Below are 56,479 nucleotides of genomic sequence, written 5' to 3'. Positions count from 1 at the left end.
GGCGGCTTCCGCGCGGCACCCCGCCCCGCGCCGCCAGCGCCTCGGCGGTGTGATGGGACAATCTCAGCGTCTGGATACAGAAAGGCGCGAGCAGGCGCCAGCCGCCGCGCCTTCCGGTGCGAGCGCGGTAGGATTCGTTCAGCGACTCCCACAGCGCGAAGAGCAGCGGTATGAGCCGGATCATCAGCGCCACCGCCAGCGCCACCGCGCGCGGCGCGACGCCGAACAGGGCGAGCGGGCGCAGCAGCGGCTCCACCGCATCCATCATCGCGTCCATGCGGGTGGTCATGGTCACGGCATTGGCCAGCAGCACCATGGCGAGGATGCGCAGGCACACGACGAGGCCGAGGAGGACGTCGCCGTTCCACGCGTGCAGGGCGAGCAGGATGAGGAAGAGCGGCCACATGGGCCGCAGCAGCGCCACCTGCGCCAGCGCGGCGCGGCCCAGCGAGGCGTAGAGGGCGAGCGTGGCGAGGACCAGACCCGCCATCAGCGGGAGGCTGTCGAAGGGCGCGACGGTGAGGCTGACCAGCGCCAGCGCGATCAGCTTCCAGCCGGCGGGAATGGCGTGCAGCCAGGTGCGCCCGGGGAGGTAGAGGGAGATCATCCGAGCGATTCCGCGAAGACGCGGTAGGCGGCGACGACCTCGGCGGGCGCCCCGTCCATCGCCACCCTGCCCTCGTGCAGCCAGACGACCCGCTCATAGGCGGCGAAGGCGTCGAGTTCATGGGCGACGAGGACGACCTGCTGCGGCAGGCCGGCGATGAGCGCCTCCAGCCGGCGGCGGGTGGGCAGGTCGAGGCTGGAGAAGGGCTCGTCCAGCACGATCACCGCCGGCTCCATCACCAGCACGGCGATGATGCACAGGAACTGCTTCTCGCCCTCGGAGAGCGCGTGCACCGGCCGCTCCGCCCAATGCTCGCGGCCGAAGCGGGCAAGCGCGGGAACGGCCTCCCTGGCGGCTTCGCGGCGCGGCAGGCCGGCCTGCTCCAGGCTGAAGGCGATCTCCTCGGCGACGGTGGGGAAGATGATCTGGTGGTCGGGGTTCTGGAAGATGAAGCCGACCTTGCGCGGCAGCTCGGCTGCCTGCTCCTTCGCGTCGAGGCCGTGGACGACGACGCGGCCGGCATCGGCGGTGAGCAGGCCGTTGAGCAGGCGCACCAGCGAGCTCTTGCCGGAGCCGTTGTTGCCGATGAGGCCGACGCGCCGCTCGGGCAGCTCCAGCGACACGCCGTCGAGCACGGTGCGCCCGCCGCGCGCGAGGGTGACGTTGTCGAGGAGGAGGGAGGCGTCGCTCATGCGGCCACCCCTGTCACAACGTCATGGCCGGACTCGATCCGGCCATCCACGTCCGTCGGCAGCCGAGGAAGGCGTGGATCCCCGGGTCAAGCCCGGGGATGACGGCGTTCTCGTCGGGAGCGCCGATGCGAGAGTTGCTCACAGCATTTCCAGCGCGCGCTTGCGGGTCGGCGGCGGGAAGGCGGCATCAAGGGCGGCGAGGTCTTCGCCGTCGAGCCTGATGTCGCGCGCGCCGGCATTCTCGCGCATGTGCTCGGGGCGCGAGGCCTTGGGGATGACGATGTTGTTCGGGTTGCGCAGCACCCAGGCGAGCGCGACCTGGAAGGGCTTGGCCTTGTGCTTGGCGGCGATCTCGGCGAGCACGCCGGAGGTCCTGATGCGGCCCTGCTCGATCGGGCTGTAGGCCATCAGCGGCATCTCGTGCTCCTCCAGCCAGGGCAGGAGATCGTATTCCGGGCCGCGCCGGGTCAGGTTGTAGAGCACCTGATTGACCGCGCAGCCCTCGCCGCCGGGGGTCTCGTACAGCTCGTTCATGTCGTCGGTGTCGAGGTTCGACACGCCCCAGTGGCGGATCTTGCCCTGGGTCTTCAGGTGCTCGAAGCCGATGATGGTCTCCTCCAGCGGGACGCCGCCGCGCCAGTGGAGCAGGTAGAGGTCGAGCCGGTCGGTCTTCAGCCGCTTGAGGCTGCGCTCGCAGGCGGCGACGACCCCGGCGCGGCTGGCGTTCTGCGGATAGACCTTGGAGACGAGGAACACCTTCTCGCGCAGGCCGGCGAGCGCCTCGCCGAGGAAGGTCTCGCAGGCGCCGTCGCCATACATCTCCGCGGTGTCGACGAGGGTAAGGCCGAGCTCGATGCCGAGCCGCACCGATTCCGCCTCCTCCTTCCGCGCCGCGGCGCGCTCGCCCATCATCCAGGTGCCGATGCCGAGGGCCGGAACCTTTTCACCGCCGGGAAGAACCACCTTGCCGCTCATCGCGCGCCTCCATTTCATCCTCAGGCGGATTGCCATTCCCGCGTGCCCGGCGCAAGCAGTCCGTGCGCAGGCATGCTATCCTTCGTCACGGCGCTATGCGCCCCGCCCCCGACGACCTGCGATCCAGAGACTGCCGCCCGAGCCCGAATGCCCGCGACGCCGCTCACCCATCCGACCCCCGAGGCCGACCGGCCGGACGCGCCCGAGCCGGGACTGGCCATCGGCCTGTCGGCGGTGATCGTCGCGGTGACCGGCGACGATCCGAAGGTGCTGACCCTCCGGCACGAGGACGGGCGCGACTCGCTGCCCTCCGGCCCGCTGGAGCGCGGCCACCGCACGCTGGAGGTGGGCCTGCGCACCTGGGTGGAGCGGCAGACGCTGCAGGAGCTCGGCCATGTCGAGCAGCTCTACACCTTCGGCGACCGCGACCGCGGCGAGGACGGCGCGCGCTCCCTCTCCCTCGCCTATCTCGCTTTGGTGCGCGAGGCGCGCCCGGCCGGCGACACCGACGCGGCGTGGCAGAGCTGGTACCGCTACTTCCCCTGGGAGGACTGGCGCGACGGGCGCCCGGCCGTGCTCGACAGCCTCGACCACGGGCTGCGCGCCTGGGCGGCCGGGGCGGCGAGCTCGCGCATGGGCGAGATGCGCGCCGAGCGTGTCGCGCTGTGCTTCGGCGGCACGGCCGGCGGCAGCGAGGCGGGCTGGAACGAGGAGCGCGTGCTGGAGCGCTACGAGCTGCTCTACGAGGCGGGGCTGGTCGGCGAGGCGCTGCGCGAGCGCGGCTCGGAACGCGCCGCCCCTGGCCCTTCCGGCTCGGAGATGCGCGAGGACCACCGCCGCATGCTGGCGCTCGCCATCGCGCGGCTGCGCGGCAAGATCAAATACCGCCCGGTGGTGTTCGAGCTGATGCCGCCGAGCTTCACCCTCGGCCAGCTCCAGCGCGCGGTGGAGGCGCTGTCGGGCATCCGGCTGCACAAGCAGAATTTCCGCCGGCTGATCGAGCAGCAGCGCCTCGTCGAGGAGACCGGCGAGACCACGGCCGAGACCGGCGGGCGGCCGGCGCGGCTGGTGCGCTTCCGCCGCGAGGTGCTGCTGGAGCGCCCCGCCCCCGGCGTGCGCCTGCCGGGCGGCTTCGGGCGGCGGTGACTAATCCCGCCCGTCGATCCATTTCGCCATGACCACGCGCGGGGCGACCTCGAAGCCGAGCTTCTCGTAGAAGGCGACCACGGCCGTGTTGGTCTCGCGCACCAGAAGCTGCGCCTTGACCACGCCGCGCGCCTTCAGCCACGCCTCGGCCGCGCCGACGATCTCCGCGCCGACGCCCTGGCGCTGGAGCATGGGATCGACCGCGACGTAGTAGAGCCAGCCACGGTGCCCGTCATGGCCGACCATCGCGGTGGCGCAGACGCGGCCGCATTCGAGGCGCGCCACCAGCACTTCGGAGCTGGCGCCGCCGCGCGCGAAGCGGAAATCCGTCGCCGGATCATTGTAGGGCACGGTGAGCCCGCAGGCCCGCCAGAGATAGACCACCGCCCGCTCATCCGCCTCGGCGGCCGGCCCGATCGTCAACGTCATGCTCGAAACTCCAACGTCGAAATTCCCCCGCGGGCCGGCGGGCCCGCTACGCAAAAAAGCCAATGACCCGATTTGTGACGGACTGTTGACAGCGACTTATACTCAGTCCTAGCATAAGCTCAATCGCCGGGCTTTGGGCCCGGTCTTCTTTGGCCCTAGATATACTCAAAACGAGCATAAGGGGAGGACGCGATGCTGGATGTCAACGTCGCCGCCCGCACGGAAACCGCCGAGGGCTTCGCGCCCGCCTTCACGCCCGACAGCGTTCCCGCCGCCACCCCGGCGGTGCCGCTGGCGCATCTCTATGCCCGCGTCTCCAAGCATGTGACGCCGGCCGAGTGGCCGTTGATCGTGCGCGACGTCGAGGCCATCGAACGGCTGAAGCGCGAGAAGAACGCCGTGGTGCTCGGCCACAACTACCAGGCGCCGGAAATCTTCAACACGGTGGCCGACATCGTCGGCGACAGCCTCGCGCTGGCCCGCGAGGCGGTGACGGTCGACGCCGACATCATCGTCATGGCCGGCGTGCACTTCATGGCCGAGACCGCCAAGCTGCTGAACCCTTCCAAGACCGTGCTGATGCCGGACATGGGCGCGGGCTGCTCGCTGGCCGAGTCCATCACCGCCGCCGACATCCGCCTGCTGCGCCAGCATTACCCCGGCGTGCCGGTCGTCACCTATGTAAACACCTCCGCCGAGGTGAAGGCGGAGAGCGACTATTGCTGCACCTCCGGCAACGCCGTGAAGGTGGTGCGCGCGGTGGCGAAGGAATGGGGCGTCAACCGCATCCTCATGCTGCCGGACGAATACCTCGCCCAGAACGTGCAGAAGGAAGTGCCGGAGATCGAGCTGATCGCCTGGAAGGGCCATTGCGAGGTGCATGAGCGCTTCACCCCGAGCGACATACGCGACCTGCGCGAGAACCATCCCGGCGTGGTGGTGCTGGCGCATCCCGAATGCCCGCCGGAAGTGGTGGCGGAGGCCGACTTCGCCGGCTCCACTGCCGCCATGGCCGACTATGTCGGCGACCACAAGCCGGCGCGCGTGGTGCTGATCACCGAATGCTCCATGGCCGACAACGTGGCGGTGAGCCACCCGGAGGTGGAGTTCGTGCGGCCGTGCAACCTGTGCCCGCACATGCGCCGGATCACCCTGCCGAACATCCGCCGGGCGCTGGAGACAATGACGACGCCGGTCGAGATCGACCCGGCGATCGCCGACCGCGCCCGCCTCGCCGTCGAGCGCATGCTCGCCATCCGCTGAGGACGCTTACCGAGGATCTTCGCGTTGAGCCATTCGCCGCAGAACATCGTCGTGGTCGGCGGCGGGGTCGCCGGCCTCGCCACCGCGCTGCGCCTCGCGCCGGCGCCGGTGACGCTGATCGTCGCCTCGCCGCTCGGCGCGGAGGCCGCCACCGGCTGGGCGCAGGGCGGCATCGCCGCCGCCATCGGCCCGGACGACCGGCCGGATCTCCACGCCATCGACACGCTGACCGCCGGCGCGGGCCTCTCCGAGCCGCATGTGGCGCGCCGCGTGGCGGGCGCCGCGCCGACCGCCATCGACTGGCTGGTCTCGCTCGGCACGCCCTTCGACCGCAACGCCAATGGCAGCCTCGCGCTGGGGCTGGAAGCCGCGCATTCGCGCCGGCGCATCGTCCATGCCGAGGGCGACGGCACCGGCCGCGTGGTGCTTGAGACGCTGGCGCGGGCGGCGCGGGACTGCCCCTCCATCCAAGTGATGGAGGGCTGGCGGGCGACCGAGCTGCTGACCGACGAGAACGGCCGCGTCGCCGGCGTCGCCGCGCGCGACCGCGAGGGCCGGGTGGCGGCGTTGCCCGCCCGCGCGGTGGTGCTGGCCACCGGCGGGCTCGGCGGGCTCTACGCCTCCACCACCAACCCGCTCGGGGCGGTCGGCTCGGGCCTCGCGCTCGCCGCACGGGCCGGCGCGACGCTGCGCGACATGGAGTTCGTACAGTTCCACCCGACCGCCATGGCGGTGAGCGGCGATCAACGCGCCCCGCTCGCGGGCGGTCCGGCGCCGATGCCGCTGGCCACCGAGGCGCTGCGCGGCGAGGGCGCGACGCTGGTCAACGAGCACGGCGAGCGCTTCATGGCCGAGGTGCCCGGCCAGGAGCTGGCGCCGCGCGACGTGGTGGCCCGCGCCATCTTCGCCGAGCTGGCGGCGGGACGGACGGTGATGCTCGACGCGCGGCTGAAGGATGTCGAGCGCCGCTTCCCCGGCGTCGTCGCGCTGTGCCGCGCCAACGGGCTCGACCCGGCGCGCGCGCCGATCCCGGTGCGGCCGGCGGCGCATTACCACATGGGCGGCATCCGGGTGGACGACGCCGGACGCGCCAGCGTGCCGGGCCTGTGGGCCTGCGGCGAGGTGGCCTCCACCGGGCTGCACGGCGCCAACCGGCTCGCCAGCAACTCGCTGCTGGAGGCACTCGCCTATGCCGCGTGGATCGCCGAGGACATTGCCGGACAGGACGCGGCCTCCCCGGCGCCCCGCCCAGGGGGCGCCATCCGCCCGCTCTCGCCGGCCCGCCCGGAGATCCGCACGCTGATGGACCTCAAGGTCGGGGTGGTACGGGACGCGCCGGGGCTGGAGGCGGCGGCGGCCCGGCTCGGCGCCCTGGCCGATGCGAACGGCGACGACCTCTCGCTGGTCGCGCTCATGGTGGCGGAGGCGGCGCTGCGGCGGATCGAGAGCCGGGGCGGGCATTTCCGCGCCGACCACCCCACGCCGGCGGCAGTGACGCGCCATTCCGAAACCACGCTCGACCGCCCCGAGGCCGGCGACGTGCGCCGGGTGGCGTGAAACCGAACGACGTCATGCCCGGGCCCGGCCCAGCCATGACCGACCTTTGGAACTTGCCCTCGTCCCGGGAACCCGCCCCGGAGATCCAGACGAACGGATGGCCGGGTCGGACCCGGCCGCGAGGGATTGAAAGACAGCAGTGAGCCCAGCGATGTCATCCTTCCTCTCCCCCCTGCCCCGCCTGTTGATCGAACCCGTCGTGCGCGCCGCGCTGCTGGAAGACCTCGGCCGCGCCGGCGACGTGACGACCGACGCCGTCATCCCCGCCGGGGCCCGCTTCGAGGCGGTGATCGCCTCGCGCCAGCCGGGCGTGATCGCCGGCATCGACGCGGCGGTGATCGCCTTCGAACTCGTCGATCCCTCGCTGAAGGTGACGGTGGAGCGCGGCGACGGAGCGCGGGTGGCGCCCGGCGACGTGGTGCTGCGGCTGGACGGCCCGGCGCGTGCCATCCTCACTGCCGAGCGGGTGGCGCTGAACATCGCCTGCCGCATGTCGGGCATCGCCACCGCGACCGCCGGCCTGGTCGAGATCGCCCGCCGGCACGGCAAGGCGCAGATCGTCTGCACCCGCAAGACCACGCCGGGGCTGCGGGCGCTGGAGAAGCACGCGGTGAAGGCGGGCGGCGGCTCCAACCACCGCTTCGGCCTCGACGACGCGGTGCTGATCAAGGACAACCACATCGCCGTCGCCGGCGGGGTGGTGCCGGCCATCCACGCCGCCAAGGCGCATGCGGGGCACATGGTGAAGATCGAGGTGGAGGTCGACACGCTCGCCCAGCTCGACGCGGCGCTGGCGGAAGGGGTCGACGCGGTGCTGCTCGACAACATGGACCCGCCGACGCTGAAGGACGCCGTCGCCATGGTCGGCGGGCGGGCGCTGACCGAGGCCTCCGGCCGCGTCTCGCGCGAGACCGTCGGCCCGATCGCGGCGAGCGGGGTGGACCTGATCTCCGTCGGCTGGATCACCCATTCCGCGCCGATTCTCGACCTCGGGCTCGACGCGGCGGGCGTGTGAGGGATCGGCCGGGGAGTCTCGCGCCGGGTACCGGACGAACTGCAGCGTCGATCCGGGACACGGCGCAAGACCCTTTGGCGGAATCCACCGTTCAACGACCCGCCGCCGCCGTTCTGCCCTTGAATGAGGCATGCTTTTGTGCGATGCATATAGGCGTCTGCTAATGATTATGCGGGAGAGACCGACAGTCCTCCCGGACACGTGTCGGCGCCGACGGAGCAACCCCCCAGGAAACTCTCAGGCACCAGGGACCGCATAGTCAGGACGATCTGGAGAGAGGCGTCGGTGCCGGTCCGTAGGCGCAAGACGTCCACCGAAGGGGAAGCCCGGGAAGGCGACGGCCGTCGCCGTTCCGTCTCGGGGCGAGCTCTCAGGTAACCGCGACAGATGGGGACAGCCGGCTGGAACGCCAAGCGGAAACGCCGCCGTTCGAGCCTCGTCGTCCTCAAGCGCGGGAGAGCCCCATGCGCAGCATTGCCATTATCGGTGCCGGAATCACCGGCGTAACCACCGCCTATGCCCTCAACGAGAAGGGCTACGACGTCACCGTCATCGACCGCCAGCGCTATGCCGCGATGGAAACCTCCTTCGCCAATGGCGGCCAGCTCTCGGCCTCCAATGCCGAAGTGTGGAACTCCTGGGCGACCGTGCTGAAGGGCATCAAGTGGATGTTCACGCCGGACGCCCCGCTGCTGATGAACCCCATGCCCTCCTGGCACAAATATTCCTGGATGGCCGAGTTCCTCGCCAACATCCCGAACTACAAGGCGAACACGGTCGAGACCACGCGCCTCGCCATCCAGGCGCGCAACTACATGTTCGAGGTCGCCGCGCGCGAAGGCATCGACTTCAACCACGAGACGCGCGGCATCCTGCACATCTACCGCGACAAGGCGAGCTTCGAGCACGCGCAGTCGGTCTCGGCGCTCTACGCGCAGGGCGGCCTCGAGCGCCGCACGCTCACCCCCTCCGAGATCCGCGCCGTCGAGCCGACGCTGCACGGCAGCTATTATGGCGGCTTCTTCACCCCCTCCGATTCCACCGGCGACATCCACAAGTTCACCTTCGGCCTCGCCGAAGTGTGCCGCCGGAAGGGCGTGCGCTTCATCAACGAGGCGAGCGTCGAGCGCGTGGCGCATACCGGCACGGGCAAGGACGGCACGGGCGTCGAGGTGGCCTTCACGCTCGCCCCCGACGCCGAGGACGCCGCGCCGCGCCGCGAGACGCTGGCCTTCGACGCGGTGGTGGTGTGCGCCGGCATCGGCTCTCGCGCCCTCGCGGCGGAGCTCGGCGACCGGGTGAACATCTATCCCGTCAAGGGCTATTCGATCACGGTGATGCTCGACGACGAGCAGAGCCAGAACGCGGCGCCGTGGGTCAGCCTGCTCGACGACAAGACCAAGATCGTCACCTCGCGCCTTGGCAAGGACCGCTTCCGCGTCGCCGGCACGGCCGAGTTCAACGGCGAGAACCGCGACATCCGCGCCGACCGCATCCGCCCGCTGACCGACTGGGTGCGCAAGCTGTTCCCCGGCGTCTCCACCGAGCGCGCCGTGCCGTGGGCGGGCCTGCGGCCGATGATGCCCGACATGATGCCCCGCGTCGCCGCCGGCGCCCGGCCGGGCGTGTTCTACAACACCGGCCACGGCCATCTGGGCTGGACGCTCTCCTGCGCCACCGCGCAGATCATCGCCGAGAAGGTGGCGGCCTCCATGCCGGTCGAACGCCCCGCCCCGGCGCTGCGCATCGCGGCGGAGTGAGCCTTCCGCAAGTGAATTCGCCCGGCCCCTGTTCAGGGTCGGGCGGCGCCTCCAACGGGTGATCCTCTGCCGATCTCGCCCCCGGAACCCTCCGGGGGCGTTTTCATGTCCGCCCCCCCGCCCTACAGCCGCGTCGTGCGCAGGCGCAGGGCGTTGCCAATGACGCTGACGGAGGACAGCGCCATGGCGAGCGCGGCGACCATGGGGGAGAGCAGCAGCCCGAAGACCGGGTACAGCACGCCCGCCGCGATGGGCACGCCGGCGCCGTTGTAGATGAAGGCGAAGAACAGGTTCTGCCGGATGTTGCGCATCGCCGCCTGCGAGAGCCGGCGGGCCTTGACGATGCCGCCGAGATCGCCGCGCAGCAAGGTGAGCCCGGCACTCTCGATGGCGACGTCAGTGCCCGAGCCCATGGCGATGCCGACATCGGCGCTGGCGAGCGCGGGCGCGTCGTTGACGCCGTCGCCGGCCATGGCGACGACCCGGCCCTCGCGCTTGAGCTTCTCGACCACCGCCGCCTTGTCCTCGGGCGCCACCTCGGCCTCCACCTCGGCGATGCCGAGCCGGCGCGCCACCGCCTCCGCCGTGGTGCGGTTGTCGCCGGTGAGCATGACGACCCGGATGCCCTCGGCGGCGAGATCGGCCAGCGCCTGCGGGGTCGACGCCTTGATCGGATCGGCGATGGCGATCACCGCCGCCGCCTTGCCGTTGACGCCGACGAGGATGGCGCTGGCGCCTTCCTTGCGCAGTTCGTCGGCGGACGCCGCCAGCGCCGAGGTGTCGATGCCCAGCTCCGACAGGAAGGCGGCGCTGCCGAGCACCACGCGCTTGCCCTCGACGAGGCCGTAGGCGCCCTTGCCGACCGGGCTGTCGAAGCCGCGCACCTTGGGGATGTCGATGCCGCGATCCTGCGCGGCGGTGACGACGGCGCGGGCCAGCGGATGCTCGGAGGGGCGCTCGACGGCGGCGGCGAGACCCAGCACCTCCGCCTCCGCGAAGCCCTCCCCCGGCACGATGGCGGTGACGGAGGGGGCGCCCTCGGTGAGCGTGCCGGTCTTGTCGACGACCAGCGTGTCGACCTTCTCCATGCGCTCCAGCGCCTCGGCGTTCTTGATCAGCACGCCCATCTGCGCGCCGCGCCCGACGCCGACCATGATCGACATGGGCGTGGCGAGGCCGAGCGCGCAGGGGCAGGCGATGATCAGCACCGCCACGGCGGCGATGAGCGCGTGCGACAGGCGCGGCTCCGGCCCGAAGATCGCCCAGGCGATGAAGGCGAGCACGGCGCAGGCGACCACCAGCGGCACGAACCAGCCGGCGACCTGATCGGCGAGGCGCTGGATCGGCGCGCGCGAGCGCTGCGCCTCCGACACCATCTGCACGATGCGCGAGAGCATGGTGTCGCGACCGACCTTCTCCGCCTCGATCACCAGACCGCCGGAGCGGTTGAGCGTACCGCCGATCACATGGTCGCCCTCCGCCTTGGTGACGGGCATGGATTCGCCGGTGACGAGCGATTCATCGAGCGCCGAGCGGCCCTCGACCACCTTGCCGTCCACCGGCACCTTCTCGCCGGGGCGCACGCGCAGGCGATCCCCGACCGCGACCTGATCGAGCGGGACCTCCTCCTCGCTCTCGTCGGCATTGATGCGCAGCGCGGTCTTCGGCGCGAGGTCGAGCAGCGCCTTGATGGCGCCGGAGGTACGCTCGCGGGCCCGCAGCTCCAGCACCTGGCCGAGCAGCACCAGCACGGTGATGACCGCCGCGGCCTCGAAATAGACCGCCACCGAGCCGTCCGCCGCGCGGAAGGCGGGCGGGAAGACGCCCGGCGCCAGCACCGCGACGAGGCTGTAGAGATAGGCGACGCCGGTGCCGATGGCGATCAGCGTGAACATGTTGAGGTTGCGCGTGACCAGCGACTGCCAGCCGCGCACGAAGAACGGCCAGCCGGCCCACAGCACCACGGGGGTGGCGAGCACGAGCTGGATCCAGTTCGACACGCCCGGCGGCACGAGGTGATGCAGCGCCGGGACGAGATGGGCGCCCATCTCCAGCGCGAAGACCGGTACGGTCAGCGCGAGGCCGATCCAGAAGCGCCGGGTCATGTCGATCAGCTCGTGGTTCGGGCCGTCGTCGAGGCTCACCAGCACCGGCTCCAGCGCCATGCCGCAGATCGGGCAGGTGCCGGGACCGATCTGGCGGATCTCCGGGTGCATGGGGCAGGTGTACTCGGTGCCCTCCGGGACCGGCTCGGCCGGGGCCTTGTCGCCGAGATACTTCTCCGGGTTGGCGATGAACTTGGTGCGGCAGCCCGGCGAGCAGAAATAATAGGTGATGCCCTTGTGCTCGGCCTTCAGCGTCACGGTGTGCGGATCGACATCCATGCCGCAGACCGGGTCCTTCGCCATGTGGGAGGCAGCGTGGGAGGCGGCGCCGGGCGCGGCGCCGGACGGCATGGCGTGGGAATGGCCGTGCTGATGTCCGTGATCGTGCGAATGGGCATCGCCATGGGGGTCGTCATGATCGTGATGGCCGCAGCAGCAGGAGGACGGAGCCTGCTCCTTCCCCGGTGCGGATGCCTGCGCAGGCTCCTGCGCGGGTGCTTGCGCAGATCTGGCCGCGTGCCCGCCGCAGCATGACCCGGCCTTGCCGTCCCCGTCGGCCGCATGATCATGGGCCGCGTGATCGTGAGCCCCGTGATCGTGAGCCCCGTGATCGTGGTCGCTGTGAGCCATGGCACCCTCCTTATACCCCCATGAGGTATCTATGACTTGCGATATATACCCAATAGGGGTATATGGCAAGCATGCAGAACGACACACGAAACGCCTGTCTCAAACGCCTGAGCCGCATCGAGGGCCAGGTGCGCGGCCTCTCCCGCATGGTCGAGGATAACCGCTACTGCATCGATATCGTCACCCAGGTGGCGGCGGTGCGGGCGGCGCTGAAGAAGGTGGAGGAGGAGGTGCTGCGCGATCACGTCGCCCATTGCGTCGAGCACGCGATCACCTCCGGCGACGCCGACGCGCAGCGGGCCAAGGTTTCCGAGCTGATCGAGGTGCTCGGCAAGCTGAAGGCCTAGAGGCCCGGGACGAGGCCCGGGACACGGCGCGCCGTCAGAACCCCAGCGATTGCTGCGCCGGCTCCGGCGGCCCGAGACGTACGCCTTCGAGCTCCAGCATGTGCGCCTTGGTGTCCGCGCCGCCCGGCGCGGAGAAGCCGCCGAGCTTGCCGCCGGCGGCCAGCACGCGGTGGCAGGGGATGATCAGCGGCACCGGGTTGCGCGCCATCGCCTGCCCGACATCGCGCGCCGCCTCCGGCCCGGCGCCGAGCTGCCTGGCGAGGGCGCCATAGGTGGTGGTCTCGCCCCAGCCGACGCGGCGGAGCGCGGCATAGATCCGCGTGAAGAAGACGTCCTGCTCGCCAAGATCGAGGCGCACCGGCGCGAAATCGACCGCCTCGCCCGTGAAGTAGCGCCGAATGGCGGCGATCGTCCCGGCGATCTCGGGCGGCGGCTCGCCGGGCCGTGCCTCCGGCACGCGGCGCAGCAGATGGCGCTCGGCAGCGGCGGCGCTCGGCGCGGGCAGCTGGAGACGGGTGATGCCGGCCTCGCTCCAGGCAAGGCCGCAGAAGCCGCGCGCGGTCTCGAACACCCGATAATGCGGTGCCAGCGGGTCCATGGCTTTCCTCCCGGGTGAAAGCTAGGCCGGTTCGCCGGCGAGGCAACCCGTTTCCGCCTCGCTGTGCGGCTGTTTTCCCTCTCCCCACGGGGAGAGGGAGGGATCGAGGTGGCTCACCCCGCGTAGAGCGCCTTGTACTGGTCGCGCAGCAGGTTCTTCTGCACCTTGCCCATGGTGTTGCGGGGGAGGTCGTCGACGAAGATGACGCGCTTGGGCAGCTTGTAGCGGGCGAGGCGGCCTTCCAGCGCCTCGATCACCGCCTTCTCGTCCAGCGTCGCCTCGGGGCGCGCCACCACCACCGCCGTCACCCCCTCGCCGAAATCGGCGTGCGGCAGGCCGATCACCGCGCTCTCGACCACGCCGGGAAGCGCGTCGATCTCGCTCTCGATCTCCTTGGGGTAGACGTTGTAGCCGCCGGTGATCACGAGGTCCTTGCCGCGCCCGACGATCTGCACATAGCCCTTGGCGTCGATCAGGCCGAGATCGCCGGTGACGAACCAGCCGTCGTGGAACTCGGCCGCGGTCTTCTCCGGCATGCGCCAGTAGCCCTTGAAGACGTTGGGACCGCTCACCTCGATCATGCCGATCTCGCCGGCGCTGATCTCCCGCCCGGTCTCCGGCGAGACCACGCGCACGCTGACCCCCGGCAGGGGGAAGCCGACCGTGCCGGCGATGCGCTCGCCCTCATAGGGGTTCGAGGTGTTCATGCCGGTCTCGGTCATGCCGTAGCGCTCGAGGATGGCGTGGCCGGTCCGTGCCTGCCATTCGCGGTGCGTGTCGGCCAGCAGCGGCGCCGAGCCGGAGATGAACAGGCGCATCCCCGCCGCCGCCTCCGGCGACAGGTTCGGCGCCTTGAGCAGGCGCGTGTAGAAGGTCGGCACGCCCATCAGCACGCTCGCCCGGTCCATCAGCGCGAGGATGAGCTCCGGATCGAACTTCGGCAGGAAGATCATCGAAGACCCAGCCGCCAGCGTGACGTTGCAGGCGACGAACAGGCCGTGGGTGTGGAAGATCGGCAGGGCGTGGATCAGCACGTCGGCCGGCGTGAAGCGCCAGGTGTCGACCAGCGCCAGCGCGTTGGAGACGAGGTTCTCGTGCGTCAGCATGGCGCCCTTGGAGCGCCCGGTGGTGCCGGAGGTGTAGAGCAGCGCGGCGAGGTCGTCGGGCGCGCGCGCCACATCCGCGAAGGAGGTGGAGGCGGCATCCGCCGCATCGCTCAGGCTGCCCCGGCCGTGCGCGTCGAGGGTGAGCACATGGGCGACGCCCTGCCCGGCGGCGACGGGGACGAGCGGGGACTGCCGGGCGGGATCGCAGACGAAGATGCGGGCCTCGGCGTCGCCGAGGAAATATTCGATCTCCGGGCCGGTATAGGCGGTGTTGAGCGGCAGGAACACGCCACCGGCGCGCACCGTGCCGAGATAGGCGAAGATCGCCTCGATGCTCTTCTCCACCTGCAGCGCCACCCGGTCGCCGGGCTTCAGCCCCAGCGCCACCAGCGCGTTGGCGTACTGCGCCGAGCGACGGTCGAGATCGGCATAGGTGTAGACCGTCCCCTCCGGCGTCTCGATGAACACGCGCTGCCGCTCCGGCTGGCGGGCCCGGAGGGTGTCGAACAGATGGTTGGTCATGGACAGGCGTTTTCCGGTTGGGACGGGCCGGAGACGGGCTCCAGCGAAGCGAGTCGCCCGCAGGGGGCGCCGGTCAGCGCGGCCTCGGGAACCTTCAGGCCCAGCGAGGCGACATAGCCGCGATTGACCGTGGTGTTGGCGAAGCGCGCATTCTCGACATAGGCACGCAGCGTCGCCACCACCTGATCGCGCGGCGGCTTCACCATCGTTTCCCATGCGCTGCGCGGCACGCTGCCGAAACGGGCGATCTCGTCCCAGCCGGCCGGCTTGGTAATGGAGGAGACGGTGGAGCGGGAATCGAGGTTCTTGTAGGTCCAGAAGCTCCAGCCGATGCCGAAGCGCTCGTTCATCGTGCGGTACTTCTCGTTCCAGTCGTCGGTGAGCTCGCCGGTCTCGCCGAGGAAGAGCGGCGCGCCCCAGCGATTGGCGAAGTTCACGTAATCCTGCACCTCGCGCCGTTCCGGGCTGGCCCAGAACTTGTGATAGGTGTAGCCGAGGTTTTCCGCGAAGGGCGGGCCGAACACGCCGAAATTCGTGCTCCACTGCGCCGCCGCCAGGATGAGCGGGTGGTTGGGATCGACCGCGCGGATGGCGGCGGCGATCTCCTGATAGAGCGGCTCAAGGCGCGGGTTGAGATAATCGGTGTCGCTGTAGGGCGAGACCGGCTCGTTGAGCAGGTCATAGGCGAGGACCGTGGTCTCGTCCCTGTAACGAGCGGCGATGGCCTGCCACATGGCGATGGTGCGGCGGCGGAACTCCGGCACGTAGAAGGTGAGCGGATAGCCCACGCCGTCGTCGTGGTTCACGCCGGTCTGCCCGCCGGGAGCGGCGTGGATGTCGAGGATGACCTTGATGCCGTGCGCCTTCGCCCAGCCGATCACCCGGTCGATCAGCGCCCAGCCCTCGCCGTCCGGGTCGACGCGGGAGGGATCCTGCGGGTCGAGGAAGAACTTCCAGTGCAGCGGCACGCGCACCGTGGTGAAGCCGGCGGCCTTGAGGAAGGCGAGGTCTTCCTCGCGGATATAGACGTCGCGGAAGTCGCGCCAGAACCGCTCCGCCTCCTCCGGGCCGGCGAGATATTCGATCACGTCCTCGATCTCGCGCGGGGAGCGCTGGACCTTGAATTTGAACATGTAGCCTTCCGGCAGCAGCCAGTTGCCGAAGCTCATGCCCTTGATCGGGAAGGTGGTGCCGTCCGGATTGACGAAGCGGGTGCCCTCCGCGCGCACGAAGCCGGGCGCCGGGCTTGTCTGGGCAAGCGCGGGAGCGGCGGCGGCGAACAGGGCCAGAGCGAGGGGAAGGACGCGACGGATCATGGGCGGGCAACCTAGTAAAGCCGGGGCGCGGCGGCAATGGCGCCGCTTCGCGCATGGTGCCAGCTTCGCGCGATCCGCCGCCTCCTCGCCGCCGGCCGGACGCGGCAGAGGGCGCGCGACGTCCTTTGGCCACGGTGACAGCGCGGGCGGCGCGGGGTAAGCCAGAGGAAACTCCCGCCCCGGCTTTTCTCCCGTCCCGCGTGTCCCCGATGTCGCTGACCCAGGCCGCCTATTTCCTCGCCGCGCTCGTCCTCCTGGTGCTCGCCACCGGGCGCGGGCGCGTGCAGCCCTTCATCGCCCTCGTGGTCGCCGGCGTCGGCTTCGGCTATGCCGCCGGCATGTCGACGAGCCATGTCGGCAAGGCCTTCGGTCTCGGCTTCGGCCAGACGCTGAACGCGCTCGGCCTGACCGTGGTGGCCGCCGCGCTGATGGCCGAGATCGCCGACGCCAGCGGCGCCACGGCGCGGCTGCGGCAGCGGGCGCGCGGCTGGCGCTCGCAATCCGCGCCGCTGGCGCTGCTCGGGCTGGTCGCCGGCCTCGGCTCGACCCCGGCGGCGGCCTTCGCGGTGCTCGACCCGCTGCGGCGCGGCATCGGCGGCGACAGCCCGCGCTCGGCGCTGGTGCTGGGGCTCGCCCTCTCCGCCAGCCACGGCCTGCTGATCCCCGCGCCGGTGATGCTGGCGGGCCTGACCATCCTGCGGGCGGACTGGACGCAGGCGGTGGCGATCGGCCTGCCGGTGGCGGTGCTCGCCCTGCTGCTCGGCACCGCCTTCGCCCGCGCGGTGGCCAGCGGCCGCCCGGACCCGGCCGACACCGCCCGCGCCCTCGACGGCGAGACGCTGCACGCGCCCCGGCGCGGCGCGCTGGCGCTGACGCTGGTCAGCCTCGTGCTGGTCGGGCTGCTGATCGTGCAGTCGCTCGGCGACATCGCCTCCGAGCCGCTGGGCGGCGGCTCCAACCGGGAATTCCTCATCGCCCTCGGCCGGCCGGTCATCCTGCTGCTGGTCGGCACCGGCCTGCTGCTGCTCCTGAGCGGCCACTGGGAGCCGGGCGGGCTCACCGAGAAGGGCTGGGCCGGACGGGCGCTGACCAAGGTCGCGCCGCTGCTGCTGCTCGTCGGCGCGGCGGGCGGCCTGTCGAAGATCGCTCAGGAGACCGGCATGGCGGAGATGAACGCCGAGCGGCTGCTCGGCTTCGCGCCGGCGGGGGCGCTGGCCCTGCTGCTGCCCTTCGCGCTCGCCGCCGTGATCAAGACGCTGCAGGGTTCCTCGTTGGTCGCGGCCATCACCGCCGCCGGCATGATGATGGAGCTGGTCGACCCGCTCGGCCTCGGCGATCCCGCCGGGCGGACCCTCGCGGCGCTGGCGATCGGCGCCGGCGCGATGTGCGTGTCGCACATAAATGACGGATTCTTCTGGCTGGTTGCGCGGGGCGGCGGCTTCACGCCCGGGGCGGCACTCGCCCGCTTCTCGCTCGGCACCGCGCTGCAGGGCGCGCTTGCCATCGTGCTGCTGATCGCCATCCGGCTGCTGACCGCCTAGACACGACCTCCAGCAGAACGAGGGGAAACTCCGCCGATGCTCCGACGCCGCGACTTCCTCGCCTCCAGCCTCGCCGCCGCCGCCCTGCCGGCCCTGCCCGCGCGCGCGCAGACCGGCCCCCAGCCCGGCGACGTGCAACCGCTGCCGCCCGGCGGGGTGCCGCAGCTGCCGGCCGGCTTCCTCTGGGGCGCCTCGACCTCCTCCTACCAGATCGAGGGGGCGGTGAAGGCCGACGGGCGGCGGCCCTCCATCTGGGACACCTTCTCGCACACGCCGGGCAAGATCGCCGACGGGACCAATGGCGACGTCGCCTGCGACCACTACAACCGCTATGCCGACGACGTGGAGCTGATGGCGCGGCTGGGGCTCCAGTCCTACCGCTTCTCCATCGCCTGGCCGCGCATCGTCCCCGAGGGCACGGGGCAGGTGAACGCCGCCGGCCTCGACTTCTACGACCGGCTGGTCGACAAGCTGCTGTCGCGCAACATCCTGCCCATGGCCTGCCTCTACCACTGGGACCTGCCGCAGGCGCTGCAGGACCGGGGCGGCTGGCACAACCGCGACATCGCCAACTGGTTCGCCGACTATGCCCGCGCCGTGGTCGGCCGGCTCGGCGACCGGGTGAAGCCGTGGGCCATGCTCAACGAGCCCTCGGTGCACGCCATCTTCGGCCACGGCTTCGGCAACCACGCGCCGGGACTGACCGGCTGGCCGAGCTACGTGATGGCCCAGCACCACCAGAACCTCGCGCAGGGCGTGGGCGCGGCGGCGGTGCGGGCGCTGCGCAGCGACCTGAAGGTCGGCACGGTGTTCTCGCTGCAGCCGATCTTCCCGGCCTCGCAGCAGGAGGCGGACATCGCCGCCGCCCAGCGCTTCGACGCCTGCTGGAACACCATCAACCTCGACCCGCTGTTCCACGGCCGCTACCCCGCGCCGTTCGAGAACGTGTTCGCGCAGCTGGTGAAGCCCGGCGACATGGAGGCGATCCGCGTGCCGGTCGACTTCCTCGGGGTGAACTATTACGGGCCGTCCTACATCAAGCACGACCCCGCGGCCTTCCTCGCCCAGGCGGGCTACGGCGCCCTGCCGCCGGGAACGCCGACCACGCTGCTCGGCTGGCCGATCAGCGCGCAGGGAATGGTCGAGGTGCTGAAGCGCCTGCGCGATTCCTACGGCAACCCGCCGGTGTTCATCACCGAGAACGGTGCCTGCTACGAGGACCCCGCGCCAGCCAACGGCACGGTGCAGGACCCCGAGCGCACCGAATATTTCCGCGCCCACCTGACGGCGGCGGGCGAGGCGATCGCGCAGGGCTGCGCGCTCAACGGCTATTTCGCCTGGTCGCTGCTCGACAATTTCGAGTGGGCCGAGGGCGAGCGCCGGCGCTTCGGCGTGGTGCATGTGGATTTCGAGACCCAGCAGCGCACGCCGAAGTCTTCCGCGCTCTATCTTTCCCAGCTCATCCGGGCGCACCGTGCGGGCGTGAAGCCGTGAGGGCGGCGGCCGCGACATGACGAGATGACATGCGCCGGACACATATGTCGGTCATTTGACGCTGCTGCCCCAACCGCCTTTCTTTGTGATACCTAACGGCAATCCCCGGCTTCGCGCCGACGCACGAGACAGAGCAGACGCATGCAGACAGACGATCCCGCCGTCGCCGAAATCGTCGAATTCATCTCCGGCGAGGTGGGTGTCGATTCGAGCCTGCTGACGCCGGAGACGCCGGTCTCCGAACTCGGCATTTCCTCGCTCGACCTCATCGAGACGATCTTCAAGCTGGAGAGCCGCTTCGGCATCGAGATCCCCAATGACGGCCCGCTGAACGGCAACGACGTGACGGTCGGCACGCTGGTGGCGCACGTCGCCGAGCTTCTCGCCGCGCAGAAGGCAAAGTTGGCCTGATGACGGCGCGCGTCGCCATTACCGGGCTCGGCTCCCTCTCGGCGCTGGGCAACGACGTCGCCGCGCACCTCGCCGGGCTGCGCGCCGGCACGGTCGGCATCGGCGAGACGCAGGGCGTCGACGTCTCCACCATGAAGACGAAGATCTCCGCCGAGGTCCGCGGCTTCACGCCGGAGGAGCATTTCGAGCCGCGCCAGCTCGGCCTCATCGACCGCACCTCGCAGTTCGCCGTCGTCGTCGCCCGGCAGGCGCTGGCCGATGCCGGCCCGGCGCTGGAAGGCGTGGCGCGCCACCGCGCCGGCGCCATCTTCGCCGCCTCGGTCGGCTTCCACGCCGTCGACGACAGCTATCACAAGCTCTATGCCGACAAGGCGCCGCGCCCGCACCCCTTCACCGTGCCGCGTGCCATGCCGAGCGGGCAGGTGAGCCACATCACCATGGATCTCGGCATCCACGGGCCAGCCTTCTCCATCGCCTCGGCCTGCTCCTCGGCCTCGCACGCCATCGGCACCGCCTTCCACATGATCCGTTCCGGCATGCTGGACGTCGCGGTCTCCGGCGGCGCGGAATCGCAGCTCACCTACGGGATGCTGAAGAGCTGGGAAGCGCTGCGCGTGCTCGCCCCCAATGGCTGCCACCCCTTCTCGAAGGACCGCGCCGGCCTCGTAATCGGCGAGGGCGGCGGCGCCGTGGTGCTGGAGAACATGGACCGGGCCATCGCCCGCGGCGCCACCATCCATGGCGAACTGATCGGCTTCGGCATGAGCGCCGACGGCATGGACATCACCGCTCCCGACATGGCGAGCGCGGCGGATTCGATGCGTTTCGCGCTGGAGGATGCCGGCCTCGCGCCGGAACAGGTCGACTATGTGAGCGCCCACGGCACCGCCACGGTGCTGAACGACAAGACCGAGACGGCGGCGCTGCGCCACGTCTTCGGCGACCACCTCACCCGCCTGCCGGTCTCCTCGTCGAAATCGCAGTACGGCCACACCATGAACGCCTCGGGCGCGCTCGACATGGTGACCACGGTGCTCGCCCTGCGCGAGGGCTTCCTGCCGCCGACCATGGGCTTCAACGAGTTCGACCCGGAATGCGACATCGACTGCGTGCCGAACGCCGCGCGCAACGCACCGATCGAGGTCGCCATCTCGTCGAGCTTCGCCTTCGGTGGGCTGAACGCCGTGCTCGCGCTGAGGCGCTATAACGGCTGAAGTCGCTTCCCGGCTCGGCGCTTCGGCTTCGCCTCGGTTGGGCCGGGACACGATTGCGAAGCCGCAGAGCCGCTCTCCCCAACGGGGAGAGGGAGACGTAGCCGTTCACGGCTCCACCACGAAGCCCGCCGCCAGCCCCTCCCCGACCAGCGCCGCGAGCGCCGGGCGCTGGGCCGCCAGCCGTTCGCGGCAGAAGGCGGCGACCTCGCGCGGCAGGCGGCCGAGTTCCTGCCGGCGGGCGATCAGCGTCAGATGGCGCGTCAGACCGGGGCCGGGCAGCGGATGGCAGGCGAGGCCGTCGAGCGGGATGCCGGCCTCCATGAGGCACAGGGGCGTGGTGATGGCGAAGCCCGCCCCCTCCGCCACCGCCGCCGTCACCCCATAGGGCGTATCGAACTCCAGCGGCCGCGGCAGGTCGAGCCGCAGCCGGCGCAGATGCCGCTCCACCTCCATGCCGGTCTTGGAACGGGCGGAGAAGCGCACCAGCGGCACGTGCCGCGCCAGCTCCCCCAGATCGACCACCCGCGCCGGGGCCGGCAGGGCGGCGGGCAGCAGCAGCACATAGGGCTCGGTCACCAGCGGCCAGCGCTCCAGCCCCTCGATCTCGTCGAGATCGTCGGCGCCGACCAGCAGGTCGAGCTGGCGGGTGAGCAGCGCGCCGGCATGCGAGGCGGTGAGGCCAGAGAGCAGCGAGACCTGCTCCGCCTTCTCGCCCAGCGCCCGCGCCAGCGGCGCCAGCAGGGCGCGCGAGAGCGAATCGACGAGGCCGGCGCGCAGCAGCGGCAGCCGCGCATGCTCGGCCTCGCGCAGCAGCGGCGCGATCTGTCGCGCCTCGGACAGCAGCGCGCTCGCCCGCTGGCGCAGCGCGCCGCCGGCGGCGGTGAGCGCCAGAGGACGGGCGCTGCGGTCGAACAGGGCGATGCCCATGCGCCGCTCCATGTCGGCGATGGCCTGCGAGATAGCCGGCTGCGTGAGCCCGAGCCGGCGCGCCGCCTGCGCCATGGTGCCGGCGTCGCAGACGGCGAGGAAGAGCTCCAGCGCGCGCAGGTCGAAGGGAAGGCTATCGGCCATGGAGCACGGTTCCGTTCGATGTCATGCCCGGCGCCATATGCCCGGCGCCATTGCCGGACAGCCCGTCCCGATGCGGGCGGAAGGCGTGGATGGCCGGGACGAGCCCGGCCACGACGGCGCTGGCGTATATAAACAAAACTTATATTATCAGCGGATCGGCTCTGATCTATAGCTCACAGCCGCCTCTGGTAGCGAGCCCTTCATGCGCTATTCCTTCCTCAGCATCCTGGCCAACGGCCTCAACGGGCAGTCCGACTGGAAACCCGCCTGGCGCGACGCCGCGCCCAAGCCCTCCTATGACGTCGTCATCGTCGGCGGCGGCGGGCACGGGCTGGCGACCGCCTACTATCTCGCCAAAGTCCACGGCATCCACAACGTGGCGGTGATCGAGAAGGGCTATATCGGCTCCGGCAACGCCGGGCGGAACACCACCATCATCCGCTCCAACTACCTGCTGCCGGGCAACGAGCCGTTCTACGAATGGTCGATGAAGCTCTGGGAAGGGCTGGAGCAGGAGCTGAACTACAACGCGATGGTGAGCCAGCGCGGCATCCTGAACCTCTACCATTCCGACGCCCAGCGCGACGCCTATGCGCGGCGCGGCAACGCGATGCGGCTGGCGGGGGCGGATTCCGAACTGCTCGACAAGCGGCAGGTGCGGGCCATGTACCCGTTCCTCGACTTCGACAATGCGCGCTTCCCGATCCAGGGCGGGCTGCTGCAACACCGCGCCGGCACCGCCCGCCACGACGCGGTGGTGTGGGGCTATGCGCGGGCGGCCGATACGCTCGGCGTCGACATCGTGCAGAACTGCGAGGTGACGGGCTTCCTCCGCGAGGGCGGGAACATCGTCGGCGTTGAGACGACGCGCGGCGCCATCCGCGCCGGCAAGGTCGCGCTCGCCGTGGCGGGCAGTTCCTCGCGCGTGGCGGAAAAGGCCGGGCTGCGCCTGCCGATCGAGAGCCACGTGTTGCAGGCCTTCGTCTCGGAGGGGCTGAAGCCGGTGATCGACGGCGTCATCACCTTCGGCGCCGGGCATTTCTACATCAGCCAGTCCGACAAGGGCGGGCTCGTCTTCGGCGGCGATATCGACGGGTACAATTCCTACGCCCAGCGCGGCAACCTGCCGGTGATCGAGGATGTCGCCGAGGGCGGCATGGCGCTGATGCCGCGCATCGGCCGGCTGCGGCTCCTGCGCATGTGGGGCGGCATCATGGACATGTCGATGGACGGCTCGCCGATCATCGACCGGGCGCCGGTGCCGGGCCTCTATCTCAATGCCGGCTGGTGCTATGGCGGCTTCAAGGCGACGCCGGCCTCGGGCTGGTGCTTCGCGCACCTGATCGCCCGCGACGAGCCGCACGCGGTCGCCGGCGCCTATCGGCTCGACCGCTTCCGCAGCGGCCATCTCATCGACGAGAAGGGAGTCGGCGCGCAGCCGAACCTGCACTGATGACGCACGCACGCTCTCTCACCGGCATTGCCTGCCGGGTCCTGCGTCATGCCCGGCCCAGGGTCGGGCATCCACGCCTTCGGCGCGGCAGGAATACGTGGATGGCCGGGTCAAGCCCGGCCATGACGGTGGCTCTGCCGGCAGCGTTGATCGTTCTTCCCGGAGACCGCACCTGATGCGTATCCCCTGCCCCTATTGCGGCGAGCGCGACGCCCACGAGTTCAGCTATCTCGGCGACGCCACGCTGGTGCGGCCCGACCCGGCGGCGGTGGACGCGCAGGACTCCGCGCTCGCCGACCGCTTCCACGACTACGTCTATCTGCGCGACAACCCGGCCGGGGCGCACCGCGAATGGTGGTACCACGCCAATGGCTGCCGCCAGTGGGTGCGCGTGACGCGCGACACCCGCAACCACGCCATCGCCGGCGCCAGCCTCGCCCGCGAGCCGGGAGACGCCGCATGAGCCGCCCCGACAAGAACCGGCTGGCGAGCGGCGGCCTGATCGACCGCGCCGCGCCCCTCTCCTTCCGCTTCGACGGCCACAGCTACCGGGGCTATGCCGGCGACACGCTGGCCTCGGCGCTGCTGGCGAACGGCGTGCGCCTCGTCGGCCGCTCGTTCAAGTATCACCGCCCGCGCGGGATCTTCTCGGCCGGCGCGGAGGAGCCCAACGCCCTCGTCGAGCTGCGCTCCGGCGCGCGTCGCGAGCCGAACACCCGCGCCACCGTGGTCGAGCTGTTCGACGGGCTGGAGGCGACCAGCCAGAACCGCTGGCCCTCGCTCGGCCTCGACGTGCTGAGCGTGAACCGCTTTCTGTCGCCCTTCCTCGGTGCCGGCTTCTACTACAAGACCTTCATGTGGCCGGCGAGCTTCTGGGAGAAGCTCTACGAACCGTTCATCCGCCGCGCCGCCGGCCTCGGCCGCGCCGCCGAGGAGGCCGACCCCGACCATTACGAGAAGGCCACCGCCTTCTGCGACGTGCTGGTGATCGGCGCCGGCCCGGCGGGCCTGATGGCGGCGCTGGCGGCCGGGCGCACCGGCGCCCGCGTGATCCTCGCCGACGAGGACTTCCTGCCCGGCGGCCGGCTCAACGCCGAGCGGCGGGAGGTGCACGGACGGGCCGGTGCCGCCTATGCCGCGCATGTCGCGGCGGAGCTGGCGAGCCTGCCCAATGTGCGGTTGATGACGCGCACCACCGTGTTCGGCGCCTATGACAGCGGCACCTATGGCGCGCTGGAGCGGGTGGGCGACCACCTGCCCGTGCCGGCGCCCTTCCAGCCGCGCCAGCGGCTGTGGCGGATCATCGCCCGGCGCGCCGTGCTCGCCGCCGGCGCCACCGAACGGCCCATCGTGTTCGGCGGCAACGACCGGCCCGGCGTGATGCTGGCCGGCGCGGTCGGCACCTATGTGCAGCGCCACGCGGTGCTGCCGGGCCGGCACATCGCGCTCTTCGCCAACAATGACGACGCCTGGCGCGGCATGCTGGCGGCCAGCGAGGCGGGCGCGCGCGTCGAGGCCATCATCGACGTGCGCGAGGAGGTTTCCCCCGCCCTCGTCGAGGCGGCCCGCGCGCGCGACATCCGCGTGCTCGCCGGCTCGCGCGTCATCGCCACGCAGGGACGCAAGCTGCGCACGGTCGACGTCGCCACGCCGCGCGGCCGCGAGCAGCTCGTCGTCGATACGCTGGCGGTCTCCGGCGGCTGGTCGCCGGCCGTGCACCTGACCTGCCACCATGGCGGCAGGCCGGTGTGGAACGAGGCCATCGCCGCCTTCGTGCCGGGCGCCTCCCCGGCCGGGCTCACCGTCGCCGGCGCCGCCAATGGCAGCTTCGGCCTCGGCGCAGCGCTGCGCGAGGGCGCGGCGCAGGGCGCGGAGGCCGCCGAGGCGCTCGGCTTCCCGGTGCCGCCGCTCGACGTGCCGGCGGTGGAGGACGAGGCGTTCGCGCTCCAGCCCTTCTGGCATGTCGCGGATTCGAAGGGCGCGGCCTTCGTCGACCTGCAGAACGACGTCACCGCCAAGGATGTCGGTATCGCCCACAAGGAGGGCTTCCGTTCGGTCGAGCATCTCAAGCGCTACACGACGCTGGGCATGGCGACCGACCAGGGCCGCACCTCCAACGTCACCGGCCTCGCCATCATGGCGAGCCTCACCGGCGCCTCGATCCCCGAGACCGGCACGACGATCTTCCGCCCGCCCTACACGCCCGTCTCGCTGGGTGCGCTGGCCGGGCATCATCGCGGCAAGGATTTCCGCCCCGTCCGCCTCACCCCCACCCATGAATGGGCGGCGCGGCAGGGCGCGGTGTTCGTCGAGACCGGGGCGTGGCTGCGCGCGCAGTATTTCCCGCGCAAGGGCGAAAAGGACTGGCTGGAGACGGTGACGCGCGAGGTGACGGCGGTGCGCTCCTCCGTCGGGCTGATCGACGTCTCGACCTTCGGCAAGATCGACCTTCAGGGGCCGGACGCCGGGAGCTTCCTCGACCGCGTCTACATCAACGGCTTTTCGGCCCTCGCGGTGGGCAAGGCGCGCTACGGCGTGATGCTGCGCGAGGACGGCATGGTGATGGACGACGGCACCACGGCGCGGCTCGGCCCCGAGCACTACGTGATGACGACGACCACCGCCAACGCCGCCAAGGTCTACCAGCACCTCGAATTCTGCCTGCAGGTGCTGTGGCCGGAGCTCGACGTCGCCATCGCCTCGATTTCCGAGCAATGGGCGCAGATCGCCATCGCCGGCCCGCGTTCGCGCGAGGTGCTGGCGCGCGTGGTCGACGCGGACGTCGACGTCTCCAATGAGGGGCTGCCCTTCATAGGCGCCGTCGAGGGCCGGGTGATGGGCGGGGTGAAGGCGCGGCTCTTCCGCCTCTCCTTCTCCGGCGAGCTCGGCTACGAGATCGCGGTGCCCGCCCGCCATGGCGCCGCGCTGGCCGAGGCGTTGATGGCGGCCGGCGAGGAATTCGGCATCACTCCCTACGGCACCGAGGCGCTCGGCGTGATGCGCATCGAGAAGGGCCATGTCTCCGGCAACGAATTGTCCGGCCAGACCGCGGCGCGCGACCTCGGCCTCGGCCGGATGGCCTCGACCAAGAAGGACTATATCGGCCGCGTCATGGCCGGCCGTCCCGGCCTCGTCGATCCGGCGCGGCCGGGCTTCGTCGGCTTCCGGCCGGTGGAGCGCGCGCGCCGTCTGCGGGCGGGGGCGCATTTCCTGTCGCTCGGCGCGAAGCCGGAGACGGCCAATGACGAGGGCTACATGACCTCCGTCGCCTATTCGCCGCATCTGGGCCACTGGATCGGCCTCGGCCTGCTGGTGCGCGGGCCGGAGCGGATCGGCGAGCGGGTGCGCGCCTATGACCCGGTTCGCGGCGAGGAATTCGAGGTAGAAGTCTGCGCGCCCGGCTTCATCGATCCGGAAGGGGAGCGTCTGCGTGGCTGACCGTTCGTCTCATGACCCGCTTCACGATCCGCTTGCCGGCATCGCCTTCGACCGCGTGCCGCCTGCCGGCGCCTATGGCGCGGCGGGCGAGCCCGGCGTGGGCGTGTCCACCGCCGAGGAGCCCTTCATCGCGCTGGCCGTCGCCCGGCAGGGCCACGCGGCGAGCGTGGTCGAACGCCTGCGCCGCGCGCTCGGCGTCGAGCTGGCCGACCGGCCGCACGCGGCGATCGAGGGCGGCACCACCGTCGTCGGCACCGCGCCGGGACGCTTCCTCGTGCTGTCGCGCAGCGAGCCCGACCTCGCCGGCACGCTGCGCGCGGTGCTCGGCACCGAGGCGGCCGTGACCGAGCAGGGCGACGGCTATGTGACCTTCGACCTTTCCGGCCCCCGCGTTCCCGACCTTCTCGCCAAGGGCGCGCTGGTCGACCTCGACCCGCTCGTCTTCCGCGTCGGCGATGCCGCGACCACGGTGATCGCGCATATCGGCGTGACGCTGTGGCGGACGGGCGAAACTTCCTACCGGCTGCTCGTCGCCCGCAGCCTGGAGGCGGCCTTCACCCGCTTCCTGATCGCCAGCGGTGCCGAATACGGCCTGCGTCTCGAAAACCAAGGTTCCGGCGGCCGAGGTTGACGGCGGCGCGTCGCGCGCTTCCACGAACACCTCATCTCCCCTAAAACCCGCCCGGCGCGCGCATCACCATCGCCCTTGCCGCCGCCGGCGTTTCGACGAGACAGATCCATGACCGAGAGCACCCAACCCTACGTCCTCACCTTCTCCTGCCCCGACCGTCCGGGCATCGTCGCCGCGGTGGCCAGCTTCCTGTTCGAGCATGGCGGCAACATCCTGGAGGCGCAGCAGTTCGACGACACCGAGAGCGGCCGCTTCTTCATGCGGGTGATGTTCGACCGCGAGGCGGGCTCGGACTCGCTGGAGGCGCTGAAGGCCGAGTTCGCGGACGTGGCCGATAAGTTCTCGCTCAACTGGCGCCTGCGCCCGCGCAGCCAGAAGCGCCGGGTGATGCTGCTGGTCTCCAAGTTCGACCACTGCCTCGCCGACCTGCTCTACCGCTGGCGCATCGGCGAGATCCCGATGGAGATCGTCGCCATCGTCGCCAACTATCCGCGCGAGACCTACGCCCATCTCGATTTCGGCGACATCCCGTTTCACTACCTGCCGATCACCAAGGCGACCAAGATGGAGCAGGAAGCCCAGGTGTGGGAGCTGTTCCAGAAGAGCGGCGCCGAGGTGGCCGTGCTCGCCCGCTACATGCAGGTGCTCTCCGACGGGCTCTCGGCCAAGCTTTCCGGGCGCTGCATCAACATCCACCACTCCTTCCTGCCCGGCTTCAAGGGCGCCAAGCCCTACCACCAGGCGCATGAGCGCGGGGTGAAGCTGATCGGCGCCACCGCCCATTACGTCACCTCCGACCTCGACGAAGGCCCGATCATCGAGCAGGACGTGGAGCGCATCACCCATCAGGACACCGCCGAGGACCTCGTGCGCAAGGGGCGCGACATCGAGCGCCGCGTGCTGGCCCGGGCACTCGCCTGGCACCTCGACGACCGGGTGGTGATGAACGGCCGCAAGACCGTCGTGTTCCGCGACTGAGGAGGCTCCGATGGTCGAGACCCGCCTGATCGACGGCAAGGCCTTTGCCGAAGGGCTGCGCAAGCGCGTGGCCAGCGACGTCACCGCGTTCCACGCCGCGACCGGCGTGACGCCGGGGCTCGCGGTGGTGCTCGTGGGCGAGGATCCCGCGAGCGCGGTCTATGTGCGCAACAAGGGCAAGCAGACGGTCGAGGCCGGAATGGCCTCCATCGAGCACAAGCTGCCGGCCACGACGACGCAGGCCGAATTGCTGGCGCTGATCGCCGCGCTCAACGCCGAGAAGGACGTGCACGGCATCCTCGTGCAGCTTCCCCTGCCCGGCCATATCGACGCGCAGGCGGTGCTCGCCACCATCGACCCCGCCAAGGACGTGGACGGCTTCCACGTGGTGAATGCCGGCCGGCTGGCGGTCGGGCTCGACGCGCTGGTGCCCTGCACGCCGCTCGGCTGCGTGATGCTGCTGAAGGACCGGCTGGGCTCGCTGAGCGGGCTGGAGGCGGTCGTCGTCGGCCGCTCCAACATCGTCGGCAAGCCGCTCGCCCAGCTGCTGCTGCGCGAGGACTGCACCGTCACCATCGCCCATTCGCGCACCCGCGACCTGCCCGAGGTCTGCCGGCGCGCCGACATCCTCATCGGCGCGGTGGGCCGGCCGGAGATGATCCGCGGCGCGTGGATCAAGCCCGGCGCCACGGTGATCGACGTCGGCATCAACCGGGTCGACAAGCCGGGTGGCGGCACGCGGCTCGTCGGCGACGTGGCCTTCGACGAGGCGCAGGGCATCGCCGGCGCCATCACGCCGGTGCCGGGCGGCGTCGGCCCGATGACCATCGCCTGCCTGCTGCAGAACACGCTGACGGCGGCGCGGCGGCAGCTCGGCGCGTGAACCCTTCCGCCGCCGCGTTGAAGCGCGGGGCGGCGGGCGCTACCTAGTCCAGTCACACGCGGCGTCATCGCCCCCTCGCGTCGAGGCGGATGCTGGCGCCGCGCGCTTTTGGGAGGAGGCGCAGCATGGACCGGTTCATGGGTGGCTGCCTGTGCGGCAGCGTCCGGCTCGTGGCGACGGGGCGCCCCTACCGGGTCGGGCTGTGCCACTGCCTCGACTGCCGCAAGCATCACGGCGCGCTTTTCCACGCCTCGGCGGTGTTCCCGCAGGACGCGGTGACGATCGACGGCGAGACACGCGACTATGCCGGGCGCTTCTTCTGCCCCCGCTGCGGATCGTCGGTGTTCGGACGCACCGGAGACGAGATCGAGGTGAACCTCGGATCGCTGGATGCTCCCGACCAGCTGACGCCGACCTACGAGCTCTGGACCGTGCGGCGCGAGTCCTGGCTGCCGCCGTTCCCGCTCGCCCGCCACTACGCGCGCGACCGCGACACGGCGGGCCGCTTCGAGGATTAGGCCCGCGTCATGCGGTTCCACGCGTCGAGGCCGGCGATCTTGTAGGCCTCGGCGAGGGTGGGATAGTTGAAGGTGTTCTCGATGAAGTAGTCGATGGTGCCCTTCAGGTTCAGCACCGCCTGACCGATGTGGATCAGCTCCGTCGCGCCCTCGCCGACGATGTGCACGCCGAGCAGGCGGCGCGTCTTCACCGAGAAGATCATCTTCATCATGCCGTTGCTGAGGCCCATGATGTGGCCGCGCGAGGTCTCGCGGAAGCGGGCGATGCCGCATTCGTAGGGGATCTCGCGCCGGCGCACCTCCTCCTCGCTCATGCCCACCGTCGACATCTCCGGCACCGAATAGATGCCATAGGGGAAGAATTCCGGCGGAGGGGGCGGCTGGAGGCCGAAGGCGTGGCAGGCGGCGACGCGGCCCTGCTCCATCGAGGTGGAGGCGAGGCTGGGGAAGCCGATGACGTCGCCGGCGGCGTAGATGTGCGGCACCGCGGTCTGGAGCGTCTTCGGATCGACGCCGATGCGCCCGCGATGATCGACGGCGAGCCCGGCCGCGGGAAGGTTCAGCCGGTCGGTGGCGCCGACGCGGCCGGCGGCGAAGAGCAGCATGTCGGACTGCACCGAGCGCCCGTCCGCCAGCCGGCAGACCGGCCGCTCCTCGGCGCCGAGCTCGATGGCGGTGACCGCGGCGCCGAAGCGCAGCCCGACATTGCGGTCGCGCAGCTCATGGACGAACTCCTCGATCAGCTCCTTGTCGATGAAGTCGAGGAAGCTGTTGCGGGGCTCGATCAGCGTCACCGCCACGTCGAGCGCCGAGAAGATGGAGGCGTATTCGACGCCGATGACCCCGGCGCCGATGACGGTGAGGCTGCGCGGCAGCTTCGGCAGGTCGACGATCTCGTCGCTGTCGAACACCGTGCGGCCGTTGAAGGGCACATAGTCCGGCCGGAAGGGACGCGTGCCGACGGCGATGAGGACGTGCTCGCCGGTATAGGTGTCGACGTCGCCGTTCTCCTCGGTGATCTCGACGGTGTGCGGATCGAGGAAGCGGGCCTCGCCGCGCGCGGTCTTCACGCCGTTGCGGGCGAACTGGTGCTCCAGCACCTCGACCTCGTGATCGAGCGTCTTGTGCAGACGCGCCATCAAGTCGCCGGCACCGATGTCCTGCTTCACCCGGTAGGAGCGGCCGTAGAAGCCGCGCTCGCGCCAGCCGGAGAGGTTCAGCACGGTCTCGCGCAGCGTCTTGGAGGGGATGGTGCCGGTGTGGACGGAAACGCCGCCGACGCGGCGACCCTTCTCGACGACCAGGACGGACCGGCCGATCTTGGCGGCCTGCACGGCGGCGCGGCGCCCGGAAGGGCCGCTGCCGATGACAATCATGTCGTAATCATACATGGAAGACGCCAAACCATTTGCGGGCAGCAGGGATTACCGTCATCGATGCACGATGAATGCCAAGCTTCGATGACGGCGGGCGGCACGCGGCGCCCGGCTTTTGTCACTGGCAGGCTTGGCTTTTGCCGGCGGAAAGGCTCCCATTGTCCGCGACACGGAGAGACGCCGAATTGACCGACACGTCACGCAAGCCGGCCGCGCGCGCCGAGGCCGCGGAGGATCTGAGCACCGGCTCGGGCGCGCCGCTCGCCAATGAGCGCACGCTGGAACAGGCGCTGGGCCTGCAGGTGCGCTCGCTGCGCCGCGACCTCGACCTCACCGTCTCCGACGTCGCCAGCGCGGCGGGAATCTCAGTGGGGATGCTGTCGAAGATCGAGAACGGGCTGATCTCGCCCTCGCTGGCGACGCTGCAATCCATCGCCACCGTGCTGAACGTGCCGATCTCCACGCTGTTCTCCAGCTTCGAGGAGAAACGCGACTGTTCCTTCGTGCCGGCCGGACAGGGCGTGCACATCGAGCGGCGCGGCACCAAGGTCGGCCACCAGTACGAACTGCTCGGCCACGCGCTGGGCGGGGAAGTGGCGGTCGAGCCCTATCTCATCACGCTGAGCGAGGAGGCGGTGCCCTATACCGGCTTCCGCCATGCCGGGGTGGAGTTCATCCACATGCTGACCGGCGAGGTGGTCTACCGCCACGGCGACCGGGCCTACCACCTGAGGCCCGGGGATTCGCTGCTGTTCGATTCCGCCGCCACGCACGGGCCGGAAGAGCTGGTGGTTCGGCCGATGACCTATCTGTCGATCATCATCTACCCACGCGAGCCGGAGCGGTAGGACGCCCCTTTTCCCCGCTCCATTTTTTCCTCAGAAGAAAATATTATTCTCGACTGATTGACGCCCGCGTTGGCGGCTCCTAAAAGGTTGGGCACGTCCTTCCACACCCTTCCCTGCCAGGAGTTCCGCCATGTGCGGCATTGTCGGCCTTTTCCTGAAGGAGCCGAAGCTGGAGCCCGAACTCGGGGCCCTGCTGTCGGAGATGCTCGATATCATGTGCGACCGGGGGCCGGATTCCGCCGGCTTCGCGGTCTATGGCGCGGGCACGCCCGGCTTCGTGAAGCTGACCCTGCGCGGCCCGGCCGGCACGGACTTCGCCGCGCTCGGCGGGCAGATCGGCCATCTCGTCACCCCGCGCGATACCCATGCGGTACTGAGCGTGCCGGCGGCCGAGGAAGCCGCCGTGCGGGCGGCGCTGGCGCGCATCGCGCCCGAGGTGCGGGTGGTGGGCGCGGGCAACCGCATGGAGCTCTACAAGGAGGTCGGGCTGCCGGCCGACGTCGCCAAGCGCTTCAAGCTGGAGACCATGAGCGGCACCCACGCCATCGGCCACACCCGCATGGCGACCGAGAGCGCCGTGACCACGGACGGCGCGCATCCCTTCTCCACCGGTCCGGACCAGTGCCTGGTGCATAACGGCTCGCTGTCCAACCATGCCGGCGTGCGCCGGCTGCTCGCCCGCGAGGGGCTGAGCGTGAACACCGAGAACGACAGCGAGGTCGCGGCCGCCTACCTCACCTACCGCATGCGCGGCGGCGACACGCTGGGCGAGGCACTGGAGCATTCGCTCGACGACCTCGACGGCTTCTACACCTTCGTCGTCGGCACCGAGACCGGCTTCGGCGTGCTGCGCGACCCGATCGCCTGCAAGCCGGCCGTCATGGCCGAGACGGACAGCTACGTCGCCTTCGCCTCCGAATACCGCGCGCTCGCCGGCCTGCCGGGCATCGAGACGGCGCGGGTCTTCGAGCCGGAGCCGGCCAAGGTCTATTTCTGGGATCGCGCAGCATGAACCTCAAGCTGAAGCCTGCCGTCTCGGACGGCGAAACCTTCTTCGACCTCGCGCAGGCCCCGCTGCGCGAGCTGAACGCGGCGCTGCACAAGCTCGCCGCCGACACCAACGAGACGCACTGGAAGGTGTTCAACCCCGCCGGCCGCCACGCCGTCGCCGCCGGGCTCGACGCTCCGGTCACGGTCGAGATCGACGGGCCGGTCGGCTACTACTGCGCCGGCATGAACAAGCAGGCGCGCGTGATCATCAACGGCAATGCCGGCGTCGGCGTCGCCGAGAACATGATGAGCGGCTTCGTGCATGTGAAGGGCGACGCCAGCCAGTCGGCCGGCGCCACCGCCCATGGCGGCCTGCTCGTCGTCGACGGCAACGCCTCGGCGCGCTGCGGCATCTCGATGAAGGGCATCGACATCGTGGTGAAGGGCTCGGTCGGCCATATGAGCGCCTTCATGGCGCAGGCCGGCACCCTCACCGTGCTGGGCGACGCGGGCGAGGCGCTCGGCGACAGCCTCTACGAGGCCAAGCTGTTCGTGCGCGGCTCGGTGGCCGGCCTCGGGGCCGACTGCATCGAGAAGGAGATGCGCGAGGAGCACAAGGCGCTGCTCGCCGCCAAGCTCGAGGCCGCCGGCATCCTTGGCGAGGTCGATATCTCCGAGTTCCGCCGCTACGGCTCGGCGCGCACGCTCTACCATTTCCACGTCGACAACGTGTCGAGCTACTGAGGGCGACGGCGATGACCGACCACAGCAACACGCCGCGCACCACTCCCCGCGCCTCCTCCACCTTCGACGCCTACACGCTCTCGGAGATCCGCCGCGCGGCGGCGACCGGCATCTACGACATCCGCGGCGGCGGCGCGAAGCGCAAGGTCCCGCATTTCGACGACCTGCTGTTCCTCGGCGCCTCGATGTCGCGCTACCCGCTGGAAGGCTACCGCGAGAAGTGCTCGACGGAAGTCGTGCTCGGCACGCGCTTCGCCAAGAAGCCGATCGAGCTGAAGATCCCGATCACCATCGCCGGCATGAGCTTCGGCTCGCTCTCGGCCAACGCCAAGGAAGCGCTTGGGCGCGGCGCCTCGGCCATGGGCACCTCCACCACCACCGGCGACGGCGGCATGACCAATGAGGAGCGCGGGCACTCCACCCAGCTCGTCTACCAGTACCTGCCCTCGCGCTACGGCATGAACCCGGACGACCTCAAGCGCGCCGACGCCATCGAGGTGGTGGTCGGCCAGGGCGCCAAGCCCGGCGGCGGCGGCATGCTGCTCGGCCAGAAGATCACCGAGCGCGTGGCCAAGATGCGCACCCTGCCGGTGGGCATCGACCAGCGCTCGGCCTGCCGCCACCCGGACTGGACCGGGCCGGACGATCTCGAGATCAAGATCGAGGAACTGCGCGAGATCACCGACTGGGAGAAGCCGATCTATGTGAAGGTCGGCGCCGCCCGCCCCTATTACGACACGGCGCTGGCCGTGAAGTCCGGCGCGGACGTGGTGGTCGTCGACGGCATGCAGGGCGGCACGGCGGCGACGCAGGAGATCTTCATCGAGCATGTCGGCATCCCGACGCTGGCGGCGGTCCGCCAGGCGGTGAAGGCACTGCAGGACCTCGGCATGCACCGCAAGGTGCAGCTCATCGTCTCCGGCGGCATCCGCAACGGCGCGGACGTGGCCAAGGCGCTGGCGCTCGGCGCCGACGCGGTGGCCATCGGCACGGCGGCGCTCGTCGCGCTCGGCGACAACGACCCACGCTGGGAAGCCGACTACGAGGCGCTGGGCACCACCGCCGGCGCCTATGACGACTGGCACGAGGGCCGCGACCCCGCGGGCATCACCACGCAGGACCCGGCGCTGATGACCCGGCTCGACCCGATCGCCGCCGGCCGCCGCCTCGCCAACTACCTCGCCGTGCTGACGCTGGAGTGCCAGACCATCGCGCGCGCCTGCGGCAAGAGCCACGTCCACAACCTGGAGCCGGAGGACCTGGTGGCGCTGACCATCGAGGCCGCCGCCATGGCCAACGTGCCGCTGGCCGGCACCAGCTGGATCCCGGGCAGCACCGGCAGTTTCTGAAACCCTTGAACCCCGCGCCTCGGCGCGGGGTTTGCACGTCCACGCCGAGAATATGCCGCCCTGCGCGCTGAGCGCGACGCGAACCCTGTCGAAGCTACGAGCCCGAACGGGCCGGGGAACAGCACGAAACCGGAATGAACCATGGCCACTGAACTCGCCACTGCCGACCTGAAGCACGCCGCCAAGGAACTCGGCATCAAGTACTTCCTGATCTCCTATGTCGACCTGTTCGGCGCGCTGCGGGCCAAGCTGGTCCCGGCGACCGCCATCGGCGGCATGCAGAAGTCCGGCGCGGGCTTCGCCGGCTTCGCCACCTGGCTCGACATGAGCCCGGCCGACGCGGACCTGTTCGCCGTGCCCGATCCGCAGAGCCTGATCCAGCTTCCCTGGAAGCCGGAAGTGGGCTGGCTCGCCTCCGACCTCGTGATGAACGACGAGCTGGTCGCCCAGGCGCCGCGCAACGTGCTGAAGACCACCATGCTGGGCGCCGACTCGGTCGGCTACCAGATGAAGACCGGCGTCGAGTGCGAGTTCTTCCTGACCAACGCCGACGGCACGAAGATCTCCGACGCCGCCGACAACGCCACCAAGCCCTGCTACGACCAGTCCGCCCTGATGCGCCGCTACGAGGTGATCAAGGAGCTGTGCGACTGCATGCTGGCGCTGGGCTGGGGGCCGTACCAGAACGACCATGAGGACGCCAACGGCCAGTTCGAGATGAACTGGGACTTCGACGACGCGCTGGTGACGGCCGACCGCCACGTCTTCTTCAAGTACATGGCCCGCGCCATCGCGGAGAAGCACGGCCTGCGCGCCACCTTCATGCCCAAGCCCTTCATCGACCTGACCGGCTCGGGCTGCCACATGCACACCTCGCTGTGGGCCGGCGACACCAACCTGTTCGAGGACGAGGCGGGCGAACTCGGCCTCTCCGATCTCGGCTACAACTTCATCGGCGGCCTCATCCACTCGGCCGACGCCATCTGCGCCTTCACCAACCCGACGGTGAACTCCTACAAGCGCATCAACGCGCCGCGCACCGTCTCCGGCGCCACCTGGGCGCCGAACACCGTCACCTATACCGGCAACAACCGCACCCACATGATCCGCATCCCCGATGCGGGCCGGCTGGAGCTGCGCCTGCCGGACGGCGCCGCCAACCCCTATCTCGCCCCCGCCGCCGTGCTCGCCGCCGGCCTGGACGGCATCCAGAACCAGCGCGATCCGGGCAAGCGGCTCGACATCAACATGTACACGGACGGGCACAAGGTGCGCGGCGCCAAGAAGCTGCCGCTCAACCTGCTCGACGCCATCCGCGCGCTGGAGAAGTCCTCGGTGCTGCGCAACGCCCTCGGCGCGCCGTTGATCAACGGCTATACCAAGCTGAAGACCGAGGAGTGGGACGCCTATTCGCGCCACCTCACCCAGTGGGAGCGCGACAACACGCTCGATATCTGAGCGTTCGGCGCCGTTTCGACGGCGGACGCCTCGCCGGTGCCGCGCGCCTGCCGCGCCGGCGCCGGCATCCCCGCGATCTCGCGCACCAGCTTGTCGCGAATCGCCTGCGCGTAGTGCGCGCGGGACTTCACCGGCACGACGAAGGCGCCGGGACCGCCGATGACCTGCGTCTCGAAATAGGCGACGAGCTCGTCATTCGACACGAGGCTCAGCGTGGCCGCCTCGTCCACGCCGACGCTGCCGAAGGGCACCGTCTCGGCCGCGTCGCGATAGACGATGGGCAGGCCGTTGATGACGATGCCGCGCGCCAGCACCTCCCGCCGCACCACCTCGAGCGGCTCGCCGCGATTGCTCATGCCGTCGCCGGACACGTCGATCACCCATCGCTCGCCCTCGTAGGAATTGCGCTCGAACAGCCGGGCACCGAAGGCGAGCGCGTTGCCGAGCGCCGTTCCGTAGGTGAGCCGGCCGGGAAAGGTCCCGGCCAGCCGTTCCGCGAAGGCGAAGGCCGAGGCCGGGCTGTCGATGAGCGTCCACGGCACCACCACGCGCTGCCGGTCGGCGCTCCCCCATTCCACATAAACGACGGCGATGCGCCGGCGCGCGCCGCGCGCGATGGCGCGCTGCACCTCGGCGCTGCGAAAGGCGGCGACGAAGCCGTCGCGCTGGAGGCGTTTCTCCTCGATGTCCATCGAGGTCGACACGTCGCTGGCGATCACCAGTTCCAGATCGACCGGCATGTCGCCGGCTTGGGTGGCGTCGAGGGCGGCGCTCTCCTCCGGAACCTCGCGTGCCTCGCCGCCCCACACGCCAGCGGACAGCGCAAGAAGCGTGGCGCAAAAGTACACTATCACTTCAGGCGTAGGGCGCGATGCATTGTGCATGAGCATTTCCTGTGTCGTCTTAAGACGATCTGCTCGAAGAGCCCCAAGGGTCCGGTGGAATTGTTGCGACATTATTTGATCTGAGGCGTCGTGAACGTGCACGATCCTTCGCGCGTCGCGACCGCCGGTAAGGTGCGGGGGAGATGGACGCGCATGAACGGGAGAGGCACCGAGCCGGCGGCCAGACTGTGCTTTGCCGAGATGATCTTCGACGCGGAATTGCTCTGGGCGGCGCGCCCGCGCGGGCGAAGGGTGCGCTTCACGCGCTCGGAGCGCGCCGTGCTGGCGGCACTGATCCGCAACGCGCACCGGATCATGACGCGCAACCAACTGCTGGACGCCATTTCGGGCGTCGGCTCGGACGCCGCCGAGCGCAGCATCGACTTCCTCATCAACCGCCTGCGCGGCAAGCTGGGCGACGATGCCCGCCGCCCGCGCTTCATCGCCACGCAATATGGCGAGGGCTATGTGTGGATCGCCGAACCGCGAAAGGAGAAAGCCGACGGAAAGCCCCCGAAGGCAAAGACCGGCGCCAACGGGGCGGCGTGAGCGGCCGCCTCACTCCCGCACCGCGAAGGGCACGACGTCGCGGCGGTCCGGGTCGAGCACGATCTCGCGGTCGAGCGGCGGGAAGGCCCGCTCCGGGCAGGCGGCACGGGGGCAGATGCGGCAGTTGACGCCGAGCGGGGCCAGCGCCGCCGATTTGAGGTCCAGCCCGTCCGCATAGACGAGCTCGGCGGCATAGGAGATCTCGCAGCCGATGCCGAGCGCGAAGCGCCGCTCGCGCTGGCCGTGGCGGATCGCCGGCTTGGAAGTGCCGCGCGCCAGGCACAGGTAACGCGCGCCGTCCGGCATCTCGCCGACCTGCACGAGGGTGCGCGAGGGCTGCTCGAACGCTTCGTGCACGTTCCACACCGGGCAGGCGCCGCCATAGCGGGCGAACTGGAAGCGGGTGGCGCTGTGGCGCTTGATGACATTGCCGGCGCGATCGACCTTCAGGAAGTAGAAGGGCACGCCCTTCTCGCCCGGCCGCTGAAGGGTCGAGAGGCGGTGGCAGACCTGTTCCAGGCTCGCCCCGGTCATCGTGGCGAGAAGGTCGAGATCGTGCCGCCTCTCCCGCGCCAGCCGGGCGAAGCGGCGATAGGGCAGCAGCAGCGCACCGGCATAGTAGTTCTGCAGCGACAGCCGGCAGACCTCGCGCGCCGTCGCGCTGCGGAAGCCCGCATCGACGACATGCCGGTCGATGGAGTCGCTCTGCTCGAAGCGGGCGATCAGCGTCCCGAGGCGGAAGGCCTGGCTGGCGCGGTCGAGCGTGCGCGCGAGCGTCGCCACGCGACGGTGGCGGTCATAGGCGAGCAGGGGCGCGTCGAGCCGGTCGGCGGGCGCCATGTCGACGACGATGTCGTGGCGCTGGCGCAGATGCTGGACCAGAACCGGCACCGCGTCGTCGCGGGCGAAGAGGTCGAGCGCGGCGTTGCGCTCCTCCGCCGCCCGGTCGAGGCCGTCGACATAGTTGTCGATGTAGTGGAAGTGGTCGCGCACCTCCTCATAGGGCGCGAGGTTGCGGGTCTCCTCCTGCGGCGCGCCGCCATCCACCTCGCGCGCCACCGACACCACCGCGTCGTCGAGCGCGGCGCGGCGCTCCTCCAGCCGGCGCATGGCGCCGTGCAGGCGCAGGAAGGCATGGGCGAAGGCGGGGGCGTGGGTGGTGGCGTTCTTCAGGTCCTGCAGGCTGGGCTCCAGCCCGCGGAACACCGGATCGGCCAAGGCCTCGCGCAGGTCCGCAACGATACGGTCGAGATCGTCGGCGCCGAAACGTGTAATGTCGAGGTCGAAGGTGCGGCTGATGGCGAGCAGCACCGCGGCCGTCACCGGACGCTGGTTGCTCTCGATCTGGTTGATGTAGCTCGGCGAAAGGGAGAGCCGGCGGGCGAAATCGATCTGCGTGAGCCCCAGCCTCTCGCGGACATTGCGCACCGCGTGGCCGGCGAACACCTTCTTCGACATGCCGGCCATGGCCGTCCCGCGTCCCGTCTTCGATTTTGTGAAAATTTTACAATTTTACGATCCGCATTTTCACAGCTTATGTTTTGTCCCGCAAGGGCCTAGAACCGTCGCGAATTGCCGCGAGGCGAAAAAGCAGCGTCCGAGGGACCGCCCATGAAGCATATTCTCGACGAGCTCGAACAGCGTCGCGCCGGCGCCCGCCTCGGCGGCGGGGAACGGCGCATCGATGCCCAGCACAAGCGCGGCAAGCTCACCGCCCGCGAGCGCATCGAATTGCTGCTCGACACCGGCTCCTTCGAGGAGTTCGACACCTTCGTCCAGCACCGCTGCACCGATTTCGGCATGGACAAGGCCGAGAAGATCCCCGGCGACGGCGTGGTCACCGGCTGGGGCACGGTGAACGGGCGGCGGGTCTTCGTGTTCGCCAAGGACTTCACCGTGTTCGGCGGCTCGCTCTCCGAGGCGCATGCGGCGAAGATCACCAAGATCCAGGACCTCGCGCTGAAGACGCGCGCGCCGATCATCGGCCTGTTCGATGCCGGCGGGGCGCGCATCCAGGAAGGCGTCGCCGCGCTCGGCGGCTATGGCGAGGTGTTCCGCCGCAACGTCGCCGCCTCCGGCGTCATCCCGCAGATCTCCGTCATCATGGGCCCCTGCGCGGGCGGCGACGTCTACTCGCCGGCCATGACCGACTTCATCTTCATGGTGCGCGACACGAGCTACATGTTCGTGACCGGGCCGGACGTGGTGAAGACCGTCACCAACGAGACCGTCACCTCCGAGGAGCTGGGCGGGGCGCGGGTGCACACCACCAAGTCCTCGGTGGCCGACGGCGCCTATGAGAACGACGTCGAATGCCTGCTGCAGATGCGCCGGCTGATCGATTTCCTGCCCGCCAGCAACCAGTCCGGCGTGCCGGCCTGGCCGAGCTTCGACGACGGCGAGCGCATCGACGCCTCGCTCGACACGCTGGTGCCGGACAACCCGAACAAGCCCTACGACATGAAGGAGCTGATCGCGAAGGTGGTCGACGAGGGCGACTTCTTCGAGATCCAGGGCGCCTTCGCCGGCAACATCGTCACCGGCTTCGGCCGCGTGGAGGGCAGGACGGTCGGCATCGTCGCCAACCAGCCGATGGTGCTGGCCGGCGTGCTCGACGCCGACGCCTCGCGCAAGGCCGCCCGCTTCGTGCGCTTCTGCGACGCCTTCGAGATCCCGATCGTCACCTTCGTCGACGTGCCCGGCTTCCTGCCCGGCACCGCGCAGGAATATGGCGGCCTGATCAAGCATGGCGCCAAGTTGCTCTTCGCCTATAGCGAGGCGACGGTGCCGCTTGTCACCGTCATCACCCGCAAGGCCTTCGGCGGCGCCTATGACGTCATGGCCTCCAAGCATATCGGCGGCGACGTGAACTACGCCTGGCCGACCGCGCAGATCGCGGTGATGGGCGCCAAGGGGGCGGTGGAGATCATCTTCCGCGCCGACATCGACGACCCCGAGAAGATCGCCGAGCGGACGAAGGAATATGAGCAGCGCTTCCTCTCGCCCTTCGTGGCGGCCGAGCGCGGCTATATCGACGAGGTGATCACGCCGCGCACCACGCGCAAGCGCATCGCCCGCGCCCTCGCCATGCTCGCCTCGAAGAAGGTCGAGGCGCCGCTCAAGAAGCACGACAACCTGCCGCTCTGAGATCCAGCCATGTTCAAGAAGATACTCATCGCGAACCGTGGCGAGATCGCCTGCCGGGTCATCAAGACCGCCCGCAAGATGGGCATCGCGACGGTCGCCGTCTATTCCGACGCCGACAAAGACGCGCTCCATGTCGAGATGGCGGACGAGGCGGTGCATATCGGCGCCGCCCCGGCCGCGCAGTCCTATCTGCTCGCCGACCGGATCATCGCGGCCTGCAAGGCGACCGGCGCCGAGGCGGTACATCCCGGCTACGGCTTCCTGTCCGAGCGCGCCAGCTTCGCGCAGGCCTTGAAGGACGCCGGCATCGTCTTCATCGGCCCGAACCCCGGCGCCATCGAGGCCATGGGCGACAAGATCGAGTCGAAGAAGGCGGCGGCCGCCGCCAAGGTCTCGACCGTGCCCGGCCATCTCGGCGTCATCGAGGATGCCGAGCACGCGGCGAAGATCGCCGACGAGATCGGCTATCCCGTGATGATCAAGGCCTCCGCCGGCGGCGGCGGCAAGGGCATGCGCATCGCCCATTCGCGCGCCGAAGTGCAGGACGGCTTCGACCGCGCCCGCTCGGAGGCGAAGTCGTCCTTCGGCGATGACCGCGTCTTCGTCGAGAAGTTCATCGTCCAGCCCCGCCACATCGAGATCCAGGTGCTGGGCGACAAGCACGGCAACGTCGTCTATCTCGGCGAGCGCGAATGCTCGATCCAGCGCCGCAACCAGAAGGTGGTCGAGGAAGCCCCCTCGCCGCTGCTGGACGAGGCCACCCGCCGGAAGATGGGCGAGCAGGCCGTCGCGCTGGCCAAGGCGGTGAACTACGACAGCGCCGGCACGGTGGAGTTCGTCGCCGGGCAGGACCGTAGTTTCTACTTCCTCGAGATGAACACCCGCCTGCAGGTGGAGCACCCGGTGACGGAGCTGGTCACCGGCATCGATCTCGTCGAGCAGATGATCCGCGTCGCCGCCGGCGAGAAGCTCGCGCTCCGGCAGGAGGACGTGAAGCTGAACGGCTGGGCGGTGGAGAGCCGCGTCTATGCCGAGGACCCCTATCGCGGCTTCCTGCCCTCCATCGGCCGGCTCTCGCGCTACCGCCCGCCGGCGGAAGGCGTGAAGAACGCCGTCACCGTGCGCAACGACACGGGCGTCTACGAGGGCGGGGAGATTTCGCTCTATTACGACCCGATGATCGCCAAGCTAATCACCCACGCGCCGACGCGCGAGGAGGCGATCGAGGCGCAGGCGGACGCGCTCGACGCCTTCGCCATCGACGGCATCCAGCACAACATCCCCTTCCTCGCCTCGCTGATGGCGCATGAGCGCTGGCGCGCCGGCCGGCTCTCCACCGGCTTCATCGCCGAGGAATACCCCGACGGCTTCCACGCCACCGAACCGAGCCCGGTGCTCGCGCGGCGGCTGGCGGCGGTCGCGGCGGTGATCGACAATGTGGGCAATGCCCGCAAGCGCAAGATCTCCGACCAGCTCGCCGGCCGGGCGGTGGTGTTCGAGCATCAGCGCGTGGTGCGGCTCGGCGAATTGAGCCTGCCCTGCGAGGTCGACCGCGCGGCGGGCGGCTTCATCGTCACCTTCCTGAACGAGCAGGGCGAGCCGGACGGCACGCACGAGCTGCGTTCCGGCTGGCAGCCCGGGGAACCGGTGTGGAGCGGCGTGTTCGACGACGAGGCGATCAGCGTGCAGGTACGCCCGCGCCTCAACGGCGCGCTGCTGGCCCATCGCGGCGTCGCCGTGGATGCGCTGGTCTATACCCGGCGCGAGGCGGAACTCGCGGCGCTGATGCCGGTGAAGCAGCAGTCCGGCGCCGGCAAGCAGCTGCTCTGCCCGATGCCCGGCCTCGTCGTCTCCATCGCCGTGTCGGAAGGCCAGGAGGTCAAGGCCGGCGAGGCGCTGGCGGTGGTCGAGGCCATGAAGATGGAGAACGTGCTGCGCGCCGAGCGCGACGCGACGGTCAGCAAGGTGCTCGCCAAGGCGGGCGACAGCCTCGCCGTCGACGCCGTGATCCTCGAATTCGCCTGAGCGGACCACAGGGAGAGCCGCGCCATGGACCAGCCCCTCGATCTCGACCTCGCCACCTTCCCGGCCGCGACCCGCGCGGACTGGCTGAAGCTGGTCGAGGGGGTGCTGAAGGGCGGCGCCTACGACAAGCGCATGCTCACCCGCGCGGCGGACGGCTACACGCTGGACGCCCTGCCCGAGCGGCGGCGCACGGCGGCGCCGCTCGCCGGACGGCCCGCCGGCGCGCCCTGGCGGATCGTCGCCCGCATCGACCATGACGACCCGGCGGCCGCCAATGCGCAGTTGCTGGAGGACCTGAATGGCGGGGCGGACGGCGCCACGCTGGTCTTCGCCTCCGCGCCCTCGGCCGGCGGCTTCGGCCTGCCGAACCGCTTCGAGGAGCTGGTCACGGTGCTCGACGGCGTAATGCCGGATCTGGTGACGCTGCGCGTCGAGGCCGGGGCCTACCAGGCCCGCGACATCGCGCTCGCCATCGCCCGGCTCTACGAGAAGCGCGACCCGGCGACGCTCGACATCCGCTTCGGGCTCGATCCGATCGGCGACTTCGCCGCGCTCGGCGCCGCACCCATAGAGTGGGACGCACTGTCCGCCCGCCTCGGCCAGACGGTATCGACGCTGCGCGGGCGCGGGCTCACGGTGCCGATGGTGCGCGCGGACGGGCGGCTGCACCACGCTGCCGGCGCCACCGATGCGCAGGAACTCGCCGCCGTGCTGGCGACCGCGATGGCCTATCTGCGCGCGCTGGAAGCCGCCGGCCTGTCGCTGGAGGACGCGGCCGCCGCCATCGAGGTGACGCTGACCGCCGATGTCGACCAGTTCGGCACGCAGGCCAAGCCGCGCGCCTTCCGCCAGCTCTGGGCGGCGGCGCTCGACGCGTGCGGCATCGAGGCGGCGCCGGTGGCGATCCATATGGAGACCGCCTGGCGTTCGCTGACCCGGCACGACGCGCATGTGAACCTGCTGCGCGGCACCGTCGCCGCCTTCGCCGCCGGCGTCGGCGGGGCGGACAGCCTGACGGTGCTGCCGTTCACGCAGGCGCTCGGCCTGCCGGACGGCTTCGCCCGCCGGCTCGCGCGCAACACGCAGGTGATCCTGATCGAGGAATCCAACGTCCATCGCGTCGCCGATCCGGGCGCCGGCGCGGGCGCCATCGAGGAACGCACGGAGAAGCTCGCGGCGACGGCATGGGAGCTGTTCCGCCAGATCGAGCGCGAGGGCGGCATGGTGGAGAGCCTGACCTCGGACGCCTGGCAGGGCCGGATCGCGGCGGCGCGCGCGGCGCGGACGAAGGACATCGCCACCCGCCGCCTGCCGATCACCGGCACCTCGGAGTTCCCGCTGCTCGGCGAAACCGTGCCGACCGTGCTCGCCCCCGCCCGCCGGGCGAACGCGACGCCGCCCGCCGAGGGCGCGCTGCTGGGCGAGCCGCTCACCGGCCATCGGCTCACCGAACCCTATGAACGCCTGCGAGAGGCTGCGGCCGCGACAACCCCGCGTCCTGTGGTCTTCCTCGCCAATCTCGGCACGCCCGCCGACTTCACCGCGCGCTCGGGCTTCGCCCGCGCCGCCTTCGAGGCGGGCGGCATCATGGCCCCGGCCAATGACGGCTTCACCGACATGACGGCGCTGGCCGAGGCGTTCCGTACCTCGGGCGCGCGCATCGCCTGCCTGTGTTCCTCGGACGATCTCTACGCCGCCTCCGCGACGGACGCCGCCTCCGGGCTGAAGGCGGCCGGCGCCGCCGCGCTCTACCTCGCCGGGCGACCGGGCGAGCACGAGGAGGCGTGGCGGGCAGCGGGCATCGACGTGTATCTCTCCGCCGGCGGCGACCTGCTCGCGCTCCTGCAGGACGCGCATCGCCGGCTCGGCATCACCGCAACGCGGGAGGGCACGCAATGACCGGCTCCGCTCGTCGTATTCCCGATTTCTCGACCCTCGACTGGCGCGCCCCGCGCGTCGCGCCGCCCGCCATCGGCGGCGAGGCCTGGGAGACGCCGGAACGCATCGCGGTGAAGCCGCTCTACGGGCCGGACGACATTGCCGGCCTCGGCTTCGTCGACAGCTACCCCGGCATCGCGCCGTTCCTGCGCGGTCCGTACCCGACCATGTACGCGACCCAGCCCTGGACGATCCGGCAATATGCCGGCTTCTCCACGGCGGAGGATTCGAACGCCTTCTACCGCCGCAACCTGGCGGCCGGGCAGAAGGGCCTCTCGGTCGCCTTCGACCTCGCCACCCATCGCGGCTACGATTCGGACCACCCGCGCGTCGCCGGCGATGTCGGCATGGCGGGCGTCGCCATCGATTCCATCTACGACATGCGCACGCTGTTCTCCGGCATCCCGCTGGACCAGATGAGCGTGTCGATGACCATGAACGGCGCGGTGCTGCCGATCCTCGCGCTCTATGTCGTGGCGGCGGAAGAACAGGGCGTGAAGCCGGCCCAGCTCTCCGGGACCATCCAGAACGACATCCTCAAGGAGTTCATGGTCCGCAACACCTACATCTACCCGCCCGGGCCCTCGATGCGGATCATCGCCGACATCTTCGGTTTCACGTCGAGGGAGATGCCGCGCTTCAACTCGATCTCGATCTCCGGCTACCACATGCAGGAGGCGGGAGCGACGCAAGATCTGGAGCTCGCCTACACGCTCGCCGACGGGGTGGAATATGCCCGTGCCGGCATGGCGGCGGGTTTGCCGATCGACGCCTTCGCGCCGCGCCTGTCGTTCTTCTGGGCGATCGGCATGAACTTCTTCATGGAGGTCGCCAAGCTGCGCGCCGCCCGGCTGATCTGGGCGAAGCTGATGAAGGACCTCGGCGCGCAGAACCCGAAGTCGCTGCCGCTGCGCACCCATTCGCAAACCTCCGGCTGGAGCCTGACGGCGCAGGACGTGTTCAACAACGTCATGCGCACCATGGTGGAGGCGATGGCAGCGACGCAGGGGCACACCCAGTCGCTGCACACCAACGCGCTCGACGAGGCGCTGGCCCTGCCGACCGACTTCTCCGCCCGCATCGCCCGCAACACCCAGCTCCTGCTGCAGCAGGAAAGCGGCACGACGCGCGCCATCGACCCCTGGGGCGGCTCCTATTATGTCGAGCGCCTGACCGCCGATCTCGCCGAGCGCGCGCTCGGCCATATCCGCGAGGTCGAGGAACTCGGCGGCATGGCCAAGGCCATCGAGGCCGGCATCCCGAAGCTGCGCATCGAAGAGGCCGCGGCTGTCACCCAGGCGCGGATCGACGGCGGCCGCCAGACCGTGGTCGGCGTCAACAAGTACCGGCCCGACAGCGAGACCCCGATCGACGTGTTGAAGGTCGACAATTCCGCCGTGCGCGCCGCCCAGCTCGACAAGCTGAAGCGCCTGAAGGCGGAGCGCGACCCGCAGGCGGTGGCCGCGGCGCTGACCGCGCTGGAGAACGGCGCGCGCGGAAATGCTAACCTGCTGGCGCTCGCCATCGACGCCGCCCGCGCCAAGGCGACGGTGGGCGAGATCTCGGATGCGCTGGAGCGCGTCTTCGGCCGTCACCGGGCGGAAATCCGCGCGGTCTCGGGCGTCTACAAGCGGGAGGCGGGAGCCATGACCGACAAGGTGGCCCATGTGCGTGAGCGCGTGGAAGCCTTCGAGCACGAGGAAGGCCGACGCCCGCGCATCCTCGTCGCCAAGGTCGGTCAGGACGGCCACGACCGCGGCCAGAAGGTGATCGCCTCCGCCTTCGCCGATCTCGGCTTCGACGTCGATATCGGCCCTCTCTTCGCCACGCCGCAGGAAGCCGCCCGGCAGGCGGTGGAGAACGACGTGCATGTCATCGGCATCTCCTCGCTCGCCGCTGGCCATCTCACCCTCGTGCCGGAGGTGAAGGCCGCGCTCGCCGCCGAGGGACGGCCGGACATCATGGTGGTGGTCGGCGGCGTGGTGCCGCCGCAGGACTACGAGGCCGTCTTCGCGGCCGGCGCCGAGGCGATCTACCCGCCCGGCACGGTGATCGCCGACGCCGCCGGACAATTGCTCGACAAGCTGGCCGACCGGCTCGGCCATAAGAAGCAGGCGGCGGAGTAGCGGCGCCGATTTTTGCGCCGCTTCCAGGCTGCTGATCAAGGAAGCGGCATTCTGGTCGCGGGCCAGCGCCGGCCCGGCCACGCATCGGCACTCCGAACCCCGCCGATAGGCCGTCATCCCCGGGCTTGACCCGGGAATCCGCGCCTTTTTCGACGATCACGACAGGCCGAAGACGTGGATGGCCGGGTCAAGCCCGGCCATGACAGCGTGCGGTCGGCTCACCCGCCGCCCTTTGGCACGTCGCTTGCTTACAGTCTTGTATACAAGTTTGTAAGCAAGTGCAGAGCGCGTGATGAACCCCGCCGCCGCCAATATCGAGGAAGCGATCCTCTCGGCCATCCTTGCCGGCCGCATCGATCCCGGCACGAGGCTGGGCGAGCAGAAGCTCGCCGACCTGTTCGGCGTCTCCCGCACCCGCGTGCGCGAGGCGATGATGCGGCTGGAGACGCGTGGCGTCGTGCAGGTCAGCGCGCGGCGCGGCTGGTACGTGGTCGAGCCCTCGGCCGAAGAGGCACGCGAGGCGTTCCAGACCCGGCGCGTCATCGAGACCGGCCTGCTGCAGGCCGTGCGCGGGGTGCCGCCGCAGGTGCTGGCCAGCCTCAAGGAACATGTCGCCATCGAGCGGGAGGCGATCCAGACCGGCGACGTTTCCTCCCGCGCCTGCCTGCTCGGCGACTTCCACATCCATCTCGCCGACGCGCTCGGCAACCGGCTGCTCACCGAGATCATCCGCGACCTCACCGCGCGCACCACGCTGATCTCGATGCTCTACCAGCCGACCGAGAAGGCCGAGGAATCCAGCCACGACCATGAAGACATCGTCGCGGCCATGGAGGCGGGCGACCTCGCTTTGGCCGCCCGGCTGATGGACGAGCACATCGGCAAGGTCGAGGCGGGACTGGATCTCACCGCCCGACCCGATCCGCTCGCCGGCCTGCGCGAACTCCTGTCGCCGTCGACCTTCGCCGGCAACGCCCCTTCCGTACCGCATGCGCATTCGCATCCCCACGCCCATTCCCCGTCAGGCAAACCAGAGGACTGACCGCATGAACCGCCGCACCCTCTTTGCGCTCGCCGCCGGCGCGCTGCTCGCCGCCACGCAGGCCCCGCTCCCCGCCGCCGCCGACGCCCTCGCCACCATCGAGGCGAACAAGGTGATCCGCATCGCCGTGCCGCAGGATTTCCCGCCCTTCGGCACGGTCGGCGCCGACATGGCGCCCAAGGGCTATGACGTCGACGTGGCTAAGCTGATCGCCGACAAGCTCGGCGTGAAACTGGAGCTGGTGCCGGTGACGAGCGCCAACCGCATCCCCTACCTGCAGACCAACAAGGTCGACCTCGTCATCTCCTCGCTCGGCAAGAATCCGGAGCGCGAGAAGGTGATCGACTTCTCGGTCGCCTACGCGCCCTTCTTCAACGGGGTGTTCGGCCCGGCCGACGCGGCGGTGAAGGAAGCCAAGGACCTCGCCGGCAAGACGGTGGGCGTCACGCGCGGCGCGGTGGAGGATCTGGAACTGACCAAGATCGCCCCGGCCGACGTCACCATCAAGCGCTACGAGGACAATAACGGCACCATCTCCGCCTTCCTCTCCGGGCAGGTCGACCTCATCGCCACCGGCAACGTGGTCGCCGCCGCGATCCTCGAGCGCAACCCGCCGAAGAAGCCGGAGATCAAGTTCCTGATCAAGAACTCGCCCTGCTACATCGGCCTCAACAAGAACGAACCCGCCCTTCTCGCCAAGGTCGATGCGATCATCGGCGCGGCCAAGAAGGACGGCGCGCTGGACGCCATCTCGCAGAAGTGGCTCGGCGCCAAGCTGCCGGCGGACATCTGACGTCCTGCCGCTTCCGCCCTCTTCCCGCCGGGGAGAGGGCGCGTTCCCACCGTCCGCCCATCCTTCCACCAGCGGGAGTTCGCCGGCATGAACTACACGTTCGATTTCGGCTGGCTGATCGAGTATTGGCCGGTCCTGCTGAAAGGCATCGGCATCACCGTCGAGCTGACGCTGGTGGGCGGCGTGCTGGGCGTGGCGCTCGGCATTGCCTGCGCCTGGGCGCGGGCGCTGGGGCCGGGCTGGCTGCGCCCGGTGGTAGCGGCCTATGTCGAGCTGATCCGCAACACGCCGTTCCTGATCCAGCTCTTCTTCATCTTCTTCGGCCTGCCCGCGCTCGGCCTGCGCATGAGCGAACTGCAGGCCGCCAACCTCGCCATGGTGGTCAATCTCGGCGCCTATGGCTGCGAGATCATCCGCGCCGGCATCCAGGCGACGCCGAAGGGCCAGTTCGAGGCGGGGGCGAGCCTCGGCATGAGCCGCCTCCAGACCTTCTGGTACGTGGTGCTGATCCCGGCACTGCAGCGCATCTGGCCGGCGCTGTCCTCGCAGATCGTCATCGTGATGCTGGGCTCGGCGGCGGTGTCGCAGATCGCGGCGGAGGACCTGACCTTCGCGGCGAACTTCATCCAGTCGCGCACCTTCCGGGCCTTCGAGAGCTACTTCGTCGCGACGCTGATCTATCTCGCCCTCGCCATCGCCCTGCGCCAGCTGCTGCGCGGCCTTGGCTGGACGCTTTTCCCAAAACGCACGGCGCGGTGAGGAGGCGGGCATGAGCGATTTCACCACCTGGGACATCCTGCGCAACCTGCTGCTGGCGGCGCGCTGGACGGTCCTGCTCTCCCTCGTCTCCTTCATCGGCGGCGGCATCGTCGGCGCGCTGCTGCTGTTCGCCCGCACGGCCAAGGGCAAGGCGGGGCCGGCCTTCGTGAAGACCTATGTCGAGCTGTTCCAGGGCACGCCGCTGCTGATGCAGCTCTTCCTCGCCTTCTTCGGGCTCGGCCTGTTCGGCATCGACGTGCCGGCCTGGCTGGCGGCAAGCGTGGCGCTCATTCTTTGGAGCGCCGCCTTCCTCACCGAGATCTGGCGCGGCTGCGTGGAATCCATCGCCCGCGGGCAATGGGAAGCCTCCGCCAGCCTTGGCATGGGGTACGTCCAGCAGATGCGCCATGTGGTGCTGCCGCAGGCGCTGCGGATCGCGGTGCCGCCCACCGTGGGCTTCTCGGTGCAGGTGGTGAAGGGCACGGCGCTGACCTCGATCATCGGCTTCGTCGAGCTGTCCAAGGCGGGGACGGTCGTGACCAATGCGACCTTCGAGCCCTTCAAGGTCTACGGCCTCGTCGCCCTCATCTATTTCTGCCTGTGCTGGCCGCTGTCCAAGTCCTCCCAGATCCTCGAGAGGAAGCTCAATGTCGCTCATCGAAATCACTGAGGTGAAGAAGCGCTTCGGCGACAACGAAGTGCTCAAGGGCATCAATATCGACGTCGCGCCGGGCGAGGTGATCGCCATCATCGGTAAGTCCGGCTCAGGCAAGTCGACGCTGCTGCGCTGCATCAACGGGCTGGAGACCATCGACGAGGGCTCGATCTCCGTCGCCGGCGCCCAGCTGCTGCCGGACGAGCTGCACCTGAAGGCGCTCCGGCTGAAGGTCGGGATGATCTTCCAGCAGTTCAACCTGTTCCCCCACCTCACCGCCGGGCGCAACGTGATGCTCTCGCAGATGGTGGTGAAGAAGACGCCGAAGGCGGAAGCCGAGGAGATTGCGAAGAGGATGCTGGAACGGGTCGGCCTTGCCCACAAGTTCGACGCCTACCCGGACCAGCTCTCCGGCGGCCAGCAGCAGCGCGTCGCCATCGCCCGCGCGCTCGCCATGCAGCCCATCGCCCTGCTCTGCGACGAGATCACCTCGGCGCTCGATCCGGAACTGGTGAGCGAGGTGCTCGCCGTGGTGAAGGAGCTGGCGAGCGAGGGCATGACGCTGATCATGGTGACGCACGAGATGCGCTTCGCGCGCGACGTGTGCTCGCGCGTCGTCTTCATGCATCAGGGCCGCGTGCACGAGATCGGTCCGCCGGAGGAGGTGTTCGCCGATCCGAAGACGCCGGAGCTGAAGCAGTTCCTCGGCGTCACGCACTAGGAAGGCGGCGGGAGCGGCCCGAGGCGGTAGACGTTGCTGGAGGCGAAGAGCTCGGCAACCCAGTCGACGAAGACGCGCAGCCGGCTGCTCAGATGCCGGTTGGGAGCGTAGACGATGTGCAGCACGATCGGCTCGCTGCGCCATTCCGGCAGCACCCGCACCAGCGTGCCGTCGGCGAGATAGGGCTGGATCAGCGGCTCGACGGCATGGGCGATGCCGAGCCCGGTGAGGACGGCGGCCTGATAGGCGGTCGAATCGTTGACCGCCAGCGCATAGGGCAGATCGAACTCGTAGCTCTCCTCGCCGCGCACCATGTCGAAGGCCATGCGCCGCCCGGTGCGCGGGCTGAAATAGGCGATGACCCGGTGGCCTTCCAGGAGATCGCGCGGGTGCTGCGGCATGCCGTGGCGCGCGATGTAGCCCGGCGTCGCGCACATGACGAGGTCCACCTGCCCGATGCGCCGGGCGATGAGGTTGGGATCGAGAATATCGCCGCCGCGGATGGCGCAGTCGATGTTCTCGCCGACGAGATCGGCCGGGCGGTCAGAAACGCCGAGATCGAGCAGGATGTCCGGATAGCGGGCGTGGAAGTCCGGCAGGGCGGGAATGATGACGTTGAGGGCGAGCGAGGTGCCGATATCCACGCGCAGGCGCCCCGCCGGGCTGGTCTGGGCGCGCGCCATCGAGCCGTCGAGCTCGTCGAGATCCGACAGCAGCGCCAGCGCGCGCTCGTAATAAGCCGCGCCGTCCGGGGTGACGCGCACGCGCCGGGTGGTCCGGTTGAGCAGCTTGGTGCGCAGGTGCCCTTCCAGCTGCTGGATCAGCTTGGTGACGGTGGGCTTGGGCATTTCCATGAGGTCGGCGGCACGGGTGAAATTGCCGGCTTCGACGACACGGACGAACGCCCGCATGGCGGCGATCTGATCCATGGTCTGTTACCGCGTCATTATTTCCATATGTGAATAATGAAATCACAGAACGGCTATTTTTTCAGTTCCGAGACGATACTAATTTTCGCCGCACTGCAATAGAGCGAAATCGGGTGGCGCAGGTCGTCCGCATTTCGATGGTGGGCGCCATGACGGCATTGTGGACCGAGGACAGGCTGGAGATCGACGGGGCGGCGCTGCCGGTCCGCGTCTATCGCGGCCGCGCGTCCGTGCGTCCGACGCCGCTGGTGCTGCATCTGCATGGCGGATGCTTCACCAATGGCGACCTGGATTGCAGCGCCAAGGTCTGCCAGTTGCTGTCGGAGGCCGGGGCGGTCGTCGTCTCGGTCGATTATCCGCTGGCGCCGGAGCATCCCTTCCCCGCGGCGCTCAACGCCTCCTTCGCCGCGCTTGGCCTGCTGCATGCCGAGCGGGCCAAATGGGCCGGTCGCGGCGCCCGGCTGTTCGTCGCCGGCGAAGAGGCCGGCGCCAATCTCGCCACCGCGCTGGCGCTGATGGCCCGCGACCAGCAGGCGCCGCCGATCGCCGGGCAGATCCTGATCTCGCCCATGGTCGACCCGCGCCTCGCCTCGGGCTCGATCCACGCCGCCGCGGCGGGCGCCGCCGGCTGCAAATGGGCGGATGGCTGGCATCTCTATCTCGGCAGCGCCGACCGGGCGGCGCATCCCTACGCCGCGCCGTTCGGCTCCCGCCGGCTCGGCGGCGTGGCGCCCGCGCTGATCGTCACGGTCTCGGACTGTCCGATGCGCGACGAGAGCCTCGCCTATGCGCGCCGTCTCGGCGAATGCGGGGTCGCCGTCGAGAGCCGCGTGCTGGACGTGCCGGCCGAGGAGCCGGACCCGCTACCCGACAGCCTGGATGCCAGCATCGAGGCCATTCCGCAGTGGGCAGCCCCGCTGCGCGACATGTTTCACCAGTTTCTGGCGGAGCAGTCCGCCACCTCTGTTCGTACCGTTCGGGCCTGAGGGCCGGGAGATCGCCATGAGCAACGACGCATTCGGCACCGATGCCGCCTCCGGTAATATCGTACACGCCGCAATCGCCCGCGATGAGGTTGCCGTCCGTCCGCGCCGCCGCTGGCGCGAGGCCGGCATCGCGCTGACGCTGGCGGCGCTGGCGACCGGGGTGGCCGTGTTCCTCGCCTGGCCGAGCAGCCGGGCGCTCGCCACCGATCCGGCGGCGGAAGCCGCCGCCCCGCAGGCCATGCCGGTCTCGGTCGCGGTGCTGAAGGCGCGCGACACCATGAAGTGGAACGAGTTCTCCGGCCGCCTGCGCGCCGTCGAGGTGGTGGAGGTGCGCTCGCGGGTCGCCGGTGCCGTGCACTCGGTGCATTTCCGCGAGGGCGCGCTGGTGAAGCAGGGCGACCTGCTCGTCACCATCGACCCCGAGCCCTTCGTCGCCGCGCTCAACCGCGCGGAGGCGCTGAAGGAAGCCTCCGCCGCGCAGGTCGAATTCTCGAAGAGCGAGCTGGAGCGCGGCAAGCAGCTCGTCGACAACCGTGTCGTCTCGGTGCGCGATCTCGACCAGCGCACCAACACCTATCGCGAGGCGGAAGCCAATCTGCGCGCGGCGGAAGCCGCCGTGCAGACCGCCAAGCTCGACCTCGGCTACACCGAGGTGCGCGCTCCGGTCGACGGGCGTGTCGGCCGGCTGGAAGTCACCGTCGGCAACCTCGTCGCGGCCGGCGCTTCCTCGCCGGTGTTGACCAGCCTCGTCTCGGTCGATCCGATCTATGTCAGCTTCGACGCCGACGAGAACGCCGTCGCCGAGGCGCTGGCCACGCTTGGCGAGCAGACCGAGGCACTCGACGCCATCGATCGCATCCCCGTCGAGATCACCACCGCCACGACCGCCGACAAGCCGGTGCGCGGGCATCTCCAGCTGGTCGACAACCAGGTGGACACCTCGACCGGCACCTTCCGCCTGCGCGCAGTGTTCGCCAATGCCGACGGGCGCCTTGTGCCGGGCCAGTTCGCCCGCGTGCGCATGGGCCGCTCCAAGGCCGAGCCGGCTCTGGTGATCAACGAGCGTGCGGTCGGCACCGACCAGGACAAGAAGTTCGTCTTCGTGGTCGATACCGAGAACAAGGCCATCTACCGGCAGGTCAAGCTCGGGCCGCCGAGCGAAGGTCTGCGCGTCGTGCTGGACGGCCTGAAGGAAGGCGAGCGCATCGTCGTCAACGGCCTGCAGCGCGTGCGCCCCGGTGTCCTGCTGGCCCCCGAGATCGTCCCCATGGAAACCGCTTCCGCCGCCTCCGCGACGGACCCGTCCACTTCCGTCGCCGCGCGCTGATCCGAAGCCGCCGACGCATCGCCTCCTCAGGGGGAGGACGCCATGAATCTGTCCAAGTTCTTCATTGACCGGCCGATTTTCGCCGGCGTCCTCTCCGTGCTGATCTTCCTCGCGGGGCTTCTGGCCCTGCGGGTGATGCCGATCTCCGAATATCCCGAAGTCGTGCCGCCGCAGGTCATCGTGCGCGCCACCTATCCGGGCGCCAACCCGAAGGTGATCGCCGCCACCGTCGCCACGCCCATCGAGGAAGCGATCAACGGCGTCGAGGACATGCTCTACATGTCCTCGCAGGCGACGACCGACGGCGTGATGACGCTGACCGTCACCTTCAAGCTCGGCACCGATCCCGACAAGGCGACGCAGCTCGTGCAGAACCGCGTCGGACAGGCAGAGCCGCGCCTGCCCGAGGAAGTGCGCGCGCTGGGCATCACCACGGCGAAGAGCTCGCCGAACTTCATCATGGTGGTGCACCTCATCTCGCCGAACGACCGCTACGACATCACCTATCTGCGCAACTACGCCGTGCTGAACGTGAAGGACCGGCTGGCGCGCATCTCCGGCGTCGGCCAGATCGACATCTTCGGCGCCGGCGACTACTCGATGCGCGTCTGGCTCGATCCGCAGAAGATCGCCGAGCACGGGCTCTCCGCCGGTGACGTCGCCAACGAGATCCGTGCGCAGAACGTGCAGGCGGCGGCCGGCACCGTCGGCGCCTCGCCGTCCGCGCCGGGCGTCGACCTGCAGCTCTCCGTCAATGCGCGGGGACGCCTCGAGACCGAGGAGGAGTTCGGCGACATCGTCGTGAAGACCGGCGACAGCGGGCAGGTGGTGCGCCTGCGCGACGTCGCGCGCATCGAACTCGGCGCCGCCGACTACGCGCTGCGCTCGCTGCTCGACAACAAGCAGGCGGTCGGCATCGGCGTGTTCCAGGCGCCCGGCTCCAACGCGCTGGAGATCGCCGAGAACGTCCGCGCGACGATGGACGAGATCAAGAAGACGATGCCGGAAGGCGTCGACTACGACATCGTCTACGACACGACCCGCTTCGTCGACGCCTCGATCGAGGCGGTGGTGCACACGCTGTTCGAGGCGGTGGTGCTGGTCGTCATCGTCGTCGTGGTGTTCCTGCAGACCTGGCGCGCCTCCATCATCCCGCTGCTGGCCGTGCCGGTCTCCATCGTCGGCACCTTCGCGGTGATGTACGTCTTCGGCTTCTCGATCAACGCGCTGAGCCTGTTCGGGCTGGTGCTCGCCATCGGCATCGTCGTCGACGACGCGATCGTCGTGGTGGAGAACGTCGAGCGCAACATCGAGAACGGCCTGTCGCCGCTGGAAGCCTCCTACAAGGCGATGAGCGAGGTGTCCGGCCCGATCATCGCCATCGCGCTGGTGCTGGTCGCGGTGTTCGTGCCGCTGGCCTTCATCACCGGCCTGTCGGGCCAGTTCTACCGGCAGTTCGCGCTCACCATCGCCATCTCGACCGTCATCTCGGCGATCAACTCGCTCACCCTGTCGCCAGCGCTCTCGGCGCTGCTGCTGAAGGGCCACCATGCACCGCCCGACCGCTTCCAGCGGATCATCAACGCGCTGCTCGGCTGGTTCTTCCGCGGCTTCAACTGGGTGTTCTCGCGCGGGGCGAACGGCTATGGCGGCGGCGTGCGCGGGGTGCTGAAGGCGAAGAGCGTGGTGATGGTGTTCTACGCCCTCATGCTCGGCGCCACCTGGTGGCTGTTCCAGGCCGTGCCGTCGGGCTTCGTGCCGGCGCAGGACAAGCAGTACCTCGTCGGCTTCGCCCAGCTGCCGGACGGCGCCACGCTCGACCGCACGGAAGAGGTGATCCGCCGCATGAGCGAGATCACCCTCGCCGAGCCGGGCGTCGCCAGCGCGGTCGCCTTCCCGGGCCTGTCGATCGCCGGCTTCTCCAACTCGTCCAATGCGGGCATCGTCTTCTCGGTGCTGAAGCCGTTCGAGGAGCGCACGGATCCCTCGCTCAGCGCCGGCGCCATCGCCGCCTCGCTGAACCAGAAATACGGGGTGATCAAGGACGCCTTCATCGCCATGTTCCCGCCGCCGCCGGTGCAGGGCCTCGGCGTGGTGGGCGGCTTCAAGCTGCAGATCGAGGACCGCGCCGGA

48 protein-coding genes and 1 riboswitch (2 of these 49 running past the window's edge) are annotated in these 56,479 nt (G+C 69.9%); of the genes, 35 read left to right on the top strand and 13 right to left on the bottom strand.

Annotation, left to right across the window (positions count from 1 at the left end; translation table 11 throughout):
* The 3 genes from FO470_RS16245 to FO470_RS16235 all read right to left on the bottom strand — a co-directional run.
* On the bottom strand, positions 1-607 hold the 5' portion of the coding sequence (locus FO470_RS16245) for an energy-coupling factor transporter transmembrane component T family protein (protein WP_144344012.1). It extends 5 nt beyond the left edge of the window; the window shows 607 of its 612 coding nt (coding positions 1-607); its start codon is at positions 605-607; its stop codon lies off the left edge, out of view.
* Positions 604-1,299 (bottom strand): energy-coupling factor ABC transporter ATP-binding protein, encoded by a 696-nt coding sequence (locus tag FO470_RS16240; protein WP_144344011.1) that lies wholly within the window; start codon positions 1,297-1,299, stop codon positions 604-606. Before FO470_RS16240 ends, FO470_RS16245 begins: the two co-directional genes overlap by 4 nt.
* 138 nt (positions 1,300-1,437) lie before the next feature.
* Complete coding sequence (locus tag FO470_RS16235; RefSeq protein WP_144344010.1) at positions 1,438-2,274, bottom strand: aldo/keto reductase; 837 nt, start codon at positions 2,272-2,274, stop codon at positions 1,438-1,440.
* A 147-nt stretch (positions 2,275-2,421) separates the two neighbouring features.
* Between FO470_RS16235 and FO470_RS16230 the strand changes: the two genes are divergently transcribed.
* Entirely contained in the window at positions 2,422-3,420 is a 999-nt protein-coding gene (locus FO470_RS16230) for an NUDIX hydrolase (RefSeq protein WP_144344009.1), read from the top strand.
* Here the strand turns inward: FO470_RS16230 and FO470_RS16225 are convergent, their stop codons facing one another.
* Positions 3,421-3,849, bottom strand: a complete 429-nt coding sequence (locus tag FO470_RS16225) for a GNAT family acetyltransferase (protein WP_144344008.1) — start codon at positions 3,847-3,849, stop codon at positions 3,421-3,423. It lies immediately after the preceding gene.
* Positions 3,850-4,041: 192 nt separating this feature from the next.
* Here FO470_RS16225 and nadA point away from each other — a divergent pair, with 192 nt between their 5' ends.
* The 4 genes from nadA (at position 4,042) to FO470_RS16205 (ending at position 9,444) form a co-directional block, all read left to right on the top strand.
* On the top strand, positions 4,042-5,112 hold the full coding sequence (gene nadA, locus FO470_RS16220) for a quinolinate synthase NadA (protein WP_144344007.1): 1,071 nt from the start codon (positions 4,042-4,044) through the stop codon (positions 5,110-5,112).
* Between the two features lie 24 nt (positions 5,113-5,136).
* Positions 5,137-6,669 carry an L-aspartate oxidase gene (locus FO470_RS16215; RefSeq protein ID WP_144344006.1) on the top strand — a complete coding sequence of 511 codons (1,533 nt, stop codon included), beginning with the start codon at positions 5,137-5,139 and terminating at the stop codon, positions 6,667-6,669.
* Positions 6,670-6,820: 151 nt separating this feature from the next.
* Positions 6,821-7,684, top strand: coding sequence for a carboxylating nicotinate-nucleotide diphosphorylase (gene nadC / locus FO470_RS16210; RefSeq protein WP_144344005.1), 864 nt, complete (start codon positions 6,821-6,823; stop codon positions 7,682-7,684).
* A gap of 162 nt (positions 7,685-7,846) precedes the next feature.
* A riboswitch (glycine riboswitch) is annotated at positions 7,847-7,948 on the top strand.
* 200 nt (positions 7,949-8,148) lie between these two features.
* Positions 8,149-9,444, top strand: coding sequence for a D-amino acid dehydrogenase (locus tag FO470_RS16205; RefSeq protein ID WP_144344004.1), 1,296 nt, complete (start codon positions 8,149-8,151; stop codon positions 9,442-9,444).
* Between the two features lie 122 nt (positions 9,445-9,566).
* Here the strand turns inward: FO470_RS16205 and FO470_RS16200 are convergent, their stop codons facing one another.
* Positions 9,567-12,179: a heavy metal translocating P-type ATPase gene (locus FO470_RS16200; protein WP_418655058.1), complete on the bottom strand. Its 2,613-nt coding sequence runs from the start codon at positions 12,177-12,179 to the stop codon at positions 9,567-9,569.
* Positions 12,180-12,250: 71 nt separating this feature from the next.
* On the opposite strand from FO470_RS16200, the gene FO470_RS16195 reads away from it, so the two are divergent.
* The gene (locus tag FO470_RS16195; protein ID WP_144344002.1) at positions 12,251-12,526 is read left to right on the top strand and encodes a metal-sensitive transcriptional regulator; all 276 of its coding nucleotides are present in this window, start codon (positions 12,251-12,253) and stop codon (positions 12,524-12,526) included.
* A gap of 34 nt (positions 12,527-12,560) precedes the next feature.
* Here the strand turns inward: FO470_RS16195 and FO470_RS16190 are convergent, their stop codons facing one another.
* From FO470_RS16190 to FO470_RS16180, 3 genes are all read right to left on the bottom strand, one after another.
* A complete protein-coding gene (locus FO470_RS16190) occupies positions 12,561-13,124 on the bottom strand; it encodes a methylated-DNA--[protein]-cysteine S-methyltransferase (RefSeq protein WP_144344001.1) in 564 nt (187 codons plus the stop codon).
* Between the two features lie 113 nt (positions 13,125-13,237).
* The gene (locus FO470_RS16185) at positions 13,238-14,752 is read right to left on the bottom strand and encodes a malonate--CoA ligase (RefSeq protein WP_144344000.1); all 1,515 of its coding nucleotides are present in this window, start codon (positions 14,750-14,752) and stop codon (positions 13,238-13,240) included.
* Positions 14,749-16,068 (bottom strand): glycoside hydrolase family 5 protein, encoded by a 1,320-nt coding sequence (locus FO470_RS16180; RefSeq protein ID WP_144343999.1) that lies wholly within the window; start codon positions 16,066-16,068, stop codon positions 14,749-14,751. The genes FO470_RS16185 and FO470_RS16180 overlap by 4 nt, the downstream gene beginning before the upstream one ends.
* A gap of 209 nt (positions 16,069-16,277) precedes the next feature.
* On the opposite strand from FO470_RS16180, the gene FO470_RS16175 reads away from it, so the two are divergent.
* The 4 genes from FO470_RS16175 (at position 16,278) to FO470_RS16160 (ending at position 20,728) form a co-directional block, all read left to right on the top strand.
* Positions 16,278-17,609, top strand: a complete 1,332-nt coding sequence (locus FO470_RS16175) for a GntT/GntP/DsdX family permease (protein WP_144343998.1) — start codon at positions 16,278-16,280, stop codon at positions 17,607-17,609.
* A gap of 36 nt (positions 17,610-17,645) precedes the next feature.
* Positions 17,646-19,103 (top strand): GH1 family beta-glucosidase, encoded by a 1,458-nt coding sequence (locus tag FO470_RS16170; RefSeq protein WP_144343997.1) that lies wholly within the window; start codon positions 17,646-17,648, stop codon positions 19,101-19,103.
* 141 nt (positions 19,104-19,244) lie between these two features.
* Positions 19,245-19,514, top strand: coding sequence for an acyl carrier protein (locus FO470_RS16165; protein ID WP_144343996.1), 270 nt, complete (start codon positions 19,245-19,247; stop codon positions 19,512-19,514).
* Positions 19,514-20,728, top strand: coding sequence for a beta-ketoacyl-[acyl-carrier-protein] synthase family protein (locus tag FO470_RS16160; RefSeq protein ID WP_144343995.1), 1,215 nt, complete (start codon positions 19,514-19,516; stop codon positions 20,726-20,728). The genes FO470_RS16165 and FO470_RS16160 overlap by 1 nt, the downstream gene beginning before the upstream one ends.
* A gap of 105 nt (positions 20,729-20,833) precedes the next feature.
* Here the strand turns inward: FO470_RS16160 and FO470_RS16155 are convergent, their stop codons facing one another.
* On the bottom strand, positions 20,834-21,799 hold the full coding sequence (locus FO470_RS16155; RefSeq protein WP_144343994.1) for a LysR family transcriptional regulator: 966 nt from the start codon (positions 21,797-21,799) through the stop codon (positions 20,834-20,836).
* Between the two features lie 202 nt (positions 21,800-22,001).
* Here FO470_RS16155 and FO470_RS16150 point away from each other — a divergent pair, with 202 nt between their 5' ends.
* From FO470_RS16150 to FO470_RS16120, 7 genes are all read left to right on the top strand, one after another.
* The gene (locus FO470_RS16150; protein WP_144343993.1) at positions 22,002-23,252 is read left to right on the top strand and encodes a sarcosine oxidase subunit beta family protein; all 1,251 of its coding nucleotides are present in this window, start codon (positions 22,002-22,004) and stop codon (positions 23,250-23,252) included.
* Positions 23,253-23,427: 175 nt separating this feature from the next.
* A complete protein-coding gene (locus tag FO470_RS16145) occupies positions 23,428-23,715 on the top strand; it encodes a sarcosine oxidase subunit delta (protein ID WP_144343992.1) in 288 nt (95 codons plus the stop codon).
* Complete coding sequence (locus tag FO470_RS16140) at positions 23,712-26,690, top strand: sarcosine oxidase subunit alpha family protein (RefSeq protein ID WP_144343991.1); 2,979 nt, start codon at positions 23,712-23,714, stop codon at positions 26,688-26,690. The genes FO470_RS16145 and FO470_RS16140 overlap by 4 nt, the downstream gene beginning before the upstream one ends.
* Positions 26,683-27,321, top strand: coding sequence for a sarcosine oxidase subunit gamma (locus FO470_RS16135; RefSeq protein WP_144343990.1), 639 nt, complete (start codon positions 26,683-26,685; stop codon positions 27,319-27,321). The genes FO470_RS16140 and FO470_RS16135 overlap by 8 nt, the downstream gene beginning before the upstream one ends.
* Positions 27,322-27,429: 108 nt before the next feature.
* Complete coding sequence (purU, locus tag FO470_RS16130) at positions 27,430-28,299, top strand: formyltetrahydrofolate deformylase (RefSeq protein WP_144343989.1); 870 nt, start codon at positions 27,430-27,432, stop codon at positions 28,297-28,299.
* A gap of 10 nt (positions 28,300-28,309) precedes the next feature.
* Positions 28,310-29,182: a bifunctional methylenetetrahydrofolate dehydrogenase/methenyltetrahydrofolate cyclohydrolase FolD gene (folD, locus tag FO470_RS16125; protein WP_144343988.1), complete on the top strand. Its 873-nt coding sequence runs from the start codon at positions 28,310-28,312 to the stop codon at positions 29,180-29,182.
* A 125-nt stretch (positions 29,183-29,307) separates the two neighbouring features.
* The gene (locus tag FO470_RS16120) at positions 29,308-29,700 is read left to right on the top strand and encodes a GFA family protein (RefSeq protein ID WP_144343987.1); all 393 of its coding nucleotides are present in this window, start codon (positions 29,308-29,310) and stop codon (positions 29,698-29,700) included.
* Here the strand turns inward: FO470_RS16120 and sthA are convergent.
* The gene (gene sthA / locus FO470_RS16115) at positions 29,697-31,091 is read right to left on the bottom strand and encodes a Si-specific NAD(P)(+) transhydrogenase (RefSeq protein WP_144343986.1); all 1,395 of its coding nucleotides are present in this window, start codon (positions 31,089-31,091) and stop codon (positions 29,697-29,699) included. The genes FO470_RS16120 and sthA overlap by 4 nt on opposite strands.
* A gap of 170 nt (positions 31,092-31,261) precedes the next feature.
* Here sthA and FO470_RS16110 point away from each other — a divergent pair, with 170 nt between their 5' ends.
* The 5 genes from FO470_RS16110 (at position 31,262) to glnT (ending at position 36,465) form a co-directional block, all read left to right on the top strand.
* Entirely contained in the window at positions 31,262-31,924 is a 663-nt protein-coding gene (locus FO470_RS16110; RefSeq protein WP_244616501.1) for a helix-turn-helix domain-containing protein, read from the top strand.
* Positions 31,925-32,054: 130 nt separating this feature from the next.
* The gene (locus tag FO470_RS16105) at positions 32,055-32,936 is read left to right on the top strand and encodes a class II glutamine amidotransferase (RefSeq protein ID WP_144343984.1); all 882 of its coding nucleotides are present in this window, start codon (positions 32,055-32,057) and stop codon (positions 32,934-32,936) included.
* The gene (locus FO470_RS16100) at positions 32,933-33,658 is read left to right on the top strand and encodes a protein glxC (protein WP_144343983.1); all 726 of its coding nucleotides are present in this window, start codon (positions 32,933-32,935) and stop codon (positions 33,656-33,658) included. Before FO470_RS16105 ends, FO470_RS16100 begins: the two co-directional genes overlap by 4 nt.
* A gap of 11 nt (positions 33,659-33,669) precedes the next feature.
* On the top strand, positions 33,670-35,007 hold the full coding sequence (locus FO470_RS16095; protein ID WP_144343982.1) for an FMN-binding glutamate synthase family protein: 1,338 nt from the start codon (positions 33,670-33,672) through the stop codon (positions 35,005-35,007).
* A 141-nt stretch (positions 35,008-35,148) separates the two neighbouring features.
* A complete protein-coding gene (glnT, locus tag FO470_RS16090) occupies positions 35,149-36,465 on the top strand; it encodes a type III glutamate--ammonia ligase (RefSeq protein WP_144343981.1) in 1,317 nt (438 codons plus the stop codon).
* On the opposite strand, the gene FO470_RS16085 is transcribed toward glnT, so the two are convergent.
* Positions 36,414-37,313, bottom strand: coding sequence for a DUF1194 domain-containing protein (locus tag FO470_RS16085; protein ID WP_186291994.1), 900 nt, complete (start codon positions 37,311-37,313; stop codon positions 36,414-36,416). The two genes, glnT and FO470_RS16085, sit on opposite strands and share 52 nt — an antisense overlap.
* 189 nt (positions 37,314-37,502) lie before the next feature.
* On the opposite strand from FO470_RS16085, the gene FO470_RS16080 reads away from it, so the two are divergent.
* Complete coding sequence (locus FO470_RS16080) at positions 37,503-37,898, top strand: winged helix-turn-helix domain-containing protein (protein WP_144343979.1); 396 nt, start codon at positions 37,503-37,505, stop codon at positions 37,896-37,898.
* 9 nt (positions 37,899-37,907) lie between these two features.
* Here FO470_RS16080 and FO470_RS16075 read toward each other — a convergent pair whose 3' ends face one another.
* Complete coding sequence (locus tag FO470_RS16075) at positions 37,908-39,365, bottom strand: helix-turn-helix domain-containing protein (protein WP_144343978.1); 1,458 nt, start codon at positions 39,363-39,365, stop codon at positions 37,908-37,910.
* A 144-nt stretch (positions 39,366-39,509) separates the two neighbouring features.
* Between FO470_RS16075 and FO470_RS16070 the strand changes: the two genes are divergently transcribed.
* The 9 genes from FO470_RS16070 (at position 39,510) to FO470_RS16030 (ending at position 51,104) form a co-directional block, all read left to right on the top strand.
* A complete protein-coding gene (locus FO470_RS16070; protein ID WP_144343977.1) occupies positions 39,510-41,045 on the top strand; it encodes an acyl-CoA carboxylase subunit beta in 1,536 nt (511 codons plus the stop codon).
* Positions 41,046-41,054: 9 nt separating this feature from the next.
* Positions 41,055-43,070, top strand: a complete 2,016-nt coding sequence (locus FO470_RS16065; RefSeq protein WP_144343976.1) for an acetyl-CoA carboxylase biotin carboxylase subunit — start codon at positions 41,055-41,057, stop codon at positions 43,068-43,070.
* A 24-nt stretch (positions 43,071-43,094) separates the two neighbouring features.
* Complete coding sequence (locus FO470_RS16060; protein WP_144343975.1) at positions 43,095-44,969, top strand: methylmalonyl-CoA mutase family protein; 1,875 nt, start codon at positions 43,095-43,097, stop codon at positions 44,967-44,969.
* The gene (gene scpA / locus FO470_RS16055; protein WP_144343974.1) at positions 44,966-47,134 is read left to right on the top strand and encodes a methylmalonyl-CoA mutase; all 2,169 of its coding nucleotides are present in this window, start codon (positions 44,966-44,968) and stop codon (positions 47,132-47,134) included. Before FO470_RS16060 ends, scpA begins: the two co-directional genes overlap by 4 nt.
* Before the next feature lie 292 nt (positions 47,135-47,426).
* On the top strand, positions 47,427-48,176 hold the full coding sequence (locus tag FO470_RS16050) for a GntR family transcriptional regulator (protein ID WP_144343973.1): 750 nt from the start codon (positions 47,427-47,429) through the stop codon (positions 48,174-48,176).
* Between the two features lie 4 nt (positions 48,177-48,180).
* Positions 48,181-48,969, top strand: a complete 789-nt coding sequence (locus FO470_RS16045; RefSeq protein ID WP_144343972.1) for a transporter substrate-binding domain-containing protein — start codon at positions 48,181-48,183, stop codon at positions 48,967-48,969.
* Between the two features lie 87 nt (positions 48,970-49,056).
* Positions 49,057-49,728, top strand: a complete 672-nt coding sequence (locus FO470_RS16040; RefSeq protein ID WP_144343971.1) for an amino acid ABC transporter permease — start codon at positions 49,057-49,059, stop codon at positions 49,726-49,728.
* 10 nt (positions 49,729-49,738) lie between these two features.
* Entirely contained in the window at positions 49,739-50,398 is a 660-nt protein-coding gene (locus FO470_RS16035; protein WP_144343970.1) for an amino acid ABC transporter permease, read from the top strand.
* Complete coding sequence (locus tag FO470_RS16030) at positions 50,376-51,104, top strand: amino acid ABC transporter ATP-binding protein (RefSeq protein ID WP_144343969.1); 729 nt, start codon at positions 50,376-50,378, stop codon at positions 51,102-51,104. The genes FO470_RS16035 and FO470_RS16030 overlap by 23 nt, the downstream gene beginning before the upstream one ends.
* Here the strand turns inward: FO470_RS16030 and FO470_RS16025 are convergent.
* Entirely contained in the window at positions 51,101-52,033 is a 933-nt protein-coding gene (locus FO470_RS16025) for a LysR family transcriptional regulator (protein ID WP_144343968.1), read from the bottom strand. The two genes, FO470_RS16030 and FO470_RS16025, sit on opposite strands and share 4 nt — an antisense overlap.
* Before the next feature lie 149 nt (positions 52,034-52,182).
* Here FO470_RS16025 and FO470_RS16020 point away from each other — a divergent pair, with 149 nt between their 5' ends.
* The 3 genes in view from FO470_RS16020 to FO470_RS16010 are tightly spaced (at most 42 nt apart) and all read left to right on the top strand, a layout consistent with a single transcriptional unit that may run on beyond the window.
* Entirely contained in the window at positions 52,183-53,019 is an 837-nt protein-coding gene (locus FO470_RS16020) for an alpha/beta hydrolase (RefSeq protein ID WP_186291993.1), read from the top strand.
* 16 nt (positions 53,020-53,035) lie between these two features.
* Positions 53,036-54,346: an efflux RND transporter periplasmic adaptor subunit gene (locus FO470_RS16015; protein WP_144343967.1), complete on the top strand. Its 1,311-nt coding sequence runs from the start codon at positions 53,036-53,038 to the stop codon at positions 54,344-54,346.
* A 42-nt stretch (positions 54,347-54,388) separates the two neighbouring features.
* Positions 54,389-56,479 carry the 5' portion of an efflux RND transporter permease subunit gene (locus tag FO470_RS16010; RefSeq protein WP_144343966.1) on the top strand. It continues 1,089 nt past the right edge of the window, so 2,091 of the gene's 3,180 nt are visible here — the first part of the coding sequence; the start codon lies at positions 54,389-54,391; its stop codon lies beyond the right edge, outside the window.

The organism is Ancylobacter moscoviensis, from assembly GCF_007559435.1.
Taxonomy (GTDB): domain Bacteria; phylum Pseudomonadota; class Alphaproteobacteria; order Rhizobiales; family Xanthobacteraceae; genus Ancylobacter; species Ancylobacter moscoviensis.
This window is presented reverse-complemented; position numbering and strand designations above follow the sequence as displayed.

What these genes read in the sequence shown, in the direction of transcription:
- FO470_RS16240 (WP_144344011.1), bottom strand. Translation starts at nt 1,299, where the DNA reads ATGAGCGACGCCTCCCTCCTCCTCGACAACGTCACCCTCGCGCGCGGC.
- FO470_RS16235 (WP_144344010.1), bottom strand. Translation starts at nt 2,274, where the DNA reads ATGAGCGGCAAGGTGGTTCTTCCCGGCGGTGAAAAGGTTCCGGCCCTC.
- FO470_RS16230 (WP_144344009.1), top strand. Translation starts at nt 2,422, where the DNA reads ATGCCCGCGACGCCGCTCACCCATCCGACCCCCGAGGCCGACCGGCCG.
- FO470_RS16225 (WP_144344008.1), bottom strand. Translation starts at nt 3,849, where the DNA reads ATGACGTTGACGATCGGGCCGGCCGCCGAGGCGGATGAGCGGGCGGTG.
- nadA (WP_144344007.1), top strand. Translation starts at nt 4,042, where the DNA reads ATGCTGGATGTCAACGTCGCCGCCCGCACGGAAACCGCCGAGGGCTTC.
- nadC (WP_144344005.1), top strand. Translation starts at nt 6,821, where the DNA reads ATGTCATCCTTCCTCTCCCCCCTGCCCCGCCTGTTGATCGAACCCGTC.
- FO470_RS16205 (WP_144344004.1), top strand. Translation starts at nt 8,149, where the DNA reads ATGCGCAGCATTGCCATTATCGGTGCCGGAATCACCGGCGTAACCACC.
- FO470_RS16200 (WP_418655058.1), bottom strand. Translation starts at nt 12,179, where the DNA reads ATGGCTCACAGCGACCACGATCACGGGGCTCACGATCACGGGGCTCAC.
- FO470_RS16195 (WP_144344002.1), top strand. Translation starts at nt 12,251, where the DNA reads ATGCAGAACGACACACGAAACGCCTGTCTCAAACGCCTGAGCCGCATC.
- FO470_RS16190 (WP_144344001.1), bottom strand. Translation starts at nt 13,124, where the DNA reads ATGGACCCGCTGGCACCGCATTATCGGGTGTTCGAGACCGCGCGCGGC.
- FO470_RS16185 (WP_144344000.1), bottom strand. Translation starts at nt 14,752, where the DNA reads ATGACCAACCATCTGTTCGACACCCTCCGGGCCCGCCAGCCGGAGCGG.
- FO470_RS16180 (WP_144343999.1), bottom strand. Translation starts at nt 16,068, where the DNA reads ATGATCCGTCGCGTCCTTCCCCTCGCTCTGGCCCTGTTCGCCGCCGCC.
- FO470_RS16175 (WP_144343998.1), top strand. Translation starts at nt 16,278, where the DNA reads ATGTCGCTGACCCAGGCCGCCTATTTCCTCGCCGCGCTCGTCCTCCTG.
- FO470_RS16170 (WP_144343997.1), top strand. Translation starts at nt 17,646, where the DNA reads ATGCTCCGACGCCGCGACTTCCTCGCCTCCAGCCTCGCCGCCGCCGCC.
- FO470_RS16165 (WP_144343996.1), top strand. Translation starts at nt 19,245, where the DNA reads ATGCAGACAGACGATCCCGCCGTCGCCGAAATCGTCGAATTCATCTCC.
- FO470_RS16160 (WP_144343995.1), top strand. Translation starts at nt 19,514, where the DNA reads ATGACGGCGCGCGTCGCCATTACCGGGCTCGGCTCCCTCTCGGCGCTG.
- FO470_RS16155 (WP_144343994.1), bottom strand. Translation starts at nt 21,799, where the DNA reads ATGGCCGATAGCCTTCCCTTCGACCTGCGCGCGCTGGAGCTCTTCCTC.
- FO470_RS16150 (WP_144343993.1), top strand. Translation starts at nt 22,002, where the DNA reads ATGCGCTATTCCTTCCTCAGCATCCTGGCCAACGGCCTCAACGGGCAG.
- FO470_RS16145 (WP_144343992.1), top strand. Translation starts at nt 23,428, where the DNA reads ATGCGTATCCCCTGCCCCTATTGCGGCGAGCGCGACGCCCACGAGTTC.
- FO470_RS16140 (WP_144343991.1), top strand. Translation starts at nt 23,712, where the DNA reads ATGAGCCGCCCCGACAAGAACCGGCTGGCGAGCGGCGGCCTGATCGAC.
- purU (WP_144343989.1), top strand. Translation starts at nt 27,430, where the DNA reads ATGACCGAGAGCACCCAACCCTACGTCCTCACCTTCTCCTGCCCCGAC.
- folD (WP_144343988.1), top strand. Translation starts at nt 28,310, where the DNA reads ATGGTCGAGACCCGCCTGATCGACGGCAAGGCCTTTGCCGAAGGGCTG.
- FO470_RS16120 (WP_144343987.1), top strand. Translation starts at nt 29,308, where the DNA reads ATGGACCGGTTCATGGGTGGCTGCCTGTGCGGCAGCGTCCGGCTCGTG.
- sthA (WP_144343986.1), bottom strand. Translation starts at nt 31,091, where the DNA reads ATGTATGATTACGACATGATTGTCATCGGCAGCGGCCCTTCCGGGCGC.
- FO470_RS16105 (WP_144343984.1), top strand. Translation starts at nt 32,055, where the DNA reads ATGTGCGGCATTGTCGGCCTTTTCCTGAAGGAGCCGAAGCTGGAGCCC.
- FO470_RS16100 (WP_144343983.1), top strand. Translation starts at nt 32,933, where the DNA reads ATGAACCTCAAGCTGAAGCCTGCCGTCTCGGACGGCGAAACCTTCTTC.
- FO470_RS16095 (WP_144343982.1), top strand. Translation starts at nt 33,670, where the DNA reads ATGACCGACCACAGCAACACGCCGCGCACCACTCCCCGCGCCTCCTCC.
- glnT (WP_144343981.1), top strand. Translation starts at nt 35,149, where the DNA reads ATGGCCACTGAACTCGCCACTGCCGACCTGAAGCACGCCGCCAAGGAA.
- FO470_RS16080 (WP_144343979.1), top strand. Translation starts at nt 37,503, where the DNA reads ATGAACGGGAGAGGCACCGAGCCGGCGGCCAGACTGTGCTTTGCCGAG.
- FO470_RS16075 (WP_144343978.1), bottom strand. Translation starts at nt 39,365, where the DNA reads ATGGCCGGCATGTCGAAGAAGGTGTTCGCCGGCCACGCGGTGCGCAAT.
- FO470_RS16070 (WP_144343977.1), top strand. Translation starts at nt 39,510, where the DNA reads ATGAAGCATATTCTCGACGAGCTCGAACAGCGTCGCGCCGGCGCCCGC.
- FO470_RS16065 (WP_144343976.1), top strand. Translation starts at nt 41,055, where the DNA reads ATGTTCAAGAAGATACTCATCGCGAACCGTGGCGAGATCGCCTGCCGG.
- FO470_RS16060 (WP_144343975.1), top strand. Translation starts at nt 43,095, where the DNA reads ATGGACCAGCCCCTCGATCTCGACCTCGCCACCTTCCCGGCCGCGACC.
- scpA (WP_144343974.1), top strand. Translation starts at nt 44,966, where the DNA reads ATGACCGGCTCCGCTCGTCGTATTCCCGATTTCTCGACCCTCGACTGG.
- FO470_RS16050 (WP_144343973.1), top strand. Translation starts at nt 47,427, where the DNA reads ATGAACCCCGCCGCCGCCAATATCGAGGAAGCGATCCTCTCGGCCATC.
- FO470_RS16045 (WP_144343972.1), top strand. Translation starts at nt 48,181, where the DNA reads ATGAACCGCCGCACCCTCTTTGCGCTCGCCGCCGGCGCGCTGCTCGCC.
- FO470_RS16040 (WP_144343971.1), top strand. Translation starts at nt 49,057, where the DNA reads ATGAACTACACGTTCGATTTCGGCTGGCTGATCGAGTATTGGCCGGTC.
- FO470_RS16035 (WP_144343970.1), top strand. Translation starts at nt 49,739, where the DNA reads ATGAGCGATTTCACCACCTGGGACATCCTGCGCAACCTGCTGCTGGCG.
- FO470_RS16030 (WP_144343969.1), top strand. Translation starts at nt 50,376, where the DNA reads ATGTCGCTCATCGAAATCACTGAGGTGAAGAAGCGCTTCGGCGACAAC.
- FO470_RS16025 (WP_144343968.1), bottom strand. Translation starts at nt 52,033, where the DNA reads ATGGATCAGATCGCCGCCATGCGGGCGTTCGTCCGTGTCGTCGAAGCC.
- FO470_RS16020 (WP_186291993.1), top strand. Translation starts at nt 52,183, where the DNA reads ATGACGGCATTGTGGACCGAGGACAGGCTGGAGATCGACGGGGCGGCG.
- FO470_RS16015 (WP_144343967.1), top strand. Translation starts at nt 53,036, where the DNA reads ATGAGCAACGACGCATTCGGCACCGATGCCGCCTCCGGTAATATCGTA.